We start from the raw sequence: 55358 nt of genomic DNA, 5'->3' as shown, positions 1-55358 counted from the left end.
CGAGGATCTTAACCAGATCGCGCACCTCGGCGGGGCCAACGATATTGAGCGGCGGGTTGTTGAAGGTCACTTCCCAGTACGCGGGGCTCTTGCGCGTCAGCCGGATCTTCGCCGTCTGTGCACTCATTGTTGAACTCCTGGTCATTGAGCACACCGACATGACGTCTAGGGCGCGCCTATTTGGTTTCTGCCGTGCGGATCAGACAACACTCAGAAGTTCGGTCACTGAGCGCCGCGGCTTCTGTGGCCAATTGCCCTCGGCGGCATACCCAACCGTCACCAGGACCACCGGGACTTCATCACTGCGAAGGCCAAATTCACTCGCAACGCCGGCGGCATCGAATCCGATCATCGGCGATGAACCCAGCCCTTGAGCTTGGGCTGCGAACATCAGTTGGCCGGCGCCGAAGGTCGCAGTGCGAACGGCTTCATCGCGCTGCCTCTGCGGCTGTTCGAAGTAAAGTGCCTTTCCAGCACCTTCCCATCCCGTCACGACGTCTGCGGGCATGAAACCGGCCGCGACCGACGATGCGAGCCGTTCAGCCATGAGGAGGTGCGATGCAAGCTGTCCAACGACCACAAACGTCACGGCCGCTTCCGTGACCTTCGGCTGATCGAACGCGAGCTTGCGCAAGCGTGCCTTTGCCTCGGGCGTCCTTACGGCGATGAACCGCCAGTTCTGCAGGTGAAATGCCGTGGGCGCGCGTGTCGCCAGGCGCACCAGTTCGCTGATCTGGGCATCGCTGATGGTGCGCGAGCTGTCATATTTGTTGGTCGTGCGACGATTTTCAATCGCATCGAGAACTGCATTTGTCATGATCGTTCCTTACTTGCGTGCAGAAGCCTGCGCGCCCGCAGCTGCGGCTGCTGGGCTCGGCTTCAATGTTTGCGAATTCACAACTGTGGCGAGGCTGGCGGCAACGGTCGCCGCCGCATTGGCAATCAGGTCTTGATGAACGCCAGGATGTCAGCGTTGATGAGTTCGGCGTGGGTGGTGGCCATGCCGTGCGACAACCCCGGATAGGTCTTCAGCGTCCCGGTCTTGAGCAGCTTAACTGACAGCAGGGCGCTGTCTTCGATCGGGACGATCTGGTCGTCTTCTCCGTGCATGACCAGCATGGGGATGGAAATCTTCTGCAGATCTTCCGTGAAGTCCGTCTCGGAGAAGGCCTTGATGCAGTCGTATTGGGCCTTGGCGCCGCCCGCCATGCCCTGCCGCCACCAGTTGTCGATGGTCCCCGGCGACACCTTGGCCCCAGGCCGATTGGCGCCGTAGAACGGGCCCCCGGGAATGTCCCGGAACAACTGCGCGCGGTTAGCCGCCAGGCCGCCGCGGATGCCGTCGAAGACCTCCATCGGAAGTCCGCCTGGATTGGCAGCGGTCTTCAACATGAGCGGCGGCACCGCGCCGATCGTCACGGCCTTGGAGACTCGGCCGCCGCCCCCGTGCCGCGCCACATAGCGGACCACCTCGCCGCCGCCCATGGAATGGCCGACGTGGATGGCGTGCTTGAGATCAAGGTGGGCGACCAGCGCCGCCACGTCAGCGACGAAAGTGTCATAGTCGTTGCCCTGATCGGTCTGGGTGGAGCGGTTATGGCCGCGCCGGTCATGGGCGATCACCCGGTAGCCCTTCGACATGAAGAACATCATCTGGGCGTCCCAGTCGTCGGCCGAAAGCGGCCACCCGTGGTGGAAGACGATCGGCTGACCAGCGCCCCAATCCTTGTAATAGATCTGCGCGCCGTCCTTGGCGGTGATGGTTCCGCTGCTCATGAGTGCTCCATTGATTTGAGTGGGTTGCGTGGCCGAAGCCTCCGCCAGCGAAAGCGTCGGTGCCAGCGCGGCAAGGCTCATGCCGGCAATGAGGAAGTCGCGACGCGAGACGCCGGAACCGTGGAAACCCGGGCTGCTTGGGTTGCCGGCTGCCGACAAGTTTGCAGGTCCGGATGCATCTGGCAGGGATGTTTTCTTCATAGCGACGCCTGTGCTTTTCCGATCCAGTTGGATCCCGCACAGGGTCCTCCGACGGCGAACCTAAATCCATTGTACGAAGATGTATCCGTTGACGGTCTTCGCACCGTCCACGCGAGTGATAAGGACACCAAAGCACAATGGACGATCGCAGGCCTGTCGCAGGTCTGTGTGCTTGCAAATGGGCACGGAGAGACCGAAAACTAGCGAACCTCTCAGGGTGCGCGAACTGATGTCACCTGAGCGATACTTTCGTGCAATAGCTTGTCGCCCGGTAAATCCGGATCATCGGGGCCGCATGCGAGTAAATCGGCAGGATCCCCCCGATAGACATTCGCTGCCATCGAAAGAGGAGTTTCCAGTGGACGCTTTGGACGAAATCGACCAACCCCGCCGGCGTTTCGTTTCAGCCGTCGCGATTGCCCTTGCTGCGGCCCAATTCAGTTTGACGGACTCTGCGATTGCAGGAGAGAAAGCAGCAACACCCGCAATCAAACCTGGAACAGACGCGTCCTATGGACCGCTGAAGCAGATCGACACCGAGATCCTCAATGTTGGGTATGTCGACGCTGGTGCCGAGACGAACCCCGCAGTCATCCTCCTGCATGGCTGGCCTTATGACATCCACAGTTTTGTCGATGTCGCTCCCTTGCTGGTCTCGGCCGGCTATCGCGTCATCATTCCACATCTGCGCGGCTACGGCACAACGCGATTTCAGTCGAACGAAACTTTCCGCAACGGCCAGCCGACGGCGCTCGCCGCCGATCTGGTCGCCCTGATGGACGCCCTCAAGATCGACAAGCCAATTCTGGCCGGCTTTGATTGGGGTGCCCGAACCGCCGACATCGTTGCCGCGCTCTGGCCCGAGCGGTGCAAAGCGTTGGTATCCGTCAGCGGCTATCTGATTGGCAACCAGAAGGCCGGCAAAGTGCCGTTGCCGCCGAAGGCCGAGCTACAATGGTGGTATCAGTTTTACCTAGCCACGGAACGCGGAAGAGCCGGCTACGAAAAATACACGCATGATTTCGCCAAGCTGATCTGGCAGCTCGCGTCGCCGCAGTGGAAGTTCGACGATGCCACCTTCGATCGAAGCGCTAAGGCCTTCGACAATCCCGACCATGTCGCGATCGTGGCCCACAATTACCGCTGGAAGCTCGGCCTCACGGAGGGCGAGGCAAAATATGACCCGCTGGAAGAGAAGCTCGCCGCGGGACCGGTCATCGGCGTTCCGACAATCACCCTCGAGGGTGACGCAAACGGCGCCCCGCATCCTGAAGCCAGCGCTTACGCCAAGAAGTTCTCAGGCAAATATTCGCACCGCCTCCTCACCGGCGGGATCGGCCACAACTTGCCGCAAGAAGCGCCTCACGCCTTTGCCCAGGCGATTCTTGACGTTGGCGTTTTGTAAATTTGCCTGGTGAACCGGGCGCGAGCCCGCTTCATCTTTCAGAGGGTCATCCGATGACGCGCTGATCGCCAAAGCCGTTTGCCTCGCTATGAGGTGGCGTCAGGCCCAGTCTCGCCGCCATGTTCACCAGGTCGGGGAGTGAGCGTGCATCCATCTTCCGCATCACTTGGCCCCGGTGCGCCTTCACGGTTATCTCGCTGATGCCGAGCTCGAAGGCGATCTGCTTGTTCAGCAGCCCTGAAACGACCAAGACCATGACCTCTCGCTCGCGTCGGCTCAGCGTCCTGTGACGGTCGCGTAGCGTGCGAATTTCGAGATCCAATGCAAACGCAGCCTTGCTCAGTTCGAGCGCATGCTCGATTGCCCCAAGCAGAACGTCTTCGCTGAAGGGCTTCATCAGGAACTCGACCGCACCGGCCTTCATTGCCTTGACCGTCATCGGCACATTGCCGTAACCGGTCACGAAGATGATGGGCATATCGGCGCGGTCGATGGAGACCAGCTTCTGCAGGTCGAGCCCGTTCAGGTCGGGAAGATGCACGTCCAGGATCAGGCAGTTGGGGACAAGCGCTCGGGAGCGAGAGAGGAACTCCCGGGCGGACTTGAACGTCTCCGGTTGCCAGCCGGCGTGCCTGATGAGCAACTCCAGCGATTCGCGGATGGAAACATCATCATCGACGACGAACACCACAGGTGTTTCGTTCGACATGGACGCCGACATGTCCCTCATACCCATCGCAGCCGCCATACCCTCCCACCATGTCGGGAGGGCTCCACTTGGCCGCAGGACTTTTCGATCGAAGTGCCCCGCAAGGCGCGTCGGAATTTCATCGCTACCTCCATAGACTGCAAGGCAATGGCTTGTTTGCTTAGGCCGCGATCTCGAAAACGAGCTCGACTTCGATCGGCATGCCGAGCGGCAGGCTGGCAACGCCGAGAACGATACGGCCCGAGAGCATCCCGGTGCCGAAGACCTTGACGAGAAGCTCGGACGCTCCGTCGGCGACTTTGGGATGGCCCCGGAAGTCGCCCTCAGTCGCGATGTAGACACCGAGCTTTGCCACGCCGGTTATCTTGTCGAGTGAACCGAGATGCGCCCTGGCCGCCGACAAGGCGTTGAGGCAAGCGATCTCCGCCGCCTTGCGCCCCTCCTCCGCCGACAGAGCACCACCGACGCGTCCGATATATTGCGGCTCGCGCCCGACGACCGGCAGCATGCCGCTCAGATAAAGCAGGTTGCCGATCTTCACTGTCTCGACATAGGCGCCGAAGGGGGTGGGCGACGGGGGGAGCGCGATGCCGAGATCACTCAGCCGCTGCTCTGCGCTGGTTTGCGTGCTCATAGCTGTCACCATCTTCCTAGATGTGCGCCGCCATCGACGTTCAGCACCTCCCCGGTTATGCGCGGCGCCTCTGTCAGGAACAGGACGGCATCAACGATTTCCTGGACGCTCGAGATGCTGTGCATGGGTGAGAGCGTCTTCAGAAACTCCTTCGGGTTGTCCTTGTGCAGTGGCGTATCGACAACGCCGGGCGCGACCGTGTTGGCGCGTATTTGATCCTTTGCATATTCCATAGCGATGTTCTTCGACATGGCTTCGATGCCGCCCTTGGTCAGCATGGCGACCGAGGCGTTGATGCCGGCGATCGGGCGATCCACCATCGGTGTGGTGATGCTGACGATGCTGCCACCGCGCTTCTGCGCCAGCATCTGCCGCACGACGCGCTGCGTGAGGTGCAGAAACCCTTCGAGATTGGTCGCAGCCAGGCGACGGTAATCTTCGATCGTGTAGTCGATGAAGGGCTTGGTGAAGAAGATCCCGGCATTGTTGACCAAAGCATCGATCGAGCCGAACCGGGCAAGCGCGGTTTCGACGACGGCCTTGGCCGTCTCCGGGTCGGCGATGTCGCCATCGACGCGGACCAGGCGGTCGGATGCATTGAGCTCCGCCGACCGACTGACTTGCCGTGAGGTCGCGACGACGTTGTAGCTCCTTTCGAGAAAGCTATTAGTGAGGCCGGCACCGATGCCTTGGGAGGCGCCGGTGATGACGACCGTTTTATGCGTCTGCATGTTCATCTCCATTGGAAGAGCAGTGTCACTGCTGCGTTTGGGCCTCGAAGGCCGGGTCGATCGAGATAGGGTTCAGGTGGTCGAGGTAGTTGCTCATTGTCTTCAGGGCGACGCCGGCCAAGATTTCCATTAGCGCGACGATGTCGTAGCCTGCCTCGAAGAAGGCCCTCTTCGCTGCCTCCGAGACGTAGCCGCGCTCGCCGGCGAGTTGTCGTGTAACCGTCACCAGCGCGTCCTGCTTCGGATCTGCCAGCAGCGACCGGTTGCGGATGGCGTCGATGGCAGCCGCCTCGAGATGCATCGCCTTGAGTGCCGTCGCATGCACGGCAATGCAGTAGCGGCATCTATTCGCCACCGACGCCGCCAACAGGATCATCTCCCGCTCCTCGGCGCCGAACGATGAGCTTTCCCACGCCGTTTCGAGGGCCAGGTAACCATTCAGCATCGCCGGAGAATTGGCGAACGTCGCCAAGAGGTTTGGCACGAAGCCAAACCGCTCCTCGATGGCCCGGAGGTTTTCTTTCGAACCTTCGGGGGCCGTTGCTGCCGTCTGTGGCTTGAGCGTCTTCATGATTGCGGCAGCCCCTAGGCGAACACGCTCGCCCTGGTTTCGCCGACGACGATCCTGTCGGTCATATGGTCTCTCCATGGGCTGGATTGCCCTTGTGAAGCCCTATATGGCGCAAGCGAGATTTCTCGATTAGACGGAAATATCTGGAATGTCTTTTCCACCCATGCAAAAATCTAGGCATGGCCGATCTGAACGACATCGCCGTCTTCGTGAGGGTTGCGCAGTTCGAGAGCTTCAGCCGCGCCGCGCACGCACTGGGCATGCCCGTCTCTACCGTCAGCCGCAAGGTGACAGCGCTGGAGGAGCGGCTCGGCGTGACCTTGCTGCAGCGCACGACGCGCAAGCTCAGCCTGACCGAGCAGGGCCGTGCCTACTACAATCAATGCAGCGAGCCGTTGAGCGACCTCTTCGACGCCGAACGGGTGCTCACCCAGACGCAGAAGAAGCCCGAGGGCCTTCTGCGGATTTCCGCGCCGGTCATTCTTGGCCAGGAAGTGTTCTATGAATTCCTGTCCTCATTTCTGAAGACCTATCCGCGCATACAGGCCGACCTGTTCATCACCAATCTGTTCCTGGATCTGATAGCCGAGAATGTCGACGTCGCCATCCGCTTTGGTGAATTGCGGGATTCGAGCCTGATCGCCCAGCGTATCGGCAAGAGCGTGCGCTATGTCGTCGCCACGCCGGAATATCTGCGTGGTCGGCTTGCCCCATCGCGGCCGGAGGACCTGCGCCAACATCAATGCGTCCTCCTGCAGGCGCGCAACAACGAGGTGGAATGGCATCTGGTCAGCGGCAAGAAATCCATCAAGCTCCACGTTACCGGGCCGGTGTCGGCGAGAGATTTCCAGGCGGTGAGCGCTTTCACCTATCGAGGCCACGGCATCGGCCTGCTGCCATCGACCTATTGCGACGCCCAGATCGCCAGTGGCGAACTCGTCAGGCTTCTGCCTGATTGGTCGTCGCCGGAAATTTTCGTCCATGCCGTCTATCCGACACGCCGATTTCTGCCAGCGAAGCTGCAGGTATTCCTCGAGGAATTGAAGGCCTGGAAGAGTCCTCTATGGATTCCGCTGCGATGATCACGCTAGCTCGACAGGTCGGCGATCAATTCAGCCATCAGTTTTCCGGTTGAAAGGGAGCGCGCGAGCGGCGCTCCCTGGCCGGCCCATTGAGCACCGTAACCGAACTCGCCGACCAGCTTTGCCGCGGCGTTCAGTGATTTTCCGGCATCGTATGCGATCGGGTATTCGGGGATGTCGCTTAGCGCCGCACCTGCACCGAATGCGGTGACCCGGTTTGCAAGACAGCGAGCCGGACGTCCGGAAATTGCACGCGTCATCACCGTATGATTGACGGCTTCACTTTGCAAAGCGGCGCGATACCCTTGATCCGCGGCGGATTCGTCCGTCAGCACGAACGCCGTGCCAAGTTGCGCAGCGCTTGCTCCCAACCGAAGCGCGGCAGCGATACCGGCGCCGTCCATGATCCCGCCAGCGGCAATCACCGGGACAGCCAGTTCTCGCACGAGCAGCCGCGTGAGGGCTATCGTTCCGAGTTGGGCATCGTCACCATCGGGGTCGAAGATACCGCGATGACCGCCTGCTTCGTAGCCCTGGGCAACGACGGCATCCACGCCGGCGGACGCCAGGAGCCGCGCTTCACGAAGGCTTGTCGCGGAGCCAAGGAGGACAATGCCCGCCCCTCGCATTGTGCGGATCCACTCGTGGGACGGCAACCCGAAATGGAAACTCACGACCTTCGGCCTGGTCGCGAGCAAGGTTGAGAGCATGTCCTCATCCTCAAGGAAACTCTTGTAGATCTCACGAATGGTGGTGGGAGGCTCTGCGAGGACCTGATTGAATGCGGGGCGCAGACGCTCGAGCCATGCTGCCTCACGCGCGGCATCCGCTTTCGCCGGTTCATGGCAGAACAGATTGACATTAAACGGTCGGTCGGATCGCCCACGCACGGCGGCGATCATTTCGCCGGCACTCGCCGCATTCACCGCGCCCACGCCGAGCGAACCCAGTCCTCCTGCACTGGAAACCGCCGCCGCCATAGCGGGTGTCGACATCCCCGCCATGGGGGCCTGTATGATCGGCCACTCGATATTTAGGAGTTCGAGAAGGACCTGCGATGAGCGGAGCGGCATCAGAAGCCTCCTGCGTTTCAATCAAAGCTTGTCGATCGAGACAAGCTCTCCCACGCAGCGATTTCAGCCTTCATCGCTTCGATTTTGTCCTCGACAAGCTTGAGAGCGTCGTCGCCGAGATAGAGCCTCGCCGGCGGATTCTCAGCCTCGACCAGTCTCAGCAGAGCCTGGGCGGCCTTTGCAGGGTCGCCAGGCTGGTTTCCGCTCTTGGCCTTCCGCGCCGCGCGGATCGGATCCATCACTGCGTCATATTCAGCGATCTTGCGCGAGGCCCGCACCATCGAACGTCCAGCCCAGTCCGTTCGGAACTGCCCCGGAGCCAGCGCCGTAACATGAATGCCGAGATGCTTCACCTCCTTGCCCAGCGCCTCCGAAATGCCTTCCAGCGCGAACTTGCTGCCGCAGTAATACGTGATCCCCGGCATCGTAATGAAACCAGCCATCGAGGTGACGTTGATGATATGGCCGGTTCGCCTTTCACGCATTTCGGGAAGCACGGCCTTCATCACCGCCACGGCGCCGAACACGTTGGCCCCGAATTGACGTAGCATGTCTGCTAGCGACGATTCCTCGAGCACGCCTTCGTGACCGTAACCGGCATTGTTGACGAGGACATCGATAGGACCGACTTCGCGGGCTGACTTTGCGACTGCCTCGGGAATTGCGTCGAAGTCGGTGACGTCAAGCAGGATCGCGTAGGCACGTCCTTGTGCAAGACTGGTGAACGCCGACGCCGCTTCGTCACTGCGTACAGTACCGATGACCGTATGCCCTGCCTCCAGGGCGCCCTCGGCAAACGCCTTCCCCAAGCCAGAACTGACGCCAGTGATCAGAAAAGTTTTGACTTTCGTCATGCTTCGCTCCTTCCGCGAGGACGCCATGTCGAGCCAGCCCAGAGGCCGCCTGCGCCTTTTGGTGTGATTGTTTATTGCCGGCTTGGTTCCAGTATTCCTGCTATTCGGCGCAGCCGAAGGTCGCAGCAATGCTCAAAAGAGATCAGTTCATGCGAAGCGCCAGGTTAAGCGCTTCCTGCAGCGCCGCCTCGCTGAACGGCTTGAACAGGCATTCCACCGCGCCCTGTTCGATGAGATGTCGTCGAATGGTGGCGTCTCGTCGAGCTGTGATGAAGACGGTGGGGATTGATTGCCCGCGACGCGCCAGTTCCTGCTGCAATTCAAGTCCCGTCATGCCAGGCATGGCGACGTCGAGGATCAGCCCGCTGGTCCTGCCCACGCAATCGGATGCCAGAAACTCTTCCGCCGATGAGAATGCCTCAACGCGAAAGCCCAACGCCTTGACCAAGTCCGGGAGAGACTCTCGTACGGAATCATCGTCATCGACAACTGACACGAGCGGAGACGTACTGGTCATAAGGACCTCCTGCATTATGGGCACTTCCGCCGGACGCTTGCGGGTCTCTGATCTCATCCAAATGTGCTTCATCAGCAGAGTACAGGGGTATGGCGAAGGAGAAGGTTGCCCCCGGCCCATCATTGGAGAGCGCCCATAAACGGCCATTGTGGCACTCGATGATTGCCCTGCTGACGGATAGCCCGATTCCCATGCCGTCGCTCTTTGTGGTGTAGAATGGCTCGAAGAGCCTCTCCAGGCTATCGGGTCCGAAACCGATGCCGGCATCCTGTACCGAAAGGCGCACGCCGTTGTCGTTGTCGAGCTCGGTCCTGACCTGCAGCCGTCTCTGCCGATCCGTGACGCCGCTCATCGCATCGGCAGCATTTCGCAAGAGGTTCATGATGACCTGTTGCAGTTGAATGCGGTCTCCGGCGACCAGCGGAAGCCCGCGGGCTAGGTCAGTGCAAAGTACAACACCGTTTCGCTGAAGTTCGCACGCAGCCAAAGCGACCACCTCGCGCACCGCCTCGTTCAGATCCAGCCGTTCGATCATAGCCGTCCGCTTGCTGAAGAGCGACCGCAAACGGCCGACCACGTCAGCTGCACGATTGCCGTCGCGAATGGTTCGGCGCGCGGTTTCCTTCGCGACTTCGATGTTCGGCGGATCTGCGGCCAACATGCGAAGGCAGGTGCTGGCGTTGGTGATGATGCCCGACAATGGTTGATTGACTTCATGCGCAATTGAAGCCGTCAAGACACCAAGGCTCATGATCCGAGTGACCTTTGCAAGTTCGGAGCGCACCTTCTCGAGCGCATCCTCTGAAAGGCGGCGTTGTGTGATGTCGAGCACCGCGCCGATGTACTCAGTCTGCCCAGCACGGTCTTCAATCCTGTGCGCAACGACGTGCAAGTGCTTGACCGACTGGTCAGGCAGCACGATCCGATGTTGATATTCGAAGTGGCTCTCGCCACGTTCAGCCGCTTCCAGCATGTCCGCCATTAATGGAAGGTCTTCGGGATGTACCCGACTGGCGATCAGATCGAGCGTCACAACGCTATCAGGCTCGAACTCGAAAATGCGATAGAGCGGTTCCGACCAAACGATCTCGCCCTTGGCGACATGCCAGGAAAGATTGCCCATTCGGGCTAGGTGCTGGCCTTCAGCCAGGAACGCTTCACTGCGTCGCAATTTCTCCAGGGCCTGCTTTCGAAATTCGATGCCGATGTGAACCCCGTACCATTTGACGATGGTTCCGGCTTTGTCGCGCAACGGATCAACGCGGAACAAAAACCACCTGTATTGGCCATCGAAACGGCGCATTCGCACCTCGCACTCGCCGCTGCCTCCGGACGCTATCGCGGCTTGCCATGCAGCCTCGAGCTTGGCCGCATCTTCCGGATGCACCGCGCCTGTCCAGCCGCGCTCCCTGGCTTCTTCGGCAGAGAAGCCGACATAGTTGAGATAGTACTGGCTAAGGAACTCCGCTTTGCCGTCCGGATCTGCCGACCATGCCAGTATCGGGATCGTGTCGATCATGAGCTTGAGATCGCGCTCACTCTTTGTGATGGCTTGCTCGGCAAGCTTGCGATTGTCGATATCGATGTTGACGCCATACCATTTCACAACGCCCCCTGACTTATCGCGAAGGGGACTGACGCGAACCAGAAACCACCGGTATTCTCCATCGAAGCGGCGTAGGCGCGCCTCCATTTCGCTCGGCTTGCCGGACGCCAAAATCGATTGCCAACGTTCGACCAGCAGGGGCAGGTCGTCCGGATGGACGAGCGTCCGCCACTCCCGGCTATCAGTCTTGCCTAGGGCGACACCGGTGTAGTCGCACCAGCGTTCATTGACATAGTCGATGCTGCCGTCAGGCAGCGCAGTCCACACCATGGCCGGTAGTGCATCTAAAACGCAGCCTGGATTGATCTCCATCGCTATCCTTCCGCATGCGCCCACGCACTCACGAATGTGCAACGCGCCGAATGCAGATTCCATTGTGCCTAGGTGTTGGTCGCGACCAAGGGACCTGAACCTCATTGAAGAGGCCACCTAAGGTATTGCCGACACAATGGTTAAATAGATTTACCTCCAATCGGTGCAGTACGAGGGGTCGCCCCCGCGCGGCAATCTGCAACCAATAAGGAAGATCAAGATTAATGGAAAAGATGTTTTTGGTGTGTGCCATGGCACTCGCAACGGCAAGCGGTTCCGCGCTGGCCGGCGCTCTCGATGAACCTGACAATATGACGCCGTTCTTCACCGATGCGACTATGACGAAAATGAAGTCGCCCACGGAGATGAAAGCAGCATGGGACGCCATGGCGCCGGAAACGCGAGCCGCGATGATGAACGAGTGTCAGGATGCCGCCATGAGCAAGCCTCACGCACCATTCTGCGCTGAGCTGATGCCTCTCGGCGGTGCCAATAAGTGAGTTCTATGCCCGCGGACTGACGGTTTGCGAAAACGGGTTCGCCCGCTGGGACGGCGGCTATTGGCCGCCGTTCCATTGCCGGCACGAGCACATGGCCGAAGCGGGTCGGTGATGTTGACGAGCTGGAGGTAGACGATGCGCGCCGCGTATACTGGCTGCGAGCGCCTGGTCAGGCTCGGCCGGGACGCCGCGTCGTGACCTCCTGGACGATCCACCCATTGCCGTCGGGATCGCTGAAGGCGAAGAAGGACCCGTAACTCGTGCGCTTGGGGTCGGGACCCTGTATCCGCGCCTCCGGCGGGATGGGAGCACCATGCCACATGTCGCTCGCGCCAATGCCACGGCGGACGACATCGTCATGGGCCGCGACAATATCGGAGACGACGAGCGTTCCGAAGGCTGAACCAGGAGCGGCCGGGGTCACTCCCGTGCCGAATGTGACGGAACACCCGGAGCCTGGGGGCGTGAACTGTACGAGCCGAATGCCCTTCGCCGGAGCGATATCCTCGTCGAGCCTCCAGCCCAACCTTGTGTAGAATTGCTTGGAGCGATCGACGTCGGACACGGGGATGATGTCGACCTCAAGGCGCATATCGACCATATCTGTCTCCTTTGGCGCATCTTGCAGCGTCGCTGCCGCGCCTGAAAAAGTGAATGTTTCTTGCTGCTTGCGCCTATTTCACCCGGCACAGGATAGGCGAATACAGTCCCTGGTTCTGCCACGCCATTACACCTAGGTATCGACGAGACCTTGGTATTGGTTTTGAACCCGAGTCATCGCCGAACCGCGTTCCAGACGCGGATGTGTTGAGGACGCCGTCCGCCAAAAATCGTTGGCAAATCGCGCGGCTAATCTGCGTCTCAAGGCGGCGAATGTGACTGCGCCTGCTCCATACACCGTTGTCGGGCGATCGACTAAGATCCCGAGAACCAGTTGTAGCCTTGGTCCTCCCAGTAGCCGCCCGGAAAGGAGTTGGTGACGGAAATGGCGCTGATGTTCTTGGCGCTCTTGAAGCCCAGCTTGGTTGGTATCCGCAACCGCACCGGAGCGCCCCATTCCGACGTGAGGGGCTTACCCAGGAAATCGAGTGTCAGGATGGTCTGCGGGTGCAGCGCGCTTGGCATGTCGATGCTTGTCGAATAGCCGTCGAAGCATTTGAAGGCAACATAGCGCGCCTTGAGATCGGCGCCAATTCGAAGAAGAAAGGCGTGCAGCGGCACGCCGCTCCACTGGCCGATCTGGCTCCAGCCCTCGATGCAGATATGCCGCGTGACCTGCGTCTCCTGCGGCAGCGCGCGCAGCTTGTCGATCGTCCAGGGTGCCTTATCGTCGATGAGACCGGACACTTCGAGCTGCCAATCCGGGGGCGTTTCCCGGACTTGCCATTCCTCGTAGAACGCATTGAAGCGGAACGGCTTGGTCACCGCGCTCACCGGATAGGTCTGGGCAAGGTGCGTGCGGGAGAACAGGCCTGCCTGCACCCGGTCGTTGAAACGCATCATCGCCCAAAGGGCTGCGTCCACTCCCGAATGGGTCGACAGGTCGCAACCAGTGAGCAGCGCCAGACCGCCAAGCGAGAGACCTCGTGTAACCAGGCCGCGGCGGCTCATCCGGATCAACTCGGGCCGGATCTCTTCCATCGTGACAGCAGGCTTCCGGAGCGGTTCGCGGGCACGGCTCATGGCGCGCGCTCCTCAGGCTCGACCGGGGTGTCCACAACCATGGCGCCAAGGGTGCTGGGGAAGATCACCACTAGGGTAAGATGAATGATGAGGAACAGCACGATGCCGATCATGGCGGCGAGGTGGATGCCGCGGGCGATGGGATAGCCCCCGAACAGATCGGTGAGCCAGCCGAGCTGTACCGGCTTCCAGATCGCGAAGCCGGTCACGACCTGGCAACAGATCAGTACGATGACACCGGCGTAGAGCAACCGTTGCACTGCGTTGTAGTGACCCAGGCTGTGACCAAGTCGCCCGGTCAGAGCAGCAACCATGGTTTCGATCAAGGCACGCGGGCTGGGTGGGAAGAGATCACGACGGAAGTGGCCGCTGGCGAAGCCATAAGCCAGATAGGCAATCCCGTCGGCGAACAGCACCCACATGATACTGATATGCCAAGCAATGCCACCGGCCAGCCATCCGCCGAGGGTCATCCAGGACGGGAAGGTGAGCGGCAGGCTTGGCGACGCGTTGTAGATCGCCCAGCCGCTAAGCACCATGCAGATGACGGCCGGTGCCCCGATCCAGTGCATGATCCGGATCGGAAGCGGATGCGCGGGGCGCCTGAGCGTCTTTGTCATCGATACGCGAGCCTCGTGATGCTGCTTGGCCAAGGGATCGCCGGTCAGAACGGCGGGGTCAGGCCATTGCTGCCTACCGCCACCAGGCCGGCGGTCGTCTTCCCATCGGTCTCGTCGGCCTGCACGAAGACGGGGGCACCCGGCATGGCGATGGACGTGTCGGCCGGCACGAACGCCACGATCGGCGCGGTCGGCGGAACGAGGATGTTCTGCTCGCCCCCATTGTAGGTCACCGTCAGCAGCTTCACGTCGCCGCTTGCCGTCGCGGTCGCGACGCTGCCATTGGTCATGGTGCTGTTGACGCCGGGAGCGCTCTGAGGCGTTGCGATGGCCTTGACGTTGGCGTTGGTCATGCTGCTGGCGGTGCGTGCGGCGCCGGACAATGTCGTGTCGGGAAGGATGTCGTAGTCAGCATGTCCTTCGGCGGCGCCTTTCATCGAAGGCGGAAAAACGATGACCGACAGCGCGATCAGCTTGTCGCCTGCATCCTTGCTCGCCACGCCAACATAGCCGCCGCTCTCCACGTGGCTGAGGTCGGAGGGCACGACCGAGACAAAGGCCGTGTCGCCTTTGAGCGACGCGGAGACGTCGCCTTTCGCCGTGTGCACGGTCAGCGCGCTGGAGGAGATCGCGACGACATTGCCGCGAATCCGCAGCGGCGCCGCGCCCGCCGCCGTGGCGAGCGAAAGGCCAGCCGTGGCCGCGAGAGCCAGTCCCAGGAGCCGGTTCATGATGTGATGTGTCTTCATGGTGTGATGCGTCCTCGTCGATATGGGCAAACCCGCCTGCCGAGGCATCGCACCAGAATCATCCCAGGCGATCTATTGCACAATGGTGTCGGCGATATTCTCCTGATGCCGCGCCACGCAGGCTTAGATCGTTTGGGGGCGATGCCGCGCGCCATCAGCGCACCGAGGGCGTCCGTCAGAGCGCGCGACATGGTGCAAAGGTCATTGGGCCGAGCAGCCGCTTAAGCCCCAAATACAACGCAACACTCCACCCGATGCGCGCCCCGCGGATGTCGCCGGCCTGTGTCCACTTGTCGTAGCCGCCGGCAGGATCGGCACTCAGCCCCGATACGCAAACAGCTCGATTGGGTCGTTGAAGCCACGCACCGGATGTTCGCCGAGGCGTTCGAGGTCGAAATCGCTTTTGACGAGGTCTGCGAATGCGCGGGACAGCAGCACCGTTCGCCCCAGTTGTTTGGTAAGGGTTTCGAGACGCGAAGCCATGTTGACCGCCGGACCAATGACCGTGAAGTCGAGCCGGGTGCGCGACCCGATATTGCCGTACATAACGTCTCCGACGTGGACACCGGTGCCGTAATTCAGCGGCGCCCGACCAGTTTGGCTGTTCTTTTCGTTCAGGGCCGCCATTGCCTGGCGGGCTTCGGCCACGGCATGCAGCAGATTTGCGCAGGCGGACGGATCGCTGAGCGGAAAAATGGCGAGCAGACCGTCGCCGATAAACTTCAGTATTTCCCCGCCATGTCGCGCAATCGGCTCCGACATCGCGTCGAAATAGCTATTCAGAAGATCGATCACGTCATCGCGCGGCCAGTTGTCGGAGATCCGGGTGAAATCACGCAGATCGCAGATCATCATGGCGGCGCGTACCGTCGTCCCGCTTCCGCGCCTGGTGGCGCCGGCCAGAACGAGTTCGCCGGCATGCGACCCGACATAGGTTTCAAGCAGGGTTCGCGCCAGCCGGTTCTTCATACGGATTTCGCTGACCAGCGCCAGAACCGGCAACAGTTTCAACAGGGTGGCGACATCCGCGTCGTCGAAACCCCCGGGCCGATCTGTTGCAAAAGCCACCATATGCCGCTTGCCGAGCGTATGGTACAGCGGCCATGCCACATAGTCGGTGAGGCCTTTTGCCCGCAACCCGTCGTAGACCGCGTGCTTGCGGCCGAGCGCGGGATCACGCTCCAGATTCTCGCGCACCTCGGAAGCCCCGTCATTGATTTCGTTGGCGGGACTGCCGGTGAATTCGGGAAGCTCCCTGACATCGTAGTCGACCCTCCTAAGTTCGGCCTCGCGCATGCCGTCGGCCCACATGATCCGGGAGCCGATCCATTGCGGGTGGAGGATCATGACATAAAGCGTCGCCCGCTTGACCGGAATGCCCGCTCGCTGGAGCCGGAGACACAGCTCAGCGAAAATATTGTCAAGGAAGCGCTCGTTGCGAGTGTCGTTTGTCAGCCAGTGCAGAACGTCGTTGTCAGAATGTGCAGTGACTTTATCGACGTTTGGCGGCGTATTCATATTCTCGCTCCTTAGCGGTGACCTGGACCGGCTAGAAGTCACGACAGATCCATTGTTAGCCGACGGGCCGCGGCGCCGGCTGGACCCGGCCGCGGCGGCCGGACTCAGTGCGCTGCGAGGAAGTCCTGCACCGCGGCGATCGTCGGCGCGGGCGCTTCATCCATCAGCCAGTGGCCAGCGTTCGGCACGATGACTTCCTGCACGTTGGTCGCCGCGTTGCGCATCTGGATCGCTACGTTGGCGCCAAAGGCCTTCTCGGCGCCAATGGCGAGCACGGGCATGGTCAGCTTCGTCTCCATCGCTTTGAGGTTGTCGGCCGCGTCCTTCTGGTCGATCGCGAGGAACTGGGCGAACGCGGAATGCATCGCGCCGGGCCTGGCGTAGATCGCGGCGTAGTGGCGGCGGGTCGCCTTGTCGATCTTCGACGGGTCGCCGGCGAACTCGTTCCAGAAACGGTCAAGGTAGATGCGCTCGCGGCCGGCAACCAGGCGCTCGGCGTCCGGGCCGCCGAAGTTGAAGTGCCACAACGCAGGCAGGCGCACGATCTTGTCCCACGGCGGGATGCCGGGTACCGGCGAGTCTATCACCACCAGGCGGCTCGTCTTGTCCGGATAGCGCGCCGCGTAGGCATACGCGACCATCACGCCGATGTCGTGGCCCACAATGTCGGCGCGGTCGATGCCGAGCTTGTCGAGGACGGCGCGGATGTCGCCGGCCTGAGTCCACTTGTCGTAGCCGCCGGCGGGGTGCGAGGACAGGCCCATCTCGCGCAGGTCGGGCACGACGACAGTGTGGTCCTTCGCAAGCGCAGCGGCCATCGGCGACCACATGTCACCGGTCTCGCCGAAGCCGTGGATCAGCACGACCGCGGGCCCGTGGCCACCGACGTGGACGTTGATCGTCGCGTCGGCACTCACCACCTTCGAGTTGCGGAAGTCGGCTGGGAAGGGCGCGAGCGCGGCGTGCGCTGACAAGGCGCCCAGCGCCAGGCTGGCGGCGAGGCCGGCCGCCACTCGGCGGAAGCGGCGGGAGAACGTGGACCAAACGATTACGGGCATCTTCGGTTCCTCAGGGTGGGGGACGGCGAAGGCATCGCACCAGAACCATGCCGAACGATCTATTGCACTATGGTGTCGGCGATACTTTCCCGATGCCGAGCCACGCAGGCTTGGCTCGCTTGGCCGGACGATGCCGCGCGTAATCGGCGGACCACGGCGTCCGTCATGGGAATCTCAAGCCGTGCGAGGCAACCCGCCGACGTGAACCACCGACCGACCGATCCGCCGAGCTCTGCCGCCAACGCCTCGACCAGCCTACGACCCCGGCATGGCTCCGCGGGGCGCGTGAATCCGCCGTTGTCGCTCACCTCGCAACTCACTCAGGCGCAGGCGCCGGCGATCGAGACCCGGATGGCGCCCCGCCCATTGGCTGATCTGACCAGAGCGGGAGGGGATTGATCTATTGAAGGGTGGTGTCGCCGACACCTCGGTGGCCGCCGAGCGCCGCCCGCCCTCGGTCGGAGTTACGAGGCTTGCCCGAGAATCATGCTCATCCTCACCCGGTTGGCGAACGAGCCGACCTTCATCGTCCATCATCCGGCCTTGGTGAGCCTTCACGGTATGCAGGAGACACTGAAATGGCCTGCACAGCAGCGCATTTCGGGTCTCTTATCGGGACCGCAAGTCTCAGATTGTTGTTATGGTATTGAAATCGTTGGTACGCCCAAGGGGAATCGAACCCCTGTTACCGCCGTGAAAGGGCGGTGTCCTAACCGCTAGACGATGGGCGCGCTCAGACGAAGCGGCTTATACTGGCGTTGTGCCCAACCGGCAACCCGTCAGGTGCCGCCTTGGACAACTTTTTTCCAGCCTGCCAAAACAGGGATGTTGTCGCGTCAGGCAAGGCGCCGGTGTGCTGCCAATCATGCCGAGTGGCGGCCCTGCCAAAGTGGGCAAGGGAGGGAAGACTTTGGTCTGGGCAGGGCGCATGCCTTGGCGATCAGCGGATACACCTATCGCTTCGTTATCCACGGGCGGAGCAAGGAGTGAAGCCATGCGACGCAGACACCGCCGTGGCGAAATTAGCCGTCGCCGCCGCCGCTGCGCCTACGGCAGCGCCAGTTCCAGTCGCGCTCGGGGCCGACGTCGACGTGGACGGATTCGGTGTGGCAGTAGGTGCCGACGCCGCCGCGGCCGGGCATGCTTCTGATGTAGTTCGCCAGCTCCCATTTGGAAACGCCGGGGACCTGGATGTCGGCGGCGGCGCAGTACATGTGCAGCGAGTTCTTGGCGCCGTTGGCGCGGCGGTTGCGGGCCGGGTCGCGATAGCCTGAGGTCACCGTCATCTTGCGGCCGTAATGGCCTTCGATCGTCTTCAGCACGCGAACCAGCGATGGCTTCAGGCAAGCCACATCGACGCTCTCGTTCTGCTTGAGCAAGCCGTTGGGCGCCAACCGGGCCATGCCGGCGGCGGACGCGACCTGATAGGAGCCGCCGATTGGACCCTCGTCCTCGTTGAGGTCGACGTCGCTCTCGTCGTCGAGGCCGGATTTGCGCTTGATTTCGAACAGGGCTGTCTGGCGCACGCCGGGCAGTGCATCGCTACCAGTGATGTGGCCGCTCTCGCCACCGGTCGAGGCCAGCTGCAGCGGCTTTGCCGTGGAATCAGCCGAGGCCAGCGTGATAATCGGTTTTACCGCTGCCGGCGCCGGCTTGGCCTGCGCCGCGGGCTGGTCGCCCGACCTCGTGTTGATGAGCGGCGAAGGCGCGGCCGAGGCGGGCGTGGCGCCAAACATCGAAGCCAGAAAGCCTTTTTTCTTCGGCGCGTCGGCCTGCGGCATCTCGCCTGCCGTCACGTAGACCGCATTGTCCATCACTGGCGCGGCAGCTGGCTTCGGCGCGTTCACGCCGGCATCGGCGGCGGCGATCTGCTGCGCAACCGCGTCGTTCTGCTGCGCCGTTTGCGCCGGCTGCTGCAGGGACTGCGGGGTTTGTCCCGCGATCGTCTCGGTGCCAGCCGGCGTGGTCAGCGCAAAGGCGGCCTGCGGCTTGGCCACGGGCACATAGGCGACCTTTTCAGGGAGTGCCGTATCGCTTGCCGTCATCACGGTCGTTTGCTCGGTCGTGGTCTGCGTCGAATCGACGACGGTGGTCGACTTGCCATTCGAGGCAGCGCTTATGTCCGATGCGGTGGCATTGTAGCCGGGCATTCCAACCGACATCGTCGGGTCGCCGGCCGAGGTGCAGGAGGCCAGAAGCAGGGAGCAGAGCGCTGCCACGACGGCGCGGCGTTCTCCCTTTGCGAGGCTCCATCCTGCTGATTTCAAAGTCAAATTCCCCCTCGATGTCCGGTCGGTATATCCTTGGCGCGGCCCTGATATCGGTGCCAAGTGACCGTTGTCTCCGATCCGGAAGCGAGACCTGTGTCAAATCCGCAAGCCTGGAAGTATTTTTGCAGTTATTGCCGAATTACGGCCGCGCGGTGGTTGACGACACCATTTCGCCCGCTTTTGACGGCCCGTCAACTCACCAGACATTACAGTCCGTTACACACGCACTTTCACATAGGTGCCGGGGGCATCGCCCAAGGTTTTCATATGCTTGCCGGGTTTGCGGGCCGGCACGCGGGTGTTGTCCTTGGCCTCTATCCAGCTTTGCCAGTGCGGCCACCACGATCCGGGATGGTCGGTGGCCTTGGCCATCCACTGCCCGAAATCGCCCGTGGGCGTCCCTCCGGTCCAGTACTGATATTTGTTGGATGCCGGCGGATTGACGACCCCGGCGATATGGCCGGACCCCGCCATGACGTATTCGACCTTGCCGCCGAAATATTTCGAGCCGAGGAACACCGAAAGCGCCGGCGCGATGTGATCTTCCTTGGAAGCGAGGTTGTAGATCGGGATGGTGATATCGCCGAGCGAGACCGTGTGGCCCGCCAATTCCATCATGCCTTGCGAGAGGTTGTTCTCGAGGTAGCAGTTGCGCAGGTAGAACGAATGATTGGCCGCTCCCATGCGAGTCGAATCGGCATTCCAGTAAAGCAGGTCGAAGGGCAGGGGATCCTTGCCGCGCATGTAGTTGTTGACGACATAGGGCCAGATCAGGTCGCCCGAACGCAGCATGTTGAAGGCGGTCGCCATCTTGGTGCCGTCGAGGTAGCCCTTTTCGCTCATCGACTTTTCGACCGCCGCGACCTGCTCTTCGTCGACGAACACTTTCAGGTCGCCGGCATAGGTGAAGTCGACCTGCGTGGTGAAGAAGGTGGCGGACTTGATGCGGTCGTCGCCTTCCCGCGCCATCAGCGCCAGTGCCGCCGCCAAAAGCGTGCCGCCGACGCAATAGCCGATCGCGTTGACGTCCCGTTCGCCGGTGGCCTTCTCGACCATGTCGAGGCCGTATTGCAGGCCCTCGCGGATATAGGCTTCCCAGCCCTTGGCACCGTGGCGCTCGTCCGGGTTGATCCAGGAGATGACGAACACGGTGTGGCCTTGTTCGATCGCCCAGCGGATGAAGGATTTCTGCGGGTTGAGGTCGAGGATGTAGAACTTGTTGATCCATGGCGGGCAGATCAGCAGCGGCCGCTTGAGCACCGTCTCGGTCGCCGGATCGTACTGGATGATCTCGGCGACATCGCTGCGGCCAACCACCTTGCCGGGGGTGGTGGCGATGTTCCTGCCGATCTCGAAGGGCGAGTAGTCGGCTTGGCGCAGCTTCAGGTCGCCCTTGCCGGCGGCGATGTCCTCGGCCAGCATCTTCATGCCGCGCACCAGGTTCTCGCCGTTCGAGGCGACGGTTTCGCGAAACAGTTCCGGATTGGTCAGGATGAAATTCGACGGCGAGATGGCGTTGGCCACCTGCTTGACGTAGAAGCCGGCCTTGTGGCGGGTGTGCTCGTCCAGACCGTCGGCGTGCTCGACCAGATCGGCCGCCCAGCGCGAGGTGACGAGATAGGCCTGCTTGAGAAAATCGAAGAAGGCGTTGCGGCCCCATTCGGGATCGAGGAAGCGCTTGTCGCCACGGTCTGGCTTCACGGCATCCTCGGTGGCTTCCGCGGCGTTGCTGGTGCGCTGAATGGCGTTGGCCCAGACGGTCATGTAGCCGGAGAACAGCCGCGTCTGCGCCTCCAGCGCGCGCTGCGGATCGGACAGCCAGTATTCGCTGAGCTTGGAGAAGGTCTTCACCATGTCGACCACAGGCTCGGCGACGTGATCGCGCACATCGCCTTTTTCGCGCGGCTCAGCCCATGCGGAGGCCGCTTTGCCGGCTTGCTCGATCATGCGCGCCATGTTCAGGGCGAAGCGTTCCGGGTCCTTCACCAGATATTGCTCGACGGTCGAAGGCTCGTCATCTTCCGCTTTGCCCGAATCGGGTGTCTTGGACATGGTTCGCGGGGTTCCTCCCGAAGCGTTTTCTTGACATATTAACATGGGACATCCGACGGGGTCCAATCTCGCTCTACCGCGGCTGCCAAGGAAACAATATGACGATTAACATTGGCGAGACTGTTTTTTTCTGTGCCGGACGTTTTTGCCGCATCGGGGCGGCAATCGTCCTCATTGGGATTGCCGGCTGCTCCAGCACCAGCGGCCCGGCGCCTGTGACGGGGGCGAAAGATACCGGCACCTTTCCGAACCTGAACATCAAGCCGCAGGTGGCAGCGCCGCAGTTCACCGATGCCGAGAAGAACGCCAAGCTTGCGCAATTAAAGGCGGATGAGAGCGCGCAGGCGGCAAAAAACGGCAAGCCCGACGTGGCCGACCAGGCGGCGCTGACGGAGCTTGCCAAAAAGCATGGCGACGAAACGCTGAAGCAGATCGAAGGCAAATGCGACCCCGCCCTCGACCCTACCTGCAAATAAGTATATAGCGCGCGCCCAAAGCCCTTAGATATCTGGCCCCTTTGCTGTCTGGAACTGCCATGGAAGAATTTCACAAGGTTCGCCGGCTTCCGCCCTACGTCTTCGAGCAGGTCAACCGGCTCAAGGCAAGCGCCCGTTCGCGCGGCGCCGACATCATCGACCTCGGCATGGGTAATCCGGATCTGCCGACACCCAAGGCCATCGTCGACAAACTGTGCGAGGTCGTGCGCGATCCGCGTACGCATCGTTATTCCTCGTCGCGCGGCATTCCGGGCCTGCGCCGCGCCCAGGCCGCGTACTATGCCAGGCGCTTCGGCGTGAAGCTCAACCCCGACACGCAGGTGGTGGCGACGCTCGGCTCGAAAGAGGGCTTCGCCAACATGGCACAGGCGATCACCGCGCCTGGCGACGTGATCCTGTGCCCCAACCCGACCTATCCGATCCACGCCTTCGGCTTCATCATGTCGGGCGGCGTCATCCGCTCGCTGCAGGTCGAGCCGGACGACGGCTTCATCCCGGCGCTCGAGCGCGGCGTGCGTCACTCGATCCCGAAGCCGCTGGCGCTGATCCTCAACTATCCGTCGAACCCGACGGCACTGGTCGCTTCGCTCGATTTCTACAAGGATGTGGTCGCCTTCGCCAAGAAGAACGACATCATCATCCTGTCCGACCTTGCCTATTCGGAGATCTATTTCGACGGCAATCCGCCGCCGTCGGTGCTGCAGGTGCCGGGCGCGATCGACGTCTGCGTCGAGTTCACCTCGATGTCGAAAACCTTCTCCATGCCCGGCTGGCGCATGGGCTTTGCGGTCGGCAACGAACGGCTGATCTCGGCGCTGACCCGAGTGAAATCCTATCTCGACTACGGCGCCTTTACGCCGATCCAGGTGGCGGCGGCACACGCGCTCAACGGCGACGGCGCCGACATTGCCGAGGTGCGCGACATCTACCACAAGCGCCGCGACGTGATGGTCGATGCCTTCGGCCGCGCCGGCTGGACCATTCCGGCCCCCGCGGCATCGATGTTTGCCTGGGCGCCGATCCCGGAGCCGTTCCGTCATCTCGGCTCGCTCGAATTCTCCAAACTGCTCATCGAACACGCCGACGTGGCGGTGGCGCCCGGTGTCGGCTTCGGCGAACATGGCGACGATTTCGTGCGCGTGGCGCTGGTCGAGAATGAGCACCGGATCCGGCAGGCGGCGCGCAACATCAAACGCTTCCTATCGGCCAGCGCCAAGCAACCCAACAATGTGGTGCCGCTTTCCGCTCACCGGTAAGTTTGCCGCAGACATTTTCGATCTGACTTGAGGGACGTCGCCGGCCATGGCTGAAGCATTGCGTGTTGGAATTGCCGGTCTTGGCACGGTTGGCGCGTCCGTGGCGCGCGTGCTGCGCGACAAGGCGGCGGAACTGACCCGGCAATGCGGGCGCGACATCGTCGTCACCGCGGTTTCGGCGCGTGACCAGAAACGCGATCGCGGCGTCGATGTCAGTTCGGCAACGTGGTTCGACGATCCGGTCAAGATGGCGCAGACAGCCGATATCGACGTGTTCGTCGAACTGATCGGCGGCGATGAGGGGCCGGCGCGGTCGTCGGTGAAGGCGGCACTCGAAGACAGCCGTCATGTCGTCACCGCCAACAAGGCGCTGCTGGCCAAGCATGGCGTGGCGTTGGCCGAGATCGCCGAGAAGCGCGGCGTGCTGCTCAACTATGAGGCGGCGGTAGCGGGCGGCATTCCCGTCATCAAGACCATGCGCGAGGCGATGGCCGGCAATTCGGTCAACCGCGTGTTCGGCATCCTCAATGGCACCTGCAACTACATCCTGACCCGCATGGAGGCCGAGGGCATCTCGTTCGACGCCTGCCTGAAGGACGCGCAGCGGCTCGGCTATGCCGAGGCCGATCCGACCTTCGATATCGAGGGCCACGACACCGCGCACAAGCTGTCGATCCTGACCAGCCTTGCCTTCGGCACAAAAATCGCCGCCAACGACATCTATATGGAAGGCATTTCCAACATCACCCAGGCCGACATCCGCGCGGCCGGCGATCTCGGCTACCGGATCAAGCTGCTGGGCGTTGCCCAGCGCACCGACAGCGGCATCGAACAGCGCGTGCACCCGACCATGGTACCGACCGCCTCGGTCATCGCGCAGGTGCACGGCGTCACCAATGCAGTGGCGATCGAGACCGACATATTGGGCGAGTTGCTGCTCTCCGGCCCCGGCGCCGGCGGCAACGCCACCGCCTCAGCCGTCATCGGCGACATCGCCGACATCGCCAAGAGCCGGCCCGGCTTCCAGCACGGTCCGGTCTTCGGCCGACCGGCGAAGGAGCTGAAACCCTACAAGAAGGCGCAGATGCGCAGCCATGCCGGCGGCTATTTCATCCGGCTGACCGTGCATGACCGCATCGGCGTCTTTGCCGCGATCGCCAAGCGCATGGCCGACAACGACATTTCGCTGGAATCGATCGTCCAGCACGCGGTCAACGGCGAGGCGGCGGCGCAGAAGACGGTGATCCTGGTGACGCACGAGACGACCGAGGCCGCCGTGCGCAAGGCCGTCGACGGCATCACCAAGGATGGCCATCTGACCGACAAGCCGCAGGTCATCCGCATCGAGCGGGCAGGGTAGCTTCTCTCTTCTGGTCGCCGCGCGGGACAGGAATCCCGCCGGCATTGCGCGTCGGTCTGGTGGCTAGCCGCCACGACCGACCGGAACGAATTCGCGTGGGCGCCGTTTCCTTGGTCAGCAACCGAAGGAACCGCTTCATGGCCGATACCAACAAGTCCGACAGCCCTCACATCGACGACATCCAGAAGACGCTGGAAAAGCAGATCGCCGAACTGCGCAAGGAGATCACCAAGATCAACAAGAGCATTTCGGCGCGGAGCGCGGAAATGCTCGACGACGCCAGCGAGCAGGCTTCGGATTTGTACGATACAGCCGCGGCCCGCGCGTCGCGAACAGCACAGCAGTTGCGTAGTCAGGCGCAGGCGGTGTCGGATGTCGCGCGCGAAAATCCCGGTACGACGACGGCCGTGATCGGCGTGATCGGCCTGCTGGGCTTTCTGGCTGGCCTCGCCATTGGCCAGTCGATGAACGACAACTCGCGCCGCTGGTATTGATCGCGGAGCGATGGAGCCGGCCTTGCCGGCTCATTTTCAGCATTTTATTGCCAGGAGGGCACCATGGCTTCATCGATGTTGATCAGCATCCTGATCACGTTCCTCGTCATCATCCTCGTTCTCTATCTGGTTCAGCGCTTGCCGCTGGACGCCCGGATGAGACAGATCGCCCAGATCATCGTCATCATCATCGGCATCATTTCACTGCTCAAATACCTTGCGGTTTTCTAGGGCGCAGCGGCGCGATTTTCCACTTTACAAGCCGGCCCGGTTCTTTACGACCGGGCCGGCCTCGTTTCAAGAATGCGGTTTAATCGATTGATATTGCTGGCTATTCGATAAAACTCCCGAGAGGTCTTGCCGTTGTCATGCTCGTTTGACAAAAGAGACGCGCCTCCGGCGGGAGGCCGCATGTCAACGAGGAAAATTGCCAGATGAATGTGGCCCACAACATTGTCGCCGGCCTTGACCGGATACTCACCATGGAGCTGGTGCGCGTCACCGAACGGGCCGCTGTCGCGGCCGCCAGGCTGCGCGGGCGCGGCGACGAAAAGGCGGCCGACCAGGTCGCCGTCGATGCCATGCGCCAGGAGCTCAACCGGCTTGCCATCAAAGGCACGGTGGTGATCGGCGAGGGCGAGCGGGACGAGGCACCGATGCTCTATATCGGCGAAGAAGTCGGCTCGGGCAAAGGCCCGGCGGTCGATATCGCGCTCGATCCGCTCGAAGGCACGACGATCTGCGCCAAGAACCTGCCCAATGCGCTCGCCGTCATCGCGATAGCCGAAAAAGGCAGCCTGCTGTTCGCGCCCGACGTCTACATGGACAAGATCGCCATCGGCCCGGGCTATGCCGACGACGTCATCGACATCGATGCCTCGCCGGCCGACAACATCGCCAGCCTCGCCCGCGCCAAGGGCGTCGCGGTGTCGGACATCACCGCCTGTATCCTCGACCGGCCACGTCACACCAAGCTGATCGACGCCGTGCGCGCCACGGGTGCCGCGATCCGGCTGATCGGCGACGGCGATGTCGCCGGCGTCATCCACACCACCGATCCCGAGGAAACCGGCATCGACATCTATCTCGGCACCGGCGGCGCTCCGGAGGGCGTGCTGGCAGCGGCGGCGTTGCGCTGCACCGGCGGCCAGATGCAGGGCCGGCTGATCCTCGACACGCCGGAAAAGGCCGCACGCGCCGCAAGGATGGGTATTTCCGATCCGAAACGGGTCTATCGGACGGAAGACATGGCGCGCGGCGACGTGCTGTTCGCGGCCACCGGTGTCACCGACGGCAACATGCTGGCCGGCGTCAAGTTCGGCCGCAATACCATCACCACCCACACGATCGTGCTGCGCTCGTCGTCGCGGACGGTGCGCGAGATCAAGGCCAGGCACCAGGATCTGGATAAGTTCTAGCTTTCTTTCCGTTGTCGGCCTGGGTGCTTGCGGACCAGCATCGCAGTTGTTAGCCCTGTGGCTGCATTGGATGATGTTGGCCGCAAGGATTTGACGATGAAACCGTTCGACTGGCACGCGGATGCGATTTCGCGTGCCACCGCTGTCACGAAGTCCTATCGCAACACACAGAACGTGCGCCGCTTTTTCACCCGCGAATGTGGCGATGCGTTCAGGTTCGACCGGCCGTTCATGGCCTGGCTGAAGGACGGTGTGGACAAGACCATGGGCGATGCGGCCGACGAATGGCTTCGGCGCCAGGCTGAAAAGCGGAAAGCGTAGTTTTCTTGACATCTCCCGCGATGGCGCATCACCGCGAACCGCTTGGCTTTGCCTGCCTTAGCCTGTTGCTTGTGCATGTCGTTGTCCCAAAACCGCTGCGCACTTTTGGGCGACATACATTATCCTGCAGCCAACCATGAGTTGGCAAACCGCATGACCGGCGACAAACGCCTCTTCCTCGATGTCAGGCAATCGGCTACCGGGGTTTCCTGGGAGCACCGGCTGACCGAGAGGCAGGACATGGTCGCGCTCGCCATCGCGCAAGGCCATGGCGTGCCCGACATCGTCGCGCGGGTGCTTGCCGGTCGCGGCGTCACCGCCGAGCAGACCGAGCGGTTTCTTGACCCGACGATCCGCGACCTGCTGCCGGATCCGGCCTCGCTGACCGACATGGACAAGGCGGCAGCCCGCATCGCCGCTGCGGTGATGGCCAGGGAAAAGGTGGCGATCTTCGGCGACTATGATGTCGACGGCGCTGCCTCGTCGGCCCTGCTGAAACGGTTCCTGGCGCATTTCTCAGTGCCGTCGGAAATCTACATCCCTGACCGTATTTTCGAGGGCTATGGTCCCAATCCGGATGCGATGCGGGAACTCGTTTCGCGCGGCGCGACGCTGATCGTCACCGTCGATTGCGGCACCAACAGCGCCGTTTCCATCGACGCCGCCAATACGGCCGGCGCCGATGTCGTCGTGCTCGACCACCATCAGGTCGGCGGTGCCTTGCCGGCGGCAGTTGCCGTCGTCAATCCCAACCGCGATGACGACCTTTCCGGGCAGGGCCATCTCTGCGCCGCCGGCGTGGTCTTCCTCGCCCTTGTGCAGACAGCCAAGATCCTGCGCGGGCGGATGGCTGATGCCACGCCGCCGGACCTGCTTTCCCTGCTCGATCTCGCCGCACTTGCCACCGTCTGTGACGTGGTGCCGCTGACCGGCGTCAACCGCGCTTTCGTGGTGAAGGGACTGCAGATGGCGCGCCAGCAGAAGAACGAAGGGCTGGCTGCACTCGCACGGGTGTCCCGCATCGGCGAGCCGATCAGCACCTTCCACCTCGCCTATCTGATCGGCCCGCGCATCAATGCAGGCGGGCGCATCGGCGATGCTGCACTTGGTAGTCGCCTGCTTGCCACCGACGATCCAGTCGAGGCCCGCACCATTGCCGAGACGCTCGACCGGCTCAATCAAGAGCGGCAACTGATGGAGCAGGAGATGCTGGCTGCGGCTCGCGCCGAGGCCGATGCCGAGCTTGCCGGCGGCAACGGCCCTGCCATCGTCGTCACCGCCAGCAACAACTGGCACCCGGGCATTGTCGGCCTGCTCGCTTCACGGCTGAAGGACCATGCGCGCCGGCCGGCCTTCGCCATCGCCTTCAATGCCAGCGGCACAGGCACCGGCTCCGGCCGCTCCGTATCGGGCTTCGATCTCGGCCGGCTGGTGCGCGAGGCGGCCGATGCCGGGCTGATCATCAAGGGCGGCGGCCACGGCATGGCAGCCGGAATCACCGTGGAGCGGGCGAAGCTTGGCGAGCTCAGGGCGTTTTTCGAAGAGCGGGCGGCGGCCGATGTGTTCCGCCTGCAAGGCGAGGAGAGCCTGGCGATCGATGGGGCGCTTGCCGCCGAAGGCGCGACACTCGGCCTTCTCGACGCGCTGGAGAAAGCCGGTCCGTTCGGCGCCGGGCATGCCGCACCGGTCTTCGTGCTGCCGCGTCACCGGCTGGCTGATGCGCGGCCGGTTGGCACCAACCACATCCGCGTCGAGCTGCAATCGGAAAGCGGCGGCCGCATCCAGGCCATCGCCTTTCGCGCCGTCGATACCGCACTTGGCGAGTTCCTGTTCAAGAACCGGGGCAAGACCGTGCATGTCGCCGGCTCGCTGTCGGGCAATTACTGGAACGGTAACCGCACGGTGCAGTTTCGCATCATCGACGCGGCGTGTGCGTAAGGTCACCGTGGGGCGGCTTCCGAAATTCGCCCGGCGCCATCCGCGTTGGTCGGCGCGCTTCAAATGTTTGTTTGCGTGCCTTGGGAGACCTGCATCAGGCGAGAACGGACTGCAACCGCGTCAGTTCGCCGATCTGCGCCATCGTCGCTTGATAGCCGAGGCTGATCGCCTCGTCGGCGCGATGGAATTCGGTCAGGCCGATATGGCTGAGCTTCGGCTGCAGCGACATGTCGGGTGGGTCGCCGGCGAGCCTGGCGCGCGAGATGCGGTCCTGGATGATGTTGAAGGCCTCGACCATGACGCCGGTTATGCCGAGCCGCGTCTGATGCGACTGGTGCTCGGCATCGACCCGGCCGGGCCGCGGCGCATCGTTTTCGATGACCAGCTCGCCGGCGCTGTGCTTGATGACGGCGGCGCGTCCGAACAGGTCATAGTGAAGATTGACCGCCACCACGAGCGGCTGCTCATAGGCGCGGCAGACCGAAACCGGCACCGGGTTGACCAGCGCACCGTCGACCAAGACGCGGCCGTTGCAATTCACCGGCTCGAACACGCCGGGCAGCGCATAAGAGGCGCGCATGGCGGTGATCAATGAGCCGCTCGACAGCCAGATTTCGTGGCCGGTGCGGATTTCAGAGGTGACTGCGACGAACGGCTTGGCCAGGTCCTCGAAACGGAGGCCGGCCATGTGCTCGCGCAGCCGGGCGTCGAGCTTCATGCCGCCGAACAGGCCGCTGCCGCGCAGGTTGAGATCGAGTAGGCCAAAAATGCGTCGCTTGGTCAGGCTGCGGGCGAATTCTTCAAGTTCGTTCAGTTTGCCTGAGAGATAGCAGCCGCCGACCAGCGCGCCGATCGACGTGCCGGCGATCATCGAGACTTCGATGCCTGCTTCGTCAAGCGCGCGCAGCACACCGATATGCGCCCAGCCTCTGGCGCAGCCGCCGCCCAGGGCGAGCGAAATACCGGTTTTCCTTGGTGGTTTTGTTTCGGATGCGCCGCCGGACGAGGACAGGCCATTGGCCTCCCTGACATCCGGTTTGTTACGCAATGACGCCCACTCGAGCATCATGATCTCCCTTGTCCCACGGCTAATATAAAGGCGTGCCGTATCGAAATGGTGAATCTATGTGACTTGGATCAGGCAGAAGGTTCAAGCTGATGGTTTCCGATACGTCGTTTCCGCATCGAACAGCGGCTTGCTGCCGTCGTCAACAAGCGTCCCCTTGCCATCGACCAGCCCCACCGTCCGATAAAAGCATGAACGTCGGCCGGTGTGACAGGTTGCGTCGTGGCCCAACACTTTGACGCGCAGCCACAATGCATCCTGATCGCAATCGGTGCGCATCTCGACGACATGCTGAAAATTGCCGGAGGTTTCGCCCTTTTTCCACAACGCGTTGCGCGAGCGCGACCAGTAGTGGGCGATGCCTGTCTCCAGCGTCAGCGCCAGTGCTTGCGCATTCATGTGCGCAACCATCAGCAGCATGCCGTCTTCGGCGTCGGTGACGACGACCGTGACGAGACCGGTCGCGTCGAAGCGCGGCGAAAACATCGCGCCTTCCTCCAACGCTTTCTTGTCCGACGGAGCTTTCGGAAATTCCAGTGCCGACATCGCCGGTCCTTATCTAGCGATATTGGCTAGGGGTTTACACCCCGCCGCCGCGCACCATTGTGACGAAACGAACCTGCTCTTCGGGCGTGTCCTTGAAGACGCCGGTGAAGGTCGAGGTGAGGGTGGTTGAGCCCTGCTTGCGGATGCCGCGCATGGCCATGCACATGTGCTCGGCCTCGATCATCACGGCGACGCCGCGCGGATTGAGCACATCCTGGATGACGCCGGCGATCTGCGCCGTCAGCGCTTCCTGGGTCTGCAGGCGGTGGGCAAAGATATCGACCACGCGCGCGATCTTGGACAGCCCGACGACCTTGCCGTCCGGCAGGTAGCCGACATGCGCCTTGCCGATGATCGGCACCATGTGGTGTTCGCAATGCGAGTGGAACTGGATGTCCTTGACGATGACCAGGTCGTCATAGCCGGCGACCTCCTCGAAGGTACGACCGAGCTCTTCCGACGGGCACATGTCGTAGCCGCCAAACATTTCGCGGAAGGCCTTGGCCACCCGCTTCGGCGTGTCGACCAGCCCTTCGCGGTCCGGATTGTCGCCGGTCCAGCGCAAAAGCGTGTGCACGGCGGCCTCGACTTCGGCTTCGCTCGGCCGATCGGTGACCGGCTTCTCCATATAGGCTGACTGGGGCATGAGTTTCTTGATGACGGCATCCATAAAGGCGTCTCCCGTAGTCCCTCTCGGCGGAGGAACGAGTTGAACGGACCACGACCTTTCGGTGTCGGAAACTTGCCCGGTTTCCAGCCCCGTAAGTGGCGTGAACTTCCCGGCAAGGACACTGGCTTTCGTTGTCTTGTCGATACCGGACTGCCAGCATTATATAAGGTCATGACGCGCGAAAGGAAGACACGGCAGCGGCAATCGCTGTTCGCTTGGCGGCGACGGATTGGAAAATAATGATCAACGACGTCTATAATGCGAAAATTCTCGGTTTTGCCGGAAACATCGCCCGCATCGGCCGCCTCGACCGTCCTGACGCGACCGCAAAGGCGCGTTCCAAGCTGTGCGGCTCGACCGTCACCGTCGACCTCACGATGGAGGACGGCGTGGTCACCGACTTCGCCCACGACGTGAAGGCCTGTGCGCTCGGCCAGGCGTCATCCTCGATCATGGCGCAGCATGTCGTCGGCGCAAGTGCCGAGGAATTGCGCGCGGTGCGCGACACCATGCTGAAGATGCTGAAGGAAAATGGCGCCCCGCCTGACGGCCGCTTCGCGGACCTGAAATATCTGGAACCGGTGCGCGACTACAAGGCGCGGCATGCCTCGACCATGCTGACTTTCGACGCCGTGGTCGATGCGATCGGCCAGATCGAGAAGAAGCGCGCCGAAGAAGCGGCCTAGACTTCGCTATCCCTCGGTCCCGCGGAGCTCTTCGACAAGCCAGTCCGCAAAAATCTCCGCCTGTCGGCTGAGGCGGTGGAAATCAGGCGCGACAAGCCAATATGCGCCATAAGGGATTTCCATCTCAAATGGACGAATCAAGAGACCGGCCCGAAGATCTGCGCCGTTCAGGATGCGGTCGCCCAAAGCGACGCCGTGCCCCAATTTCGCGGCCTGCATGGCAAGCGCTGCATCCGTATAAAGTGGTCCTCTCTGCTGGGCGAGATCTGGAAGGCCCAGAGCCTGAAACCATGTCGCCCAGCCGTCGCGATTGTAGTCATGGAGCAAGGTATAGTGCCGCAGGTCGGCCGGCGATGTCAGAGGGACGCCCGACGAGAGCAATTCCTTTGCAAGGACCGGGGTGACCAGAACGTCGACCAGATGCCGCGCTTGAGTGCGCGGCCAAGACCGAGCATTCGCTCCGTATCGAATCGCGATTTCTGCTTCGTGTCCGCGAAACTCTATGAGCCGAGAGTCCGCGTCGACTGAAATGTCGATCTCGGGGTGGCGCTGCTGAAACGAATTCAGTCGCTGTATCAGAAATTCGCCAGCAAAGGACGGTTCGACGCTGACCCGCAACGGGCTCTGGGCCGGCTTGCTGAGGACCTGTGATAGCCGGCGATCGATGTCGTCAAAGCTGGTGGTTAACTGAGTTAGGAGAGTTTGCCCTGTTTCCGTGAGTTCAACCCTGCGATGAAGCCGCTCGAACAGCGGCCTGCCGATCAGAACCTCTAGTTCTCTTATCTGCCGGCTGATCGCCGCCTGCGAGACGAAGAGCTCCTCGGCGGCCTTGCTGAAGCTCAGATGCCGGCCCGCCGCCTCGAAGCTCCTGAGTGCCGTCAGCGGCAGGCGTCCGCGCTTCATTCGCATAACCTCAGATTATCCGAAGTGGAAATTATACTCGTTTGAAGGCGAAGGCCAGCGGCGGTCTAATCCGTGTCAAAGGAGACACGGTCATGATCCAGATCCTGAGCATCTTTGGCGATGTCATGCGGATCGTAACGTTCCAATGGCGTGACGGCAGGCCGAATGCAAAGCACCGCGAAGTGCCGGCCAGTCCCGATCGGTGGGCGCCTTCGGCTGGCCGGCAGCGGTTTCGCCGTTCCCGACCCTGATGGCATGGCGAGTGGGTAGAAGGGATTGCGTTCTCCAGCCGAAGCCCACATCTATCGTGTGGGAAACGCGATTGTATCAAGCATGCCGAAAAACCTGTTCCCACTTTCGGGATCGTGCTCTGGAGCGGAGACTGCGGTGGGCCACCAGCATGGGCATTTTGCCGGACCGCCAAAGCGCGGCCGCAACTGGCCCGGCCCGTGGCGCAAGACGCCCGGCCGTCTCCTGGGCACGTCGCTTGTGCGCCTGTACCAGTTGACGCTGTCGGGCTTCGTCGGCAATTCCTGCCGGCACCTGCCGACCTGTTCCGAATATGCGCATGAGGCGATAGCCCGCCATGGCCTGTGGGCCGGCGGCTGGATGGGATTTTTCCGGGTGCTGCGCTGCGGGCCCTTCGGGACGCATGGCATCGACCTTGTGCCGGAGGTGCTGGCGGATCGCTACGTCTGGTTCGCACCGTGGCGGTATTGGCGGATCGGCAACAAGCGCGGCCAGGCGCAGGGCTGATCGAGCCTGACAAGCTTTCTGTTTACGATCCGGTAGGGTTAACGCGAAGCTGCACAAAGACTGCGCATTTGAGACAAAATCGAGACAAGAGACCTCGCTAAGCCGCTCGCGGACCCCCCTCTGGAGCGAGCATCAAATGCGTAATATCGACCGTCTTCCCTTCATCTTCGCCGCGATCCTGTTCCTGCTGGCGTGGCTGCTGGGATTCCCGCTGCGCGCGCAATCGGCGCCGCTTGGGGATGTACAGTGCACGCTGATCCTCGACGCCGCGAGCGGCGGAACGCTTCACCAGGATGGTGTGTGCGACCAGAGGTTCAGCCCGGCTTCGACGTTCAAGTTGCCGCTGTCGCCGATCGACGCGCGCGGATGATATGGCCGCCGGAGTTGGTCGGCGCTCGCCTTGGTGCCTCGGAAAAACGGGCGGCGATATCGCCGCTTTCGATATCTTCGATTCCATCGAATCCTAGGTCAGAGAGTGATTTCGCCAGTTCGCCAGGAACGAAGAAGCTGATCCACGGCTCGCCGACAGAAGCGACGCGCGCCGCGTAGAAGGCCAGGGCGGCCCGTCCGGCCGCATCGCGATTCTCATACGGCTCGCTATAGTCGAACACCACCTCCGAACCCGGGGTGGTGGCGATGTAGGACAACGTGCTGAAGATCGCGACTTTCGTCAGGTATGGCACGACCCCCAGCCAGATGAAGAAGCTCGGCTCGGTTGACTTCAAGCCAGCCGATGCCAGCTCTTCTGGCAGACGCTGCCGCTCGAAATTGACCGGCACGAATGTGGTGGTGGGCGGTTCGGCCAGGCCGGCGTCGGCGATACATTTGCGTTTCCAGGCTTGGGTTGCCGGATGATCGACCTCGAACACCAAGAGATCCGGGTAAGGATTGCGCAGCGAAAACGTGTCGAGGCCGGCACCGAGCACGACGAGCTGGCGGATGCCACGATGCACCGCCGCTGCCAGCCAATCCTCGGCAAGGCGGGCGCGCGCCGCCACGAACAGGCGCATACGCTGGCTGTGGGCGTCCTCTTGCGCAAGCTGTTGCTCGGCGGGAGCACCTTCACCGAGAATCGCAATCGCGTATGGGTCGCGAAACAGCGCCGCCTCGGGTGAAATCTGATGGAGAGCCCTCAAGCGCGCGACGCGCAGGGCGGTTCGGCTGGGGGATGCATCTTCCATGGAGGGGATTCCAGGCCATGCCGGCGATATTCGCAAGCCTTGACGACCGGGCCTGCGACATCTCTGGCGACATTTCCTGACGGCAGGCCGATCAGCGCTCTTTACCTGGCGCGGCGCTGCCTCTAAAACCCGCCCGCCGCCGGACGCATCCGGCTTTACCGCCATGCATGTCGCCCAAAGCGTTGCTCACTCTGAACGACATGCAGTTGACCACCCGCGCTCGTTTGCGGGACTGGATAGGAGAACCGCATGCTGAATTCCGTTTCCCTGACATTTCCCGATGGCTCCGTCCGCGAATACGACGCGGCGATGACCGGTGCCGGGCTTGCCGAGTCGATCTCGAAATCGCTGGCCAAGAAGGCGGTCGCCTACAGCATCGACGGCGTCGTGCGCGACCTCAGCGATCCGCTGGGCAAGTCCGGCAAGGTCGAGATCGTCACCCGCGACGACCCGCGCGCGCTGGAACTCATCCGCCACGACACCGCACATGTGCTGGCGGAAGCTGTGCAGGAACTGTGGCCGGGGACGCAGGTGACCATCGGGCCGGTGATCGAGAACGGCTTCTACTATGATTTCGCCCGCAACGAGCCCTTCACGCCCGACGATTTCCCGGTGATCGAGAAGAAGATGCGCGAGATCATCGCGCGCAACAAGCCGTTCACCAAGGAAGTCTGGTCGCGCGACAAGGCGAAAAAAGTGTTTGGCGACAAGGGCGAGCGCTACAAGCTGGAACTGATCGACGCCATTCCCGAGGATCAGGACCTCAAGATCTATGCGCAAGGCGATTGGTTCGACCTTTGCCGTGGGCCGCACATGGCCTCGACCGGGCAGATCGGCAATGCCTTCAAGCTGATGAAGGTTGCCGGTGCCTATTGGCGCGGCGACAGCAACAATCCGATGCTGACGCGCATCTACGGCACGGCCTGGGCCGACCAGGTGCAGCTCGATGCCTACCAGACGATGCTGGAGGAGGCCGAGAAGCGCGACCACCGGAAACTCGGCCGCGAGATGGACCTGTTCCATTTCCAGGAAGAGGGGCCGGGCGTCGTCTTCTGGCACGCCAAGGGCTGGAAGATGTTCCAGAACCTGGTCAACTACATGCGCCGCCGGCTTGACGAGCAGGGCTACCAGGAGGTCAACGCGCCGCAGGTGCTCGACAAGAGCCTGTGGGAGACCTCGGGCCATTGGGGCTGGTACCGCGACGCCATGTTCAAGGTGACGGTTGCTGGTGACGATACCGACGACGACCGCGTCTTTGCACTGAAGCCGATGAACTGTCCGGGCCATGTGCAGATTTTCAAGCACGGGTTGAAGTCTTATCGCGATCTTCCCGTAAAGCTTGCAGAATTCGGCAATGTACATCGCTACGAACCATCGGGCGCGCTGCACGGGCTGATGCGCGTGCGCGGCTTCACGCAGGACGATGCGCATATCTTCTGCACCGAGGAGCAGCTAGCGTCGGAATGCCTGCGCATCAACGATCTGATCCTGTCGACCTATGCCGATTTCGGTTTCGACGAGATCAGCGTTAAGCTGTCGACGCGGCCGGACAAGCGCGTCGGCACAGACGAGGCGTGGGACCACGCCGAGGCGATTATGGGCAGCGTGCTGGAGACGATCAGGACGCGGTCCGCCAATCGCATCAAGACCTCGATCAACCCGGGCGAGGGTGCCTTCTACGGGCCGAAATTCGAGTATGTGCTGAAGGATGCCATCGGCCGCGAATGGCAGTGCGGCACGACGCAGGTCGACTTCAACCTGCCGGAACGGTTTGGCGCCTTCTACATCGGCTCGGATTCGGAGAAGAAGCAGCCTGTCATGGTGCATCGCGCCATCTGCGGTTCGATGGAGCGTTTTCTTGGCATCCTGATCGAGAACTATTCCGGTCATTTCCCGCTGTGGTTCGCGCCGCTGCAGGTGGTGGTGGCGACGATCACGTCGGACGCCGACGATTATGCGACCGAGGTGGTGGCAAAGCTCAAGGCCGCCGGACTGTTGGCGGAGGCGGATCTGCGCAACGAGAAGATCAACTACAAGGTCCGCGAGCACTCGCTGGCCAAGGTTCCGGTCATCCTCGTCTGCGGCAAGCGCGAGGCGGAGGAGCAGACGGTCAACATGCGTCGGCTGGGCTCGCGCGACCAGGAATCGCTTGGCCTTGCCCAAGCGATCGCGCAATTGACCGAAGAAGCGGTCACGCCGGACCGCAGGCGCAAGCGCGCTGCCTGATCTGCATGGTCCCGACGACATGGCGGTGGAGCGATCCACCGCCATTTTCATGTCCCTGTCACGCCAACCTTGTAACGAGCCCTCATGCTCAAGCTGAAATTGCGCGAACGGTCCTTTCCCGAGCTTTCCTATGCCAATCCGCGCCAACCGGCGCTGACGCGCTGGTTCATTCATTCGATCGAGGGCCTGTCGGGTCGCGACCGTTACACCGCGCTTTATGATTTCTGGCGCCGCCAGGTCGTGCCGACCGGCGAGCGCGTTTTCAGCCGCATGCTCGACCTGATCGACGTCCGGGTGCGGACAGCGGATCAATGGCCGCCGGCGCAATTGCCGGATACACCGCTGGTGATTGTGGCCAACCATCCGTTCGGCATCGGCGACGGCATTGCCGTGCTGTCGCTGGCAGAGCAGTTGAGGCGTCCGTTCCGGGTGATGATCCACAAGGATCTGCTCAAGATCCGCGAGATGGAGCCGTATTCGCTGCCGATCGACTTTTCAGAGACCAAGGACGCGCTGAAGAACAACATGGCCGTACGCCACGAGGCGGTTCGGCTTTTGAAAGAGGGCGTCACCATCGTGGTGTTTCCGGCCGGCGGCGTCGCCACCGCGCCGAAGGGCTTTGGCCGGGCGCGCGACCTTCCGTGGAAGATGTTTCCGGCCCGCCTCGTCCAGGATGCCAAAGCGTCGGTCATTCCGTTGCATTTTTCCGGACAGAACGGCCGGCTGTTCCATCTGGTCAGCGGCCCGATGAACATGGCCGAGAGCGATGGCCGCCTGGCGAAATTCGTCGGCAAGGCGTCGCTGACGCTGCGCACGTCGCTGCTCATCCGCGAATTCGCGCGATTGTCCGGCAAGGCGATCGAGGTTCGCGTCGGCGATGTGTTGGGCTGGAGCGAACTGGAGCCACTGCGTGACCGCAAGGCATTGCTCGACCGCCTTTATCGCGGCGTCTTTGACCTGGCGCCAAACGTGGCGCGTCGCCGGCTTCCGTTCCTGCCGGCACGGAACAAGCTGGCGGCCTGAAGTCGGCAAGCCTGCGGCGGACGGTTAATCAGCACCTTCTTCAGGATCAATCGCCGCGGCCTCGGTGGCCAGAACCTCGATTTCCTGGTTCTGTCCGGCAACGACCGTAAAATCCTTCTGGTAGATGCGGTCGCGGTTCTTGGCGATGATGGTGTAGTCACCCTCGGCGAGCACCATCGAGGCGAAGGCGCCGACGGATTCCTTGATCGGATCGCCGGATTCGTTGAGCAGCGACCAGGACGTGTCGGCGATCGCCTCGCCACCGCTTTCGCGCACCAGCTTCATCGTGATCTCGGCGGCATGATGCTCGACGGTGGCTTCGGTCAGCTTGCCGGCCTCGACGCGGATGTCGGAGCGGATGACCGCGTTGACCGCGCCATAAGTCGAGACGACATGGTAGGTGCCGGCGTTGAGCCGCACGACACTGTTGGGTTCGACATCGGGAATGATCAGCGCGCGCTCGCCATTCGGCGCGGCGGTGCCTTCGTAGATCGAGAAGCGCAGGTTCTTCGGTGGAATGCGCACCCCACCGGACAGAACCGCGTCGAGCTTGAGGCCGCCGGCGTCGAGCACGAGGCTTTCGCGCTTGGCGTCCTTGCCGACGACGGTGATGCGTTTGGTAGCGCCGGCCCGGCCATAGGAGGCATGAACCAGATAACTGCCGGGTTCGAGCTGGAAGACGGCGGTGCCGCCATGCGAGGAGGCGACCATCGGCAATTTGCCGTTGACGGCCTCGGGCTTGAAGACGCGCCAGACGATGCCACGGGTGATGTCGGCGCCCTTGTCGGTCAATTGGGCGGACAGGGTAATGGCGCCGGCGCTGCCGAGCGCCAGCGACCTCTCGCTTTTCGGCGTCGCGTAGCTCGAAATTCCGGGAAGCTTGAGATTGCCAACGCCATCCGCGTTCTGTGCCATGGCGAGCGAAACCGGCGCCATGAACAGCAAGGCGACCAACCAGACCAGGAAAAGACGCAGTGTCCCCTCAAACATGCCTTGCGTTGAAGCCCATGGCGGTGGCAATTTCAAGGCTTAAGAGTCCAACTGATACGACTCTTCCGTCCGGCGCGCCCCGCGCTATTGCCCGAGCCGCCCGAATTCCCGATGGTGCGCTTCAGCTCAAAACAGAGTGTTTTAGGAGACTTGCGCCCATGGCGTCGCCGATCATCGACTTCCTGCTGACCCGAAACTCCGCACCGATCCCTGAATTGAAGGAGCCGGCGCCGAGCGATGCGGAGATCGCAACGATGATCACTGCTGCCTCGCGGGTGCCCGACCATGGCCGGCTCGAACCCTGGCGCTTCATCATCTATCGCGGCGACGCCCGCGTCGAGATCGGCAGACAACTGGCTGCGCTTGCCGAGCAACGGGAGGGGCCGTTACCGGAAGGCCGCCGCAACCAGGAACTGGCGCGGTTCTCGCGTGCGCCGCTGGTGATCGGCGTGGTGTCGATCCCCAGGGAGAATCCAAAGATCCCGCAATGGGAGATGTTCCTGTCAGGCGGCATGGCGGCGATGAACCTGATGATATCAGCCAATGCTTTGGGCTATGGTACCAATATGATCAGCAACTGGTATTCGGATGTGCCCGAGGGCAGGGCGCTGCTGGGGCTGGCACCGCAGGAGCGCGTCATTGGCTTCGTCCATATCGGCTCCTACGCCGGCCCGGCGCCGGAGCGGCCCCGGCCCGATCCGGCGAAGCTCTATGCCGATTATTCGGGGCCATGGGCGGGCTGAAATGTTCTACGAACCTTCAAAGGGCCACGGGCTGCCGCACGATCCTTCGAAGGCGATCGTGGCGCCGCGTCCGATTGGCTGGATATCGACGCTGAACAGGGCCGGCGAGATCAATCTCGCGCCATACTCGTTCTTCAACGCCTTTTCGACGCGGCCCTTCATCGTCTGGTTTTCCTCCGAAGGCGAAAAGGACAGCGCCACCTTCGCGCAGGAAACCGGCGAGTTTGTCGCCAATCTGGTCAGCCGCGATCTCGCCGAGAAAATGAACCGCACGTCCGTCGACGCGCCGCGCGGCGTCAATGAGTTCGCCTATGCAGATCTTGCCATGGCTCCGTCACGCCTCGTCGCGCCACCGCGCGTGGCGGCAGCACCGGCCGCGCTCGAATGCCGGGTGACGGAAGTCTTTCGGCCAAAGGCGCTGGACGGATCGCCGACGAGCGCTGTCGTCGTCGCCGGCGAAGTGGTCGGCGTGCACATCGACGACGCCTTCCTGAAGGATGGCCTCTTCGACATCACCAAGGCCGGCAATGTCGCCCGTCTCGGCTACATGGACTATGCCAGCGTCAACGAGGTGTTTCCGATGCGTCGGCCGCGCTGGGACAAGGACTAAACACCCAGGCCTGCAGTCATTGCGCCTTGCCGCTATTCGTTCGCCGCCTGGCTGTCATGACGGCGCGCACGTAGCCGGGCTCGCCAATGCAAATGCTTCCGTCGGGGAGGCCGAGTATGCGGTCGAGCGCGATCTCGTAGAGCCTGACCCGATTCTCAAGGGCTTCGATCGCGACGTCCATGTCGGCGTCGCTGCCGCCGGCGATCGCCTTGGCAATAACGCCATGCGTGGCCATGCCGAACTGCATGACGATATCGGCGACGCCTTCCGGGTCGAATGTCCTGAAGGTGCCGTTTTCGACACCTTGCCTGATGATCTTGACCAGCAAGGGCGTAAACGACGCGCTGGCCGCCAGATTGATACGGTGGAAAAGCACCAGGTTGTCGGGTCGAAACAGCGTCTCGAAAAGAGCCCAGGCTTCGGGCGCGGTATCGATCTTGGCCCGCCGCGACTGGGCAAGCAGCCCATTCAGGCGGCCGAGCGGATCGAGGCCGGGATCGTCGAGCACGTCTTGCACGCCAGCCAGTGCCTGTCTGGCGAAGCGCTCGGCAAGCGCTTCCAGAAGGGCCTCCTTGGAAGGAAAGTAGTGATAGAAAGCGCCTTTGGACGCGCCGGCAGTTGTGATGACCTCGTTGAGGCTGGCTTTTTCATAGCCAAGCGTCAGGAACAGGGCCTGGGCGTGGTCCAGAAGCTCTTCTCGCCTGATTTCCGGATGCTTGATGACACGGGGCATGACCAAACCTTCTGCACGCGATGGCCGTTGCCGTCCAGTACGATGTCGAAGTTCGCTTGAACAGCAGACCATCGGTCGGTATAATAGACCGATGGTCTAGTTTGACCAAGCTGGCGGGGCGTATCGCGGAAGGTAGTCATGATCTCGAAGTTGATTCTCCAGACGTTCGTGTGGTTTGGCGTTATGGGTGCCTTGCTCTTCCTGTCGGCTGGCACGCTGAACTGGCCGGGGGCGTGGGTGTTCCTGGTGGTGATGGTGGGGCTCAGCCTCACCATGGGTGTGGCGTTGGCCTGGCGCGATCCCGGGCTGATGAATGAGCGGCTAGGCCCACCCATCCAGAAGAACCAGACAGCGGCCGACAAGGTCCTGTTGACCGTACTGCTGGCCGCTATCTTTGGTTGGCAGGCGCTGATGGGGTTCGACTTTCGTTTCGGCTGGTCCGCGGTTCCCGTTTGGGTGCGTGCGATCGGCGCGCTGGTCCTTCTGCTCGGAATCTGGATCTGCTACCTTACCATGCTGGAGAACAGTTTCGCCGCGCCCGTCGTGAAGATCCAGGACGAGCGCGGACAGCGTGTGATCAGCACTGGTCCCTATAGCTACGTCCGTCATCCGATGTATGCCGGCGCTATTTTCTTCTTCGCCGGTACGGCGCTCCTGCTTGGCTCCTGGTGGGGGCTGGCATCGGTGCTCGTGTTCGTCGCTCTCTTGGCCGTTCGCATATTCATCGAAGAGAGAACGCTTCGGACAGGCCTGCGAGGGTATGACAACTATGCGGCCCAAGTTCGCTACCGCCTGGTTCCGCTGGTCTGGTAATAGTTCTGCGTGTCCGTGCATCGATGACGACGCCAGGATTTCCCACCGCGACGATTGCCGTCTCTCATCGCCTTGACTGACGGCGTGAGGGCGGTGTTGAACCGTGATCTTGCCGGGAAGCCATCCAGTGCCGTCGTGAGCCGGTTCAGGAACGCGATCGGCTCACCAGGCGCGTGTGGCAGGTTCCCAATCACCGTGGATTGCATAGCCGTGAACACGCGAAAGCGATTCCCCTTTAATTAAACACACGCTAAGAGAGCGGCTTCGGCGATGCGTTGGGGTTGGCGCATCGACCTTGGGGATATTGCGGGGCACCGGCGACATGAAGAAACGAGATTCGCTGGGAACCCGGCTGCGCTACGGATTCGACAAGAGCATGGCCGCCGGCCCGATCGCGCTGATCGGCTGGCTCGCCGTTCTGTCGCTGCTGATCATCATCGCCGCGGCGGGTTTCCTTGCGGTGACCCGCATCGCTCCGGAGGGCGGCGAGCCGTTGAACTTTTTCGAAGCGTTCTGGGAATCGCTGATGCGCACGCTCGATTCCGGCACGATGGGCGGCGACACGGGCTGGGCCTTCCGTCTCGTCATGCTGTTTGTCACGCTTGCCGGCATCTTCGTCGTGTCGGCTCTCATCGGCGTGCTTAGCGCCGGCGTCGACAGCAAGCTCGATGAGTTGCGCAAGGGCCGTTCGCGGGTGCTGGAGACCGATCACACCATCATCCTCAACTGGTCGCCGTCGATCTTCGATGTCATCTCCGAACTTGTCATTGCCAATGCCAGCCGCCGCCGTCCGCGCATCGTCGTCATGGCCAATATGGACAAGGTCGAGATGGAGGACGAGATCGCGGCCAAGGTCGGCAAACTGGGCAACACGCGCATCATCTGCCGCAGCGGCGACCCGACCGATCTCTACGATCTTGCCATCGTCAATCCGCAGACCTCGCGGTCGGTTATCGTGCTGTCGCCGGACGGCGACGATCCGGATTCGCAGGTCATCAAGACGGTGCTGGCGCTGGCCAACGACCCGAACCGGCGCACCGACCCCTACAACATTGCCGCCGAGATCCGCGATGGCAAGAACGCCGAGGTCGCCCGCGTCGTCGGCGGAGCCGAGGTGCAACTCGTGCTGGCCGACCAGTTGATCTCGCGCATCGTCGTGCATTCGAGCCGGCAGTCCGGTCTTAGCAGCGTTTATTCGGAGTTACTCGATTTCGACGGCTGCGAAATCTACACGACAGAGCAACCGGAGCTCACCGGCAAGACCTTCGGCGAGGCGGTGATGGCGTATGAGCACTGCGCGCTGATCGGGCTTTGCGACCGCAAGGGGCGCGTCTATCTCAACCCGCCGTCGAACCAGATCATCCGCAAGGGAATCCGCGCCATCATCGTCGCCGAGGACGATGCGGCGATAAAGCTGGGAAGCACCTCGATCAAGATCGACGCGGCGGCGATCCTCGGCCCGCGGCCTATCGAGACGAAGCCGGAGCGCACGCTGGTCCTCGGCTGGAACCGGCGCGGTCCGATCATCACCTATGAACTGTCACGCTATGTCGCGCCTGGTTCGATCCTGACCATCGCCGCCGATACGCCCAGTCTCGAGCAGGAAGTTGCCGAACTGCCGGTCGCCGGCGACAATCTGTCGGTTTCCTGCCGCATCACCGACACGTCGAGCAGCACCGCGCTGGCAAGCCTGGACGTGCCTTCCTACGACCACGTGCTGGTCCTCGGCTACAGCGAAACCATGGCAGCGCAGCCCGCCGACACGCGTACGCTGGTGACGCTGCTGCACCTGCGCAAGATCGCGGATGATGGCGGGCAACACATCAACGTCGTCAGCGAGATGATCGACGTGCGCAACCGAGAGCTTGCGGCAGTGACCAAGGCCGATGATTTCGTCGTCAGCAACAGGCTGGTCAGCCTTATGCTGGCGCAGGCGTCCGAGAACCAGTACCTCGCCGCGATCTTCGACGACCTGCTCGACGAGAAGGGCTCCGAAATCTACATGCGCCCGGTCGCCGACTATGTCGACATCAACAAGCCGTTGACCTTCTGGACGATCGCGGAATCGGCGCGGTTGCGCGGTGAGATCGCCATAGGTTACCGGCGCATCCGCGCCGGGGAGGCCGACCAGCGGGCACTGGGGGGCGTCACAGTCAACCCGCTGAGGTCGGAAGCGCTGGCCTACCTGCCGGAGGACCGGATCATCGTGCTGGCGCGCGACTAAACTGAAATCCCGGCCGCCTTGGCCCGCGCCAGAAGCCTTTCGGCGAGCCGCAGATGCGGGCGGTCGACCATCTTGCCGTCGATGCCGACGACGCCGGGATTTCCCGCAGCCGCGAAAGCCGCGACGATTGCCGCCGATTGTCTCAAGGCTTCGGCCGAAGGCGTGAAAGCTGCGTTGATGACGGGCACCTGATCGGGGTGGATCGCCATCTTGCCGGTGAAGCCGTCGCGTTCGGCCTCGGCGCATTCCGCTTCGAAGGCGGCCATGTCGCGAAAATTCGGGAAGACGGTGTCGATCGCCGCAACCTCCGCCGCACCCGCGGCAAGGATGGTCATGGTGCGGGCCAGGCGGAACACGTCGGTGTAGCCGCCACGCTCGTCGCGTGCCGTGCGCGCACCGATCGCCGCCGACAGATCCTCGGCGCCCCAGGTGAGACCGGCAAGCCGTGCGCTTGTCCCGGCATAGGTGGCCGCCGCCAGCACGCCTGCCGGGGTTTCGGTAATGATCGGAAGGATCTTGATCGCGCCGTCGGCAAGGCCACTTTCGGCCTCGTGAACCCTGAGCTTTGCCGAGAGATGCTGCACATCCAGGCCGCTGTTTGATTTTGGCAGCATGATGCCGTCGGGCCTGGCTAAAACAACAGCAGCCAGATCGTCATCCGTCATGCCGGTCGACAGATCGTTGACGCGCACATAGATCACTGAGCCGGTTTGCGCCCTGCGTTCGGCGATGACGCGCGCCGCGATTTCGCGCGCCAGCGCCTTGTTGTGCGGCGCCACGGAATCCTCAAGATCGACGATGACCACGTCGGCGCCGGCGCCAAAACCCTTTTCCAGTTTCCGCTCGGAATCACCGGGGACGAACAACAGCGAACGCATCAGGCGGCCTTCTTCAGCATCATCGCTTGCCTCGTGCATTTAGCGACGAGATCACCGTTCTGATTGTAGGCGCGATGTTCGAATTCAACGATGCCGCGGTCGGGTTTCGACTTGGACTCGCGCACCGAAATCACTGTCGTTTCGACACGGATGGTGTCGCCATGGAAGACCGGGTGCGGAAACACCGTTTCCTTCATGCCGAGATTGGCGACCGTGGTGCCGACAGTGATATCGTTGACCGAGATGCCGATCATGAGGCCGAGCGTGAACAGCGAGTTGACAAGCGGCTTGCCCCATTCGCTCTTGGCGGCAAAATCGAAGTCGATATGCAGTGGCTGCGGGTTCAGCGTCATCACCGAAAACAGCATGTTGTCGCTTTCCGTGACGGTCTTGCGCAGCGTGTGCTGGAAGACATGGCCGACGACGAACTCTTCCAAATAAAGCCCGGCCATATCCTACTCCTCTACCGCCTATGGGGTTGATAGGCGCTGCATTCAGGGCTCGCAAGCCAGTTAATGAACATGGTGAACCGTTCGTAAACCTTTTCTGCCTACCGTCTGCACGGGGCCAGGAACCGTTCTGGCAAGGGGCGTAAGCAGGCGGTAATGGTTGTTTCGCATTTTTTGAAATGGATTTGCACCGCCAGGGTCTCGGAGCGCGCCGCCGCGGCCAATGCGCTGGCTCGTGCCTACGTCAATTCCGACCTGCCTTTCGAGGACCGCTGCGCCGCCGAGGCGGCGCTGACGCTACTGCTCGACGACGCCTCGTCGAAGGTGCGCCTGGCGATGGCCGAAGCGCTGTCGATGAGCCAGCACGCCCCGCTGCAGATCATCAGCGCGCTGGCCTCCGATCAGCCGGAAGTGGCCGGCGTGGTGCTGGCACGCTCGCCGCTGCTCACCGATACCGATCTGATCAATCGCGTGGCCGGCAGTCCGAAGGTGACGCAAAAATTGATCGCCGACCGGCCGTTCGTCTCAATGGCGCTGTCGGCGGCCATCGCTGAGATCGGCGAGGCGGAAGCCTGCGCCGTGTTGCTCGCCAACAGCGGCGCCGACATCGCCTCGCTCAGCTTCCGCCGCATGGCCGAACGCCACGGCCATCTGCCCCTGGTGCGCGAGGCGCTGATATCGGATGCCCGCCTGCCTGCCGACTGCCGGCACATGCTGCTCGTCAAGCTCGGCGAGATGCTAAAAACTTCGCCCCTGGTCATGGCCTCGATGGGCGCGGCGCGAGCCGACCGCGTGACGCGCGACGCCTGTGTCAAGGCTTCGGTGACGCTGATCGAGGGCACGCGCCAGGAAGAACATGCGGCGCTGATCGAGCATCTCAGGCTGCGCGGCGATCTCACTGCGAGCTTCCTCATCCGCACCATCACGCATGGCAAGGTCGATTTCTTCGGCTCGGCGCTGGTCGCGCTCAGCCAGCAATCCGAACAAAGGGTGAGGGCGCTGCTGGCCGGCGGGCACGATGTGGCCTTGCAGGCGCTGTTTCGCAGCGCCGGCCTTGCCGCCGTCACGCATGCCATCATCCTGCGCGCGCTGAAAATCTGGCGCGAGGTGGCCAACGGCAAGCGTGTCGCCGGCGTTCAGGAGGTCAGCTGGCTGATGCTGAAGGAATTGGGCGGACAGTCAGCGCAAAGCGATCTCGCCACACTTGTCAAGTCGATCCATCTCGATGCGCTGCGTGAGAATGCGCGGGGTCATGCGCTGGCGATCGCCGCGGCCTAGCCTTTATCCCTCGCGAAGAAATCGGGAAAATCTTCCATCGCGGCGGCAATGATGCGCAGCGATGCCGCGATCTGCAGCATCTCGTTGCGCTGCGCTAAGCTCGTCGCATACTGCCGGGCGACGGCGACGGTCGACGTTTGCGGATCGCCGGGTGCGCGGAAGAGCAGTTCCCGCGCCAGCCCCCTCAGAAAGTTGGCGATCGAAAGCGCGGTCTCGGATGGGATGGCATGGCCCTGGCTTGCGTCGCGCAACCGCAGGACTTCCAAGCCGACGGTGACGGCGGCGACGCCGCCGCCCAGAACCGCATCGCCTTTCCTGCCGGCATTCTGCACCAGCGGCATCAGCTGGTTGATGCGGTCGTAGGCGAGGCTCTCGAAGGCTGAACGCCTCGGCACGCGCTCATGCAGGCAAAGCCGCGCCAGATCTTCGCGCATGGCGCGCACGATGCGGTTGGCCGCAAGCCATGGATCGGCGGGCAGCACGAGGATGAAGACACCGATCGCCAGCAGGATGCCGACCAGGATCGACGCCGAGCCGGCGAAGAACGGGCCAGGATTGTAGGTCATCGCCTGATGCGGACTGAGGAAGGCGAGGAAGTTGATGGCGAAGGCCGTCGCCACGCCGACATGGCGCGGATTGGCCATGGCGAGCGCAGTCGGCACCAGGATCGGCACGACAAGCAGCATGAACCAGCCGAAGCCGGGCAAAGCGGGCAATGCGACCTGGCCGATGAGAAAGGCAAAGGGAAGCGCCAGCAGCGTTCCCTTGAAGAAGCCCCAGGACACTTGGACAGGGTCGGGGCGAGCGGCAAACAGGCTCGACACGACGGCAACGAGAATGACTGTGCCTGCCGCTTCCGACCATTTCGTCGTCAGCCAGAAGGCCGTGACCAGCAAGGTGGCAAGGGCAGCGCGCACGGCATTGCGCGATGCGCCGGCGTAGTCACGGTGCACCACCAGTGCGGGTTGCCTGCTGCCCCCGGCAGGGCGCGTGACAGGCGCGCGCAAGGCGTCGAGGCCGCGCAGCACCTGCTTGAGCGCCTCGGCGAAATCGGCGGCGATGGTGAGGCGGGTGATGGTGCCAACCCTGTCGTCGCCCGGATCGGCCGAGGCATCGGGCATTTGCCGGGCCTTGACCGAGATCGCGTCGAGCCGGGCCACCCAGGGGGCGGTGTCGTCCAGCGCGCCGGGTTTGGCGGCCAGTTCGCTGACCAGTGCCTGCAACTCAGAGCGCACCGGAATGAGTGCTGCGTTCTTCGGCGCAGCGTGCGAATGCAGCGCTCGCGCCGCCGACAGGGCGGAGAGCAGTTGTCCGATGGTGCGCCGGACCGGATGGGCGCGCGGCGCGAAGCTCGCCGTTTCGAGCCTGGCATAGGCGCGCATCTCGCCAAGCGTCTGGGTGTCGGCAACCAGCTTTCGGTGCAGGCCCGACAGGATCGCCGGATCGCCGCCGGAGAATGCGCCACCGGCATAGGTGGCAAGATCGAGGATGCAGCGTTTCAACCGCGAGATGATGGCGTCGCTGGCCAGTTTGGGCAGGATCAGCCGGCTGGTCAGGCCGGCGCAGACAATGCCGAGCACGATTTCGGCACAGCGTGCGACAGCTAGATCGACGACGAGGTGCGGCTGTCCGAAGGCAGGCAGGCCGATGATCATCGCCGTGTAGCCGGCAAGGGCAGCACCATAGGCTTCGGGGTTGCGCAATAGCGACGAGACGAAGGTGCAGATGCCGATCCAGACGGCAAGCACCGTCACCAGCACCCAGGGGCTGGTGCCGAAGATCGTGGTGATGCCGATCGCCGCAATGCCGCCGGCAAGCGTGCCGAGCAGCCGGTAGAAGCCCTTCGCCAGCACCATGCCAGCGACGGGCTGGGCGACGATGAACACCGTCATCATGGCCCACTGCGGGTGGTCGAGCTCAAGGGCGTAGGCGACCAGAAGCGCGATCAAGCCGGCCGAAACGGTGCGCAGCGAGAAAATCCAGTCCGAACGCGTCGGTTGCGTCAGCCCGGCCAAACTGGTTTCGAAATAGCCTTTCAGCCGCGCCCAGGTCACATGCCGGTCTCCGCAAGTCGAGCCTGTTATGGACCGGCTGGCGGCTAGATATCCAGCACTTCCGTCTCGGCGAATTCGGCGCGTTCCTGGATGAAGCGGAAGCGGGCTTCAGGCTTGGTGCCCATCAGCGCGTCGACCGCGTCCTTGGTGGCGGCCTCGGCGTCGATGACATCGATGCGAAGCAGCGTGCGCTTTTTCGGATCCATGGTGGTTTCCTTGAGCTGCGCGGCCATCATCTCGCCCAGCCCCTTGAAGCGGCCAAGCTCTACCTTGCCGCGCCCGGTGAACTCGGTGCGCAGAAGCTCGTCCTTGTGTGCGTCGTCGCGGGCATAGGCGACCTTGCCGCCTTGCCGGATCGAGTATAGCGGCGGCACCGCCAGAAAGAGATGGCCGCCACGCACCAGCGCCGGCATCTCCTGGTAGAAGAAGGTGATCAGCAGCGAAGCGATGTGGGCGCCGTCGACGTCGGCGTCGGTCATGATGATGACGCGGTCGTAGCGCAAATCCTCGTCGCGGTATTTCGACCGCGTGCCGCAGCCGAGCGCCTGGATCAGGTCTGAAATCTGCTGGTTGCCGGCAAGCTTGTCATTGCCGGCGCTGGCGACGTTGAGGATTTTTCCGCGCAGCGGCAACACGGCCTGGCTAGCACGGTCGCGTGCCTGCTTGGCCGAGCCGCCGGCCGAGTCGCCTTCGACGATGAACAGTTCGGCGCCGGCCGCGGCATTCTGCGTGCAGTCGGCGAGCTTGCCCGGCAGCCGCAATTTGCGCACCGCGCTCTTGCGTGACACCTCTTTTTCCTGGCGCCGGCGCACCCGCTCGTCGGCGCGCGCGATCACCCATTCGAGCAGCTTCGAGGCTTCCTGCGGATTGTCGGCCAGCCAATGGTCGAACGGATCGCGGATCGCGGTCTCGACAATGCGGATTGCCTCGATGGTCGCCAGCCTGTCCTTGGTCTGGCCAACGAATTCGGGCTCGCGGATGAACACCGACAGCATGCCCGCCGCCGAGATCATGACGTCTTCCGAGGTGACAATCGAGGCGCGCTTGTTGCCGACGAGATCGGCATAGGCGCGCAGGCCGCGCGTCAGCACGTTGCGGAAACCGGCCTCGTGGGTGCCGCCTTCGCCGGTCGGGATGGTGTTGCAGTAGGAATTGATGAAGCCGTCGCCGCCGAACCAGGTCACCGCCCATTCGAGCGAGCCATGGCCGCCTTGCCTGTCGCTCTTGCCGGCGAAGATTTCGCGCGTCACCTGGAACTCGTCGCCAAGCGATGCCTTGAGATAATCCTTCAAGCCGCCGGGAAAATGGAACTCGGCCTTGGCCGGCGTCTGGTCCTTTTCCTTGATCAGCGACGGGTCGCAGGTCCAGCGGATTTCGACGCCGCCGAACAGATAGGCTTTCGAGCGTGTCATGCGGTAGAGCCGCGCCGGCTCGAACGCAGCGCCCTTGCCGAAAATCTGCTCATCGGGGTGGAAGCGGATCTTTGTGCCGCGCCGGTTGTGAACCTCGCCCAGCTGTTCCAGGCCGGTTACCGGCACGCCGCGCGAAAAGCGCTGGCGATAAAGCTGGCGGCCCCGCGCGACCTCGACCTCGAGATGGTCCGACAGTGCGTTGACCACCGAGACGCCGACGCCATGCAGGCCGCCTGACGTCTCGTAGACCTTCGAGTCGAACTTGCCGCCCGAATGCAGCGTCGTCATGATCACTTCAAGCGCCGGCTTCTTGAATTTCGGATGCGGATCGACCGGGATGCCGCGGCCGTTGTCGGTGACGGCAAGATAGCCGTCGGCGGAGAGCTCGACATCGATGAAGGTGGCATGGCCGGCAACCGCCTCGTCCATCGAATTGTCGATGACCTCGGCGAACAGGTGGTGCATCGCCTTGTCGTCGGTGCCGCCGATGTACATGCCTGGCCGGCGCCGCACCGGCTCCAGCCCTTCCAGAACCTCGATGTCGGCGGCGCTATAGCCCTCGCTGCCATCCTTGGTCGCGGCGGGACGCCTGGTCGCCTGCACCAGCGGATCCGCCGGGCGCGCCGGTGTGCGGACCGGTTGCGGCTGCTTGTCCAGATTGCCGAAAAGATCGTTGTTGTCGTCCATGCCTGCCATAGAGTCCGATGCTGCGAATCACCTCGCGATACTGGCACGCTTTTCAGCGCCAAGCGACCGAGGTTCCTGTTCCGTTCGGGGAATTGCCCGTCCTAACCCAGAACCATTCGATAACCAATCCGGCGGAAATAGGTCAAATGCCACCGCGTTGGATTCCTGATTCTTTAACAATGCCGCCTAGCATGAACCCAACAAAACAAGAAACTGCGGGCATCAGGGGTTTCGGGCGTGAGGGGCAAGGCCATATCGATGATCGGCATCGCCGCCGTCTTTGGCGCGATATCGATCTTTGCCGCGGATTTCTGGGTCAAGAGCCAGGCCAGGGCAGATAGCGAAGCGAAGACGGCGTCGATCCCCGCCCCAGTTGCACCCAAGATCGAGTTCAAGACCATCGTGGTGGCCAATGCGCCGCTGCGCTATGGCATGGAGCTCGACCGCACGAAGCTCAGCGAAATCCCCTGGCCGCAGGATTCCCTGCCGCAGGGCGCCTTCCCGACCATCGATGGGTTGCTTGGCGACGGCAATCGGGTGGTGCTGACGCCGATCGAGGTCAACGAGCCGGTGCTGCTCACCAAGCTGTCGGGGCCAAATGGCCGCGCGACGCTCTCCAACATGCTGACGCCCGGAATGCGGGCGGTGACCATCCGCACCGACGAGATTGCCGGTGTCGGCGGCTTCGTCACGCCGGGCGACCGGGTCGATGTCGTGCTGACACGCGATGCGGGCGAAATCCAGGAGGTGGCCAAGAACGCGCAAGGTGCCGCCGGTTCGACCATCACCTCCGAAATCGTCGTCTCCGATGCCAAGGTGCTGAGCGTCGGGCAGGGCGCCGACGAGCGCCAGACAACGCCGCAGATTGCCAATTCGGTGACCATCGAGGTGACCACCGAAGGCGCGAAGAAAGTGGCACTTGCCCGCACCGTCGGCTCGCTGTCGCTGTCGCTTCGCTCCGCCAGCGAAGGCGATGACGGCAAGAACGGCGTCACCACCATCTCTTCGTTCGGCGGATCGGTCGCCTCCAACGTGCAGGCCGCGGCCAGTTCGTTGTTCAATGCCGTGGCGAAAGAGCCGGAGAAACCGAAATTCAAGACGGTCATCGTGACGCGCGGCACGAAGGCAGAGGAATACCAGGTTCCTTCGCCGGACCAGCAATAGAAACCAGTGGGGACTGGGTGAGGGACGGGAAAATGTTCGGGCTGATTACATATCGGGTCATGGGACGGTTGCGCGTGTTGCGCACCGTGGCTGTGGCGGCTTCACTGGCTGCCGCAGGGATGCTGGCCTTCGGCGCCTCGGCAAGGGCCGACAACGACATCGTCTATGTGTCGACGACCAAGAATGCGTCGATCAAGGTCGCCAAGGGCAAGCCGAAGACGATCATGACCAGCGCCGCCTTCTACCAGATCGTCATCGGCGATCCGGAGATCGCCAACGTCAATCCGCTGACCGACAAATCCTTCTACGTGCTCGGCAACAACCTCGGCACCACCGGCATCGCGCTGTTCGATGAGAAGAAGCAGCTTGTCGGCACCGTCGACATCGAGGTGACGCTCGACACCGACCAACTGGCCAGCACCATCCGCGCCAGCGTGCCGGACGCCAGGATCAAGGTCGGCTCGGCCAATGGCCGTGTCGTGCTGTCGGGCGAGGCCGATGACGCGGTCGCCGCCGAAAAGGCAAACAAGATCGCGACGCGTTTTTCCGGCGCCGAGGAGGTGATCAACTCGGTCAACATCTCGTCGTCGCAGCAAGTCCAGCTCAACGTCCGCTTTGTCGAGATCAACCGCCAGGCGGGTCAGGATCTCGGCGCCAAATACAGCGCCAATTTCGCCTACGGCCTCGGCGGGCGCGACGTCACGATCGATCCGGGTACCCTGCCGGGGGCCGGGACCGGCGAGATCATCGGCCGGTTGCTGTCGAACGGTGTGTCGATCGACATCGCCATCAAGGCGCTGGAAGAGCGCGGCCTGGCCCGTCGGTTGGCCGAACCGAACCTGATCGCCCGTTCCGGCCAGACGGCAAGCTTTCTCGCCGGCGGCGAATTTCCGATCCCGGTTTCCGAGGACAACGGCAAGATCTCGGTCAGCTACAAGAAATACGGCGTCAGCCTGGATTTCACGCCGACGGTGCTGAAGGACGGGTTGGTCAGCCTGGACATCGCGCCGGAAGTCTCTTCGATCGACGCGTCGGCCTCCTACAATATCGGCAGCATATCGGTGCCCGGCTTCATCGTGCGCCGCGCCAGGACGTCGGTCGACCTGAAGAATGGCCAGAGCTTCATGATTGCCGGATTGCTGCAGTCGCAAAACGACATCACCACGTCGCGCATTCCCGGGCTTGGCAAAATGCCGGTGCTTGGAGCGCTGTTTTCGTCGAAATCCTATCAGCGGCGCGAGACCGACCTGGTCATGATCGTCACGCCCTATCTGGTCAAGCCGGTCGATCCGTCGAAGAAACTCATCGTGCCGACCGACGGTACGCAGGCGGCCAGCAACGCCGACTATTTTCTCAACAACACCGACGAAGTGAAGACGTCCGACACCAATCGCGCCTTGGCAATGGCCGGCGGCACAGTTGCGCAACCGGCTGCCGTAACCACGGTCGGGCATTTCCTCGACCTGCCGAAGGACTGAAACCATGCGTCTGGTCTTGAGATCGAGCATCGCCTTGTTGCTGGCCGGCTTCGCCGCCGGCTGCACCAGCGACGACTATGTGCGCACCGAAGGGGTGACGCCGGCCGCTGGCAATGCGCAAGCCGCTGACACCGTGATGCAGATGGTCGATCCCTGGAAATACGGTGTCCAGAACACAAAACTTCTCGTCCCAGCCCAGCGCGGCGACGCGGTGGCCATCACTCCCGATCAGGCGGCCGGCGTGAAGGCGTCGCAATCCACGACAGGCAACTGATCCAACAGGCGGCGACCGGACAGGCAGACAGAATGGCAAACGGCATCAAGACCAGGAAGATCCTGCTCGTATCGACCGACAGGACCTTTGTGCAGGACACGCGGACCGCATTCGCCGCCTCCGAGGTCATCCAGCTGTCGACAGTGGAAAAGAATGTCACGGAGCTGCGCGGCGAGATCCAGGAGGCCGACTTCGGCGCCATCATCGTCGACATGGATGCGGCAAGGCTGGAGGACGTCGAGTCGCTGCAGCGCATCATGCGCCGGCTGGAGGACAAGGTGCCGGTCGTCGTCGTCACCCAGGAGTTCAATGCCGCCGCGGTGCGCATCCTGGTACAGCTCAAGGTCGCGGATTTCCTGGTCAAGCCGATCACCACTGCCGACCTGGTGCGCTCCGTGGTGCGGGCGCTGCAAGGGCCCGGGCGCGAGGAAAACACCGAGTCGCAGATCTACACCTTCATGCCAGCCGCGGGCGGCGTCGGCACCACGACACTGGCACTGCAGACCGCCTTCCAGCTGCATCACTCGGTGACGCGCGGCGCGTCGACTTGCGTGGTCGACCTCAATTTCCAGCAGGGCGCCTGTGCCGAATATCTCGACCTCGAACCGCGTTTCGACATCACCGAAATCGAGAACCAGCCCGAACGCCTCGACCGGCAACTGCTCGACGTGATGCTGTCGAAGCATGCCAGCGGGCTTTGCGTGCTGGCGGCGCCGACGCACCCGGCGGAAATGCGCTCGTTCAAGACCGATGTCGTGGTACGGATGCTGGACCTCGTTTCGGCCTATTTCGACAATGTCGTCATCGACATGCCGCGCACCTGGTTTCCGTGGACGGAAACGGTGCTGCTCGGTTCCAACAAACTCTACATCGTCGCGGAAATGACGGTGCCGTGCCTGCGCCACACGCAGCGTCTGATCCAGGCGGTCTACGAGACTGCCGGCAAGGAAGTGAAGCCCAACGTCATCGTCAACCGTTTCGAGCAGAAGATGTTCGACAACGGTATCAAGCAGGCGGATGTCCAGGAAATCCTCGGCGAGCATTTCGTCGGCGGCATTGCCAACAACTACCGGCTGGTGCGCGAGGCGGTCGATCGGGGCGTGCCGCTGCACGAGATCGACCCGAACGCCAATGTCGTCAACGATCTGAAGAAGATCATCCTGCCGGAGGAAGCAGTCCAACCCCGGGCGAAATCACGCTCGCTGTTTGGCATGGGCCGGGGATTGCTGAAGAGGAAGGCCGGATGACCAGCCGCTTTTCCACCCTGCAGAACCGCGATGCGCGTCCTCAACGCGCCGCCGAGCCGGTG

55 protein-coding genes, 1 tRNA gene and 1 pseudogene (2 of these 57 running past the window's edge) are annotated in these 55358 nt (G+C 62.6%); 26 read left to right on the top strand and 31 right to left on the bottom strand.

Going from position 1 to position 55358, the window contains the following annotated elements; translation table 11 throughout:
• From AC0ZT5_RS05025 to AC0ZT5_RS05015, 3 genes are all read right to left on the bottom strand, one after another.
• Positions 1-127, bottom strand: partial view of an enoyl-CoA hydratase/isomerase family protein gene (locus tag AC0ZT5_RS05025; protein WP_488495516.1) — the start only. It extends 707 nt beyond the left edge of the window; 127 of the gene's 834 nt are visible here — the first part of the coding sequence; its start codon is at positions 125-127; its stop codon lies off the left edge, out of view.
• Positions 128-199: 72 nt separating this feature from the next.
• Positions 200-817 (bottom strand): nitroreductase family protein, encoded by a 618-nt coding sequence (locus tag AC0ZT5_RS05020; protein WP_488495515.1) that lies wholly within the window; start codon positions 815-817, stop codon positions 200-202.
• A gap of 125 nt (positions 818-942) precedes the next feature.
• A complete protein-coding gene (locus AC0ZT5_RS05015; protein WP_488495699.1) occupies positions 943-1776 on the bottom strand; it encodes an alpha/beta fold hydrolase in 834 nt (277 codons plus the stop codon).
• A gap of 559 nt (positions 1777-2335) precedes the next feature.
• Here AC0ZT5_RS05015 and AC0ZT5_RS05010 point away from each other — a divergent pair.
• Positions 2336-3382 (top strand): alpha/beta fold hydrolase, encoded by a 1047-nt coding sequence (locus AC0ZT5_RS05010; RefSeq protein WP_488495514.1) that lies wholly within the window; start codon positions 2336-2338, stop codon positions 3380-3382.
• A 46-nt stretch (positions 3383-3428) separates the two neighbouring features.
• Here AC0ZT5_RS05010 and AC0ZT5_RS05005 read toward each other — a convergent pair whose 3' ends face one another.
• From AC0ZT5_RS05005 to AC0ZT5_RS04990, 4 genes are all read right to left on the bottom strand, one after another.
• Complete coding sequence (locus AC0ZT5_RS05005) at positions 3429-4130, bottom strand: response regulator transcription factor (RefSeq protein WP_488495513.1); 702 nt, start codon at positions 4128-4130, stop codon at positions 3429-3431.
• Positions 4131-4251: 121 nt separating this feature from the next.
• The gene (locus AC0ZT5_RS05000) at positions 4252-4737 is read right to left on the bottom strand and encodes a RidA family protein (RefSeq protein ID WP_488495512.1); all 486 of its coding nucleotides are present in this window, start codon (positions 4735-4737) and stop codon (positions 4252-4254) included.
• Complete coding sequence (locus tag AC0ZT5_RS04995; RefSeq protein ID WP_488495511.1) at positions 4731-5456, bottom strand: SDR family NAD(P)-dependent oxidoreductase; 726 nt, start codon at positions 5454-5456, stop codon at positions 4731-4733. The genes AC0ZT5_RS05000 and AC0ZT5_RS04995 overlap by 7 nt, the downstream gene beginning before the upstream one ends.
• Positions 5457-5481: 25 nt before the next feature.
• On the bottom strand, positions 5482-6027 hold the full coding sequence (locus AC0ZT5_RS04990; RefSeq protein WP_488495510.1) for a carboxymuconolactone decarboxylase family protein: 546 nt from the start codon (positions 6025-6027) through the stop codon (positions 5482-5484).
• A 179-nt stretch (positions 6028-6206) separates the two neighbouring features.
• Here AC0ZT5_RS04990 and AC0ZT5_RS04985 point away from each other — a divergent pair, with 179 nt between their 5' ends.
• On the top strand, positions 6207-7109 hold the full coding sequence (locus tag AC0ZT5_RS04985) for a LysR family transcriptional regulator (RefSeq protein ID WP_488495509.1): 903 nt from the start codon (positions 6207-6209) through the stop codon (positions 7107-7109).
• A gap of 5 nt (positions 7110-7114) precedes the next feature.
• Here AC0ZT5_RS04985 and AC0ZT5_RS04980 read toward each other — a convergent pair whose 3' ends face one another.
• From AC0ZT5_RS04980 to AC0ZT5_RS04965, 4 genes are all read right to left on the bottom strand, one after another.
• On the bottom strand, positions 7115-8182 hold the full coding sequence (locus tag AC0ZT5_RS04980) for an NAD(P)H-dependent flavin oxidoreductase (protein WP_488495508.1): 1068 nt from the start codon (positions 8180-8182) through the stop codon (positions 7115-7117).
• A gap of 17 nt (positions 8183-8199) precedes the next feature.
• Complete coding sequence (locus AC0ZT5_RS04975; RefSeq protein WP_488495507.1) at positions 8200-9036, bottom strand: oxidoreductase; 837 nt, start codon at positions 9034-9036, stop codon at positions 8200-8202.
• Positions 9037-9178: 142 nt separating this feature from the next.
• On the bottom strand, positions 9179-9553 hold the full coding sequence (locus AC0ZT5_RS04970; RefSeq protein ID WP_488495506.1) for a response regulator transcription factor: 375 nt from the start codon (positions 9551-9553) through the stop codon (positions 9179-9181).
• Entirely contained in the window at positions 9516-11471 is a 1956-nt protein-coding gene (locus AC0ZT5_RS04965) for a PAS domain-containing sensor histidine kinase (RefSeq protein WP_488495505.1), read from the bottom strand. The genes AC0ZT5_RS04970 and AC0ZT5_RS04965 overlap by 38 nt, the downstream gene beginning before the upstream one ends.
• 224 nt (positions 11472-11695) lie before the next feature.
• Here AC0ZT5_RS04965 and AC0ZT5_RS04960 point away from each other — a divergent pair, with 224 nt between their 5' ends.
• The gene (locus AC0ZT5_RS04960; protein WP_488495504.1) at positions 11696-11971 is read left to right on the top strand and encodes a hypothetical protein; all 276 of its coding nucleotides are present in this window, start codon (positions 11696-11698) and stop codon (positions 11969-11971) included.
• A gap of 169 nt (positions 11972-12140) precedes the next feature.
• Here the strand turns inward: AC0ZT5_RS04960 and AC0ZT5_RS04955 are convergent, their stop codons facing one another.
• From AC0ZT5_RS04955 to phaC, 9 genes are all read right to left on the bottom strand, one after another.
• Positions 12141-12572, bottom strand: coding sequence for a VOC family protein (locus tag AC0ZT5_RS04955; RefSeq protein WP_488495503.1), 432 nt, complete (start codon positions 12570-12572; stop codon positions 12141-12143).
• A 314-nt stretch (positions 12573-12886) separates the two neighbouring features.
• Entirely contained in the window at positions 12887-13654 is a 768-nt protein-coding gene (locus AC0ZT5_RS04950) for a molybdopterin-dependent oxidoreductase (protein WP_488495502.1), read from the bottom strand.
• Positions 13651-14274 (bottom strand): cytochrome b/b6 domain-containing protein, encoded by a 624-nt coding sequence (locus AC0ZT5_RS04945; protein ID WP_488495501.1) that lies wholly within the window; start codon positions 14272-14274, stop codon positions 13651-13653. The genes AC0ZT5_RS04950 and AC0ZT5_RS04945 overlap by 4 nt, the downstream gene beginning before the upstream one ends.
• 44 nt (positions 14275-14318) lie before the next feature.
• Positions 14319-15023, bottom strand: coding sequence for a metal ABC transporter permease (locus AC0ZT5_RS04940; protein ID WP_488495500.1), 705 nt, complete (start codon positions 15021-15023; stop codon positions 14319-14321).
• A gap of 318 nt (positions 15024-15341) precedes the next feature.
• Complete coding sequence (locus AC0ZT5_RS04935) at positions 15342-16541, bottom strand: adenylate/guanylate cyclase domain-containing protein (protein WP_488495499.1); 1200 nt, start codon at positions 16539-16541, stop codon at positions 15342-15344.
• Between the two features lie 104 nt (positions 16542-16645).
• The gene (locus tag AC0ZT5_RS04930; RefSeq protein ID WP_488495498.1) at positions 16646-17599 is read right to left on the bottom strand and encodes an alpha/beta fold hydrolase; all 954 of its coding nucleotides are present in this window, start codon (positions 17597-17599) and stop codon (positions 16646-16648) included.
• A gap of 656 nt (positions 17600-18255) precedes the next feature.
• Positions 18256-18330: transfer RNA gene (locus AC0ZT5_RS04925), tRNA-Glu, on the bottom strand.
• A gap of 291 nt (positions 18331-18621) precedes the next feature.
• A complete protein-coding gene (locus AC0ZT5_RS04920; RefSeq protein WP_488495497.1) occupies positions 18622-19872 on the bottom strand; it encodes a YcbK family protein in 1251 nt (416 codons plus the stop codon).
• Positions 19873-20085: 213 nt separating this feature from the next.
• On the bottom strand, positions 20086-21921 hold the full coding sequence (gene phaC, locus AC0ZT5_RS04915; RefSeq protein ID WP_488495496.1) for a class I poly(R)-hydroxyalkanoic acid synthase: 1836 nt from the start codon (positions 21919-21921) through the stop codon (positions 20086-20088).
• A gap of 98 nt (positions 21922-22019) precedes the next feature.
• Here phaC and AC0ZT5_RS04910 point away from each other — a divergent pair, with 98 nt between their 5' ends.
• The 8 genes from AC0ZT5_RS04910 to recJ all read left to right on the top strand — a co-directional run bounded on the left by AC0ZT5_RS04910 (position 22020) and on the right by recJ (position 29205).
• The gene (locus AC0ZT5_RS04910; RefSeq protein ID WP_477289100.1) at positions 22020-22397 is read left to right on the top strand and encodes a hypothetical protein; all 378 of its coding nucleotides are present in this window, start codon (positions 22020-22022) and stop codon (positions 22395-22397) included.
• A 59-nt stretch (positions 22398-22456) separates the two neighbouring features.
• Positions 22457-23674: an LL-diaminopimelate aminotransferase gene (locus tag AC0ZT5_RS04905; RefSeq protein WP_095087834.1), complete on the top strand. Its 1218-nt coding sequence runs from the start codon at positions 22457-22459 to the stop codon at positions 23672-23674.
• 46 nt (positions 23675-23720) lie between these two features.
• Entirely contained in the window at positions 23721-25034 is a 1314-nt protein-coding gene (locus AC0ZT5_RS04900; protein ID WP_488495495.1) for a homoserine dehydrogenase, read from the top strand.
• Positions 25035-25078: 44 nt separating this feature from the next.
• Positions 25079-25528 (top strand): hypothetical protein, encoded by a 450-nt coding sequence (locus AC0ZT5_RS04895; protein WP_488495494.1) that lies wholly within the window; start codon positions 25079-25081, stop codon positions 25526-25528.
• A 63-nt stretch (positions 25529-25591) separates the two neighbouring features.
• Positions 25592-25759 (top strand): Thivi_2564 family membrane protein, encoded by a 168-nt coding sequence (locus tag AC0ZT5_RS04890; protein WP_095087838.1) that lies wholly within the window; start codon positions 25592-25594, stop codon positions 25757-25759.
• Positions 25760-25962: 203 nt separating this feature from the next.
• Positions 25963-26946 (top strand): class II fructose-bisphosphatase, encoded by a 984-nt coding sequence (gene glpX / locus AC0ZT5_RS04885; RefSeq protein ID WP_488495493.1) that lies wholly within the window; start codon positions 25963-25965, stop codon positions 26944-26946.
• A 96-nt stretch (positions 26947-27042) separates the two neighbouring features.
• Positions 27043-27267 (top strand): DUF6434 domain-containing protein, encoded by a 225-nt coding sequence (locus tag AC0ZT5_RS04880; RefSeq protein WP_095087842.1) that lies wholly within the window; start codon positions 27043-27045, stop codon positions 27265-27267.
• Between the two features lie 153 nt (positions 27268-27420).
• Complete coding sequence (gene recJ / locus AC0ZT5_RS04875; protein WP_488495492.1) at positions 27421-29205, top strand: single-stranded-DNA-specific exonuclease RecJ; 1785 nt, start codon at positions 27421-27423, stop codon at positions 29203-29205.
• Positions 29206-29299: 94 nt separating this feature from the next.
• On the opposite strand, the gene AC0ZT5_RS04870 is transcribed toward recJ, so the two are convergent.
• From AC0ZT5_RS04870 to folE, 3 genes are all read right to left on the bottom strand, one after another.
• Positions 29300-30274 (bottom strand): patatin family protein, encoded by a 975-nt coding sequence (locus AC0ZT5_RS04870; protein ID WP_488495491.1) that lies wholly within the window; start codon positions 30272-30274, stop codon positions 29300-29302.
• 81 nt (positions 30275-30355) lie between these two features.
• Positions 30356-30817 carry a phosphoribosyl-AMP cyclohydrolase gene (gene hisI, locus AC0ZT5_RS04865; protein ID WP_488495490.1) on the bottom strand — a complete coding sequence of 154 codons (462 nt, stop codon included), beginning with the start codon at positions 30815-30817 and terminating at the stop codon, positions 30356-30358.
• A 34-nt stretch (positions 30818-30851) separates the two neighbouring features.
• Complete coding sequence (gene folE, locus AC0ZT5_RS04860) at positions 30852-31487, bottom strand: GTP cyclohydrolase I FolE (RefSeq protein ID WP_477227371.1); 636 nt, start codon at positions 31485-31487, stop codon at positions 30852-30854.
• 239 nt (positions 31488-31726) lie between these two features.
• On the opposite strand from folE, the gene AC0ZT5_RS04855 reads away from it, so the two are divergent.
• Entirely contained in the window at positions 31727-32173 is a 447-nt protein-coding gene (locus AC0ZT5_RS04855) for an iron-sulfur cluster assembly scaffold protein (RefSeq protein WP_488495489.1), read from the top strand.
• 6 nt (positions 32174-32179) lie between these two features.
• On the opposite strand, the gene AC0ZT5_RS04850 is transcribed toward AC0ZT5_RS04855, so the two are convergent.
• Positions 32180-33076, bottom strand: coding sequence for a LysR substrate-binding domain-containing protein (locus AC0ZT5_RS04850; protein WP_488495488.1), 897 nt, complete (start codon positions 33074-33076; stop codon positions 32180-32182).
• Positions 33077-33409: 333 nt separating this feature from the next.
• On the opposite strand from AC0ZT5_RS04850, the gene yidD reads away from it, so the two are divergent.
• Together yidD and AC0ZT5_RS04840 are read left to right on the top strand one after the other, a co-directional pair.
• Positions 33410-33832 (top strand): membrane protein insertion efficiency factor YidD, encoded by a 423-nt coding sequence (yidD, locus tag AC0ZT5_RS04845; protein ID WP_488495487.1) that lies wholly within the window; start codon positions 33410-33412, stop codon positions 33830-33832.
• A 136-nt stretch (positions 33833-33968) separates the two neighbouring features.
• A pseudogene (locus AC0ZT5_RS04840) lies at positions 33969-34187 on the top strand (class D beta-lactamase); the annotation flags it as partial.
• On the opposite strand, the gene AC0ZT5_RS04835 reads toward AC0ZT5_RS04840, so the two are convergent.
• The gene (locus AC0ZT5_RS04835) at positions 34165-35013 is read right to left on the bottom strand and encodes an SAM-dependent methyltransferase (protein WP_488495698.1); all 849 of its coding nucleotides are present in this window, start codon (positions 35011-35013) and stop codon (positions 34165-34167) included. The pseudogene AC0ZT5_RS04840 and the gene AC0ZT5_RS04835 sit on opposite strands and share 23 nt — an antisense overlap.
• A 249-nt stretch (positions 35014-35262) precedes the next feature.
• Here AC0ZT5_RS04835 and thrS point away from each other — a divergent pair, with 249 nt between their 5' ends.
• Both thrS and AC0ZT5_RS04825 read left to right on the top strand, forming a co-directional pair.
• Positions 35263-37239: a threonine--tRNA ligase gene (gene thrS / locus AC0ZT5_RS04830; RefSeq protein WP_488495486.1), complete on the top strand. Its 1977-nt coding sequence runs from the start codon at positions 35263-35265 to the stop codon at positions 37237-37239.
• 84 nt (positions 37240-37323) lie between these two features.
• Entirely contained in the window at positions 37324-38262 is a 939-nt protein-coding gene (locus AC0ZT5_RS04825) for a lysophospholipid acyltransferase family protein (RefSeq protein ID WP_488495485.1), read from the top strand.
• A gap of 24 nt (positions 38263-38286) precedes the next feature.
• On the opposite strand, the gene AC0ZT5_RS04820 is transcribed toward AC0ZT5_RS04825, so the two are convergent.
• Positions 38287-39252: a hypothetical protein gene (locus AC0ZT5_RS04820; RefSeq protein WP_488495484.1), complete on the bottom strand. Its 966-nt coding sequence runs from the start codon at positions 39250-39252 to the stop codon at positions 38287-38289.
• Between the two features lie 158 nt (positions 39253-39410).
• Here AC0ZT5_RS04820 and AC0ZT5_RS04815 point away from each other — a divergent pair, with 158 nt between their 5' ends.
• Together AC0ZT5_RS04815 and AC0ZT5_RS04810 are read left to right on the top strand one after the other, a co-directional pair.
• The gene (locus tag AC0ZT5_RS04815; RefSeq protein ID WP_477289066.1) at positions 39411-39995 is read left to right on the top strand and encodes a nitroreductase family protein; all 585 of its coding nucleotides are present in this window, start codon (positions 39411-39413) and stop codon (positions 39993-39995) included.
• A gap of 1 nt (position 39996) precedes the next feature.
• The gene (locus AC0ZT5_RS04810; protein ID WP_488495483.1) at positions 39997-40605 is read left to right on the top strand and encodes a flavin reductase family protein; all 609 of its coding nucleotides are present in this window, start codon (positions 39997-39999) and stop codon (positions 40603-40605) included.
• Between the two features lie 16 nt (positions 40606-40621).
• Here AC0ZT5_RS04810 and AC0ZT5_RS04805 read toward each other — a convergent pair whose 3' ends face one another.
• Positions 40622-41338 carry a TetR/AcrR family transcriptional regulator gene (locus AC0ZT5_RS04805; RefSeq protein WP_488495482.1) on the bottom strand — a complete coding sequence of 239 codons (717 nt, stop codon included), beginning with the start codon at positions 41336-41338 and terminating at the stop codon, positions 40622-40624.
• Between the two features lie 138 nt (positions 41339-41476).
• Between AC0ZT5_RS04805 and AC0ZT5_RS04800 the strand changes: the two genes are divergently transcribed.
• Both AC0ZT5_RS04800 and AC0ZT5_RS04795 read left to right on the top strand, forming a co-directional pair.
• A complete protein-coding gene (locus AC0ZT5_RS04800) occupies positions 41477-42151 on the top strand; it encodes a methyltransferase family protein (protein ID WP_488495481.1) in 675 nt (224 codons plus the stop codon).
• A gap of 322 nt (positions 42152-42473) precedes the next feature.
• Positions 42474-44375 carry a CASTOR/POLLUX-related putative ion channel gene (locus AC0ZT5_RS04795; RefSeq protein ID WP_488495480.1) on the top strand — a complete coding sequence of 634 codons (1902 nt, stop codon included), beginning with the start codon at positions 42474-42476 and terminating at the stop codon, positions 44373-44375.
• Here the strand turns inward: AC0ZT5_RS04795 and AC0ZT5_RS04790 are convergent.
• Both AC0ZT5_RS04790 and AC0ZT5_RS04785 read right to left on the bottom strand, forming a co-directional pair.
• Positions 44372-45253 (bottom strand): HpcH/HpaI aldolase/citrate lyase family protein, encoded by an 882-nt coding sequence (locus AC0ZT5_RS04790; RefSeq protein ID WP_488495479.1) that lies wholly within the window; start codon positions 45251-45253, stop codon positions 44372-44374. The genes AC0ZT5_RS04795 and AC0ZT5_RS04790 overlap by 4 nt on opposite strands.
• Positions 45253-45705 carry a MaoC family dehydratase gene (locus AC0ZT5_RS04785; protein WP_027045910.1) on the bottom strand — a complete coding sequence of 151 codons (453 nt, stop codon included), beginning with the start codon at positions 45703-45705 and terminating at the stop codon, positions 45253-45255. Before AC0ZT5_RS04785 ends, AC0ZT5_RS04790 begins: the two co-directional genes overlap by 1 nt.
• Positions 45706-45858: 153 nt before the next feature.
• Between AC0ZT5_RS04785 and AC0ZT5_RS04780 the strand changes: the two genes are divergently transcribed.
• Positions 45859-46980: a DUF2336 domain-containing protein gene (locus tag AC0ZT5_RS04780; protein WP_488495478.1), complete on the top strand. Its 1122-nt coding sequence runs from the start codon at positions 45859-45861 to the stop codon at positions 46978-46980.
• Here the strand turns inward: AC0ZT5_RS04780 and AC0ZT5_RS04775 are convergent.
• Positions 46977-49034: an FUSC family protein gene (locus tag AC0ZT5_RS04775; protein ID WP_488495477.1), complete on the bottom strand. Its 2058-nt coding sequence runs from the start codon at positions 49032-49034 to the stop codon at positions 46977-46979. The two genes, AC0ZT5_RS04780 and AC0ZT5_RS04775, sit on opposite strands and share 4 nt — an antisense overlap.
• A gap of 44 nt (positions 49035-49078) precedes the next feature.
• Entirely contained in the window at positions 49079-51133 is a 2055-nt protein-coding gene (parE, locus tag AC0ZT5_RS04770; RefSeq protein WP_477227360.1) for a DNA topoisomerase IV subunit B, read from the bottom strand.
• 237 nt (positions 51134-51370) lie between these two features.
• Between parE and cpaB the strand changes: the two genes are divergently transcribed.
• The 5 genes in view from cpaB to AC0ZT5_RS04745 are tightly spaced (at most 32 nt apart) and all read left to right on the top strand, a layout consistent with a single transcriptional unit that may run on beyond the window.
• Positions 51371-52297 carry a Flp pilus assembly protein CpaB gene (gene cpaB, locus AC0ZT5_RS04765; RefSeq protein WP_245331172.1) on the top strand — a complete coding sequence of 309 codons (927 nt, stop codon included), beginning with the start codon at positions 51371-51373 and terminating at the stop codon, positions 52295-52297.
• Between the two features lie 32 nt (positions 52298-52329).
• Positions 52330-53775, top strand: coding sequence for a type II and III secretion system protein family protein (locus tag AC0ZT5_RS04760; protein ID WP_477289053.1), 1446 nt, complete (start codon positions 52330-52332; stop codon positions 53773-53775).
• A 4-nt stretch (positions 53776-53779) separates the two neighbouring features.
• A complete protein-coding gene (locus tag AC0ZT5_RS04755) occupies positions 53780-54049 on the top strand; it encodes a hypothetical protein (protein ID WP_488495476.1) in 270 nt (89 codons plus the stop codon).
• 32 nt (positions 54050-54081) lie between these two features.
• Positions 54082-55296: a CpaE/TadZ family protein gene (locus AC0ZT5_RS04750; RefSeq protein WP_488495475.1), complete on the top strand. Its 1215-nt coding sequence runs from the start codon at positions 54082-54084 to the stop codon at positions 55294-55296.
• Positions 55293-55358: the start of a TadA family conjugal transfer-associated ATPase gene (locus tag AC0ZT5_RS04745; protein ID WP_477227357.1), read on the top strand. The gene runs 1356 nt beyond the window's last position; the window shows 66 of its 1422 coding nt (coding positions 1-66); the start codon lies at positions 55293-55295; its stop codon lies off the right edge, out of view. The genes AC0ZT5_RS04750 and AC0ZT5_RS04745 overlap by 4 nt, the downstream gene beginning before the upstream one ends.

This window comes from Mesorhizobium sp. CNPSo 4670, assembly GCF_057784235.1.
This window is presented reverse-complemented; position numbering and strand designations above follow the sequence as displayed.

Coding starts and splice junctions, on each gene's coding strand:
- AC0ZT5_RS04935 (WP_488495499.1), bottom strand. CDS start 16,541: ATGAATACGCCGCCAAACGTCGATAAAGTCACTGCACATTCTGACAAC.
- AC0ZT5_RS04755 (WP_488495476.1), top strand. CDS start 53,780: ATGCGTCTGGTCTTGAGATCGAGCATCGCCTTGTTGCTGGCCGGCTTC.
- AC0ZT5_RS04910 (WP_477289100.1), top strand. CDS start 22,020: ATGACGATTAACATTGGCGAGACTGTTTTTTTCTGTGCCGGACGTTTT.
- AC0ZT5_RS04880 (WP_095087842.1), top strand. CDS start 27,043: ATGAAACCGTTCGACTGGCACGCGGATGCGATTTCGCGTGCCACCGCT.
- AC0ZT5_RS04950 (WP_488495502.1), bottom strand. CDS start 13,654: ATGAGCCGTGCCCGCGAACCGCTCCGGAAGCCTGCTGTCACGATGGAA.
- AC0ZT5_RS04980 (WP_488495508.1), bottom strand. CDS start 8,182: ATGCCGCTCCGCTCATCGCAGGTCCTTCTCGAACTCCTAAATATCGAG.
- AC0ZT5_RS04850 (WP_488495488.1), bottom strand. CDS start 33,076: ATGAAGCGCGGACGCCTGCCGCTGACGGCACTCAGGAGCTTCGAGGCG.
- AC0ZT5_RS04855 (WP_488495489.1), top strand. CDS start 31,727: ATGATCAACGACGTCTATAATGCGAAAATTCTCGGTTTTGCCGGAAAC.
- AC0ZT5_RS04815 (WP_477289066.1), top strand. CDS start 39,411: ATGGCGTCGCCGATCATCGACTTCCTGCTGACCCGAAACTCCGCACCG.
- glpX (WP_488495493.1), top strand. CDS start 25,963: ATGAATGTGGCCCACAACATTGTCGCCGGCCTTGACCGGATACTCACC.
- AC0ZT5_RS04820 (WP_488495484.1), bottom strand. CDS start 39,252: ATGTTTGAGGGGACACTGCGTCTTTTCCTGGTCTGGTTGGTCGCCTTG.
- AC0ZT5_RS04970 (WP_488495506.1), bottom strand. CDS start 9,553: ATGACCAGTACGTCTCCGCTCGTGTCAGTTGTCGATGACGATGATTCC.
- hisI (WP_488495490.1), bottom strand. CDS start 30,817: ATGTCGGCACTGGAATTTCCGAAAGCTCCGTCGGACAAGAAAGCGTTG.
- AC0ZT5_RS04810 (WP_488495483.1), top strand. CDS start 39,997: ATGTTCTACGAACCTTCAAAGGGCCACGGGCTGCCGCACGATCCTTCG.
- AC0ZT5_RS04760 (WP_477289053.1), top strand. CDS start 52,330: ATGTTCGGGCTGATTACATATCGGGTCATGGGACGGTTGCGCGTGTTG.
- AC0ZT5_RS04800 (WP_488495481.1), top strand. CDS start 41,477: ATGATCTCGAAGTTGATTCTCCAGACGTTCGTGTGGTTTGGCGTTATG.
- AC0ZT5_RS05000 (WP_488495512.1), bottom strand. CDS start 4,737: ATGGTGACAGCTATGAGCACGCAAACCAGCGCAGAGCAGCGGCTGAGT.
- AC0ZT5_RS04835 (WP_488495698.1), bottom strand. CDS start 35,013: ATGGAAGATGCATCCCCCAGCCGAACCGCCCTGCGCGTCGCGCGCTTG.
- AC0ZT5_RS05020 (WP_488495515.1), bottom strand. CDS start 817: ATGACAAATGCAGTTCTCGATGCGATTGAAAATCGTCGCACGACCAAC.
- AC0ZT5_RS04870 (WP_488495491.1), bottom strand. CDS start 30,274: ATGATGCTCGAGTGGGCGTCATTGCGTAACAAACCGGATGTCAGGGAG.
- AC0ZT5_RS04805 (WP_488495482.1), bottom strand. CDS start 41,338: ATGCCCCGTGTCATCAAGCATCCGGAAATCAGGCGAGAAGAGCTTCTG.
- AC0ZT5_RS05015 (WP_488495699.1), bottom strand. CDS start 1,776: ATGAGCAGCGGAACCATCACCGCCAAGGACGGCGCGCAGATCTATTAC.
- AC0ZT5_RS04975 (WP_488495507.1), bottom strand. CDS start 9,036: ATGACGAAAGTCAAAACTTTTCTGATCACTGGCGTCAGTTCTGGCTTG.
- AC0ZT5_RS04825 (WP_488495485.1), top strand. CDS start 37,324: ATGCTCAAGCTGAAATTGCGCGAACGGTCCTTTCCCGAGCTTTCCTAT.
- AC0ZT5_RS04890 (WP_095087838.1), top strand. CDS start 25,592: ATGGCTTCATCGATGTTGATCAGCATCCTGATCACGTTCCTCGTCATC.
- folE (WP_477227371.1), bottom strand. CDS start 31,487: ATGGATGCCGTCATCAAGAAACTCATGCCCCAGTCAGCCTATATGGAG.
- AC0ZT5_RS04795 (WP_488495480.1), top strand. CDS start 42,474: ATGAAGAAACGAGATTCGCTGGGAACCCGGCTGCGCTACGGATTCGAC.
- AC0ZT5_RS04790 (WP_488495479.1), bottom strand. CDS start 45,253: ATGCGTTCGCTGTTGTTCGTCCCCGGTGATTCCGAGCGGAAACTGGAA.
- AC0ZT5_RS04985 (WP_488495509.1), top strand. CDS start 6,207: ATGGCCGATCTGAACGACATCGCCGTCTTCGTGAGGGTTGCGCAGTTC.
- recJ (WP_488495492.1), top strand. CDS start 27,421: ATGACCGGCGACAAACGCCTCTTCCTCGATGTCAGGCAATCGGCTACC.
- AC0ZT5_RS04905 (WP_095087834.1), top strand. CDS start 22,457: ATGGAAGAATTTCACAAGGTTCGCCGGCTTCCGCCCTACGTCTTCGAG.
- AC0ZT5_RS04930 (WP_488495498.1), bottom strand. CDS start 17,599: ATGCCCGTAATCGTTTGGTCCACGTTCTCCCGCCGCTTCCGCCGAGTG.
- parE (WP_477227360.1), bottom strand. CDS start 51,133: ATGGACGACAACAACGATCTTTTCGGCAATCTGGACAAGCAGCCGCAA.
- AC0ZT5_RS04995 (WP_488495511.1), bottom strand. CDS start 5,456: ATGCAGACGCATAAAACGGTCGTCATCACCGGCGCCTCCCAAGGCATC.
- AC0ZT5_RS04990 (WP_488495510.1), bottom strand. CDS start 6,027: ATGAAGACGCTCAAGCCACAGACGGCAGCAACGGCCCCCGAAGGTTCG.
- AC0ZT5_RS04960 (WP_488495504.1), top strand. CDS start 11,696: ATGGAAAAGATGTTTTTGGTGTGTGCCATGGCACTCGCAACGGCAAGC.
- AC0ZT5_RS04940 (WP_488495500.1), bottom strand. CDS start 15,023: ATGAAGACACATCACATCATGAACCGGCTCCTGGGACTGGCTCTCGCG.
- AC0ZT5_RS04900 (WP_488495495.1), top strand. CDS start 23,721: ATGGCTGAAGCATTGCGTGTTGGAATTGCCGGTCTTGGCACGGTTGGC.
- yidD (WP_488495487.1), top strand. CDS start 33,410: ATGCCGAAAAACCTGTTCCCACTTTCGGGATCGTGCTCTGGAGCGGAG.
- thrS (WP_488495486.1), top strand. CDS start 35,263: ATGCTGAATTCCGTTTCCCTGACATTTCCCGATGGCTCCGTCCGCGAA.
- AC0ZT5_RS04750 (WP_488495475.1), top strand. CDS start 54,082: ATGGCAAACGGCATCAAGACCAGGAAGATCCTGCTCGTATCGACCGAC.
- AC0ZT5_RS05005 (WP_488495513.1), bottom strand. CDS start 4,130: ATGGCGGCTGCGATGGGTATGAGGGACATGTCGGCGTCCATGTCGAAC.
- AC0ZT5_RS04780 (WP_488495478.1), top strand. CDS start 45,859: ATGGTTGTTTCGCATTTTTTGAAATGGATTTGCACCGCCAGGGTCTCG.
- phaC (WP_488495496.1), bottom strand. CDS start 21,921: ATGTCCAAGACACCCGATTCGGGCAAAGCGGAAGATGACGAGCCTTCG.
- AC0ZT5_RS04965 (WP_488495505.1), bottom strand. CDS start 11,471: ATGGAGATCAATCCAGGCTGCGTTTTAGATGCACTACCGGCCATGGTG.
- AC0ZT5_RS04945 (WP_488495501.1), bottom strand. CDS start 14,274: ATGACAAAGACGCTCAGGCGCCCCGCGCATCCGCTTCCGATCCGGATC.
- AC0ZT5_RS04785 (WP_027045910.1), bottom strand. CDS start 45,705: ATGGCCGGGCTTTATTTGGAAGAGTTCGTCGTCGGCCATGTCTTCCAG.
- AC0ZT5_RS04955 (WP_488495503.1), bottom strand. CDS start 12,572: ATGGTCGATATGCGCCTTGAGGTCGACATCATCCCCGTGTCCGACGTC.